This window comes from Nocardia sp. NPDC055053 (assembly GCF_053608285.1).
In genome coordinates this window covers 1-56,129 of the sequence record NZ_JBSGVD010000017.1, presented here as the reverse complement: position 1 = coordinate 56,129, position 56,129 = coordinate 1, and the positions used below count along the sequence as shown (strand labels likewise).

Here is a 56,129-nt window from a genome sequence, read left to right as displayed (position 1 = left end):
ACGCATCACCTGCGGCTGCCGAAACTGTGGGACCACACCGGGCGACAACTGTCGTTCGCCCACGAGTCGGACATGCGCGAAGTCTTCAAGGACTGCGAAGTCGGCGCGATCCCTCCCGTGTGCACCGCTTACGGCATGACGACACTGATGGACGAAAGCCTGAGCACTCAACCCGACATCTATTTCGAGGCCGGGGACCACGAGACGCTCATCCACATGCGCACCGAACAGTTCCTGCGCTTGATGGAGCACGCGCAGAAGGGACGGTTCTCCTAGCCGGGCACTTCGACGTGGAACGTCTGACCGAGCAGGAACGTCAGCGCCGCTCCCACCACGCCAGGTCCGTCGGCGCGGCGCTGCACGACCGTGGAATCGTCGCGGTTGCCCTGACCTGGGTGGACACCAGCGGCATCACCCGGACCAAAGCCATCCCGCTCGAACGGCTGCCTCACGCCGCGGCGTGGGGCGTGGGAGCCTCTCCTGTCTTCGACGCGTTCCTGCTCGACGACTCGATCCTGTCCGGGCATTTCGCCGGCGGGCCGACCGGCGACCTGCGGCTCCACCCTGACCTGGCACGCGTCGCACCGCTCGCCGCGCTCCCCGGCTGGGCGATCGCCCCTGCCGACCGGTATACCCAGGACGGCGCACCACACCAACGCGACTCCCGGTTGCTGCTGCGCCGCATCGTCGACGAACTCGCCGCCGACGGCTTCACGGTGCGCGCCGCGATCGAATTCGAGTGGATCGTCTCGCGGACCGACCCCGCCGACCCCGACGCATTCCACCCGGCTTCCACCGCGCCCGCCTACGGTGCAGCCAAACTCGTCGAGCTCGGTGGCTACCTGCGCGATCTGCTCTGCGCGCTGCGCGACAGCGGCATCGCCGTCGAGCAGATCCATCCGGAGTACGCGGTCGGCCAGTTCGAATTGTCCATTGCCGCCGCTGATCCGCTGGCCACCGCCGACACCGCGATCGTGGTCCGCGAGACCATTCGCGCGGCCGGCGCCGCACATGGCCTGCGCGCGTGCTTCGCACCGATGGTCGGCGTCGACGGGGTGGGCAACGGTGGCCACATCCACCTCAGCCTGTGGGCCGCCGACGGGCGCAACATGATGGCAGGTGGCGCTGGGCCGTTCGGTCTCACCGACCCCGGACACCGCTTCGCCGCGGGCATCCTGGAACACCTGCCCGGGCTGCTCGCGATCGGCTGCCCGTCGATGGCCAGCTACCTGCGACTGCGCCCCAGTCACTGGGCCGGGGTCTACGCGTGCTGGGGGCTGGAGAACCGTGAGGCCGCATTGCGTTTCATCACCGGGTCCGAGGGCGAACGCGAGTACGCCGCCAACTTCGAGGTCAAGTGCTTCGATCCGGCGGCCAATCCTTATCTGGCGCTCGCCGGCCTGCTGATCGCCGGCCGTGCGGGCCTGGCCGGCGACCGCACGCTGCCCAGCCCCGTCGCCGTCGATCCCGCCGTCCTCGATCAGCACACCCGCGACGCCGCAGGGATCAACGCGCTGCCGAGAACCCTGCACGATGCGGTCGCCGCTTTCGAAGCGGACCCGGTGCTCTGCGGCGCGTTCGGCGCCGAACTGGCCGACACGATCAGCAGCGTCCGCCGCGGCGAGATCGCACTCTTCGCCGACGCCACTCCCGCAGAGATCGCCACCGCGACCCGGTGGCGGTTTTGACCTGTGCCATCCAGCGGGATGATCCGGGTGAAATCCCGCGGCGACCGGGCATGCTCCTGTCACCCTGATCGACAGTCCACCACAGTGGAGGTGCCGAATGGACGAGCTCGAGCCCACCGCTGACCTGATGCGGGTCGTCGAGTACTTCGATCGCTTCGCCGAATCCGACGCCAATGCCGATACGGTGATCCGCGCGGCCGCGGTCCTGGCCGAATGCCCGGCGGGTGCGCGCTGGCCGTCGGGCACCAGCATTCGGTACGACGCGGCGGGCCGAATGCTTCCCGCCGCCGCACCACCGCCGGGAGCATTCGGCACCGACCCCGCGGTGTGGCTGGAGCGGACCGGCGACCCACAACCCCTGGACGACGTGCTGGTCGGCCGGTTGCGGCACTGTCTGCGGGTGACATCGCGCCGGGGTGCGGCCGGGCCGACCGGGCTGGCCGACCCGGCACTGCTCGAAGTGGTGCTGTCGGAGGAACAGCGGCGCGCGGATCGGGTCCGCGCGATGCGCCTGCTCGGCGTCGATCCGGGGCGGCCGATGTGCCTGCTGGCGGTGTCAGGACCGGGCACGGCGGACGCGGTGCGCATCATCGCCGAGCATGTCCCGGTGGTCCGCTCGACGATCCTCGGCACGACCACCGCCGTGCTGGTGCAGGACGCCGGCACCTGCCGGGAGTTGTCGGATGTGTTGAATATGGCTGTCGTGCAGGCATTTCCGGCATCACGACGAGGCGCCGACGGTCCCTGGGTCGGGATGGGCGAACGGCTGCCCGCGTTGGCGGCCGCCACCTCCTGGGAGCAGGCGCGGCGTGCGCTGCGATTCGCGTCCTCGACCTGGCACGGACGCCGGGTGATTGCCTTCGAACGGCTCGGGTCTCTCGCCCTGCTCGGGGAACTGCCGGTTTCCCGGCTCCTCGGCGCGCCGGATGTGATGCGGCTCAACGACTTCGCCGCGACGGAAGCCGGCGGCCTCGCCGTCGACACACTGGAGGCGTTCTGCGTGTTCGGATCACTGCGGCGCACCGCCGACGAACTGCATCTGCACCACAGCACCGTGGCGGCCCGGATCGCGCAGGTCGAGACGGTGATGGGCTGGCATGTCGGCGAGGCGCTGGATCGGTTCATGGCCACCTTGGCGCTGACGATGCGCCGGATCGCCCTGTCGTCGGCGGAATTGTTCCCGGACCCGCCGACCGGATCCGACGCGCGTCGGGTGGTTCGGAGCCATCCGGCGACGGATGTCGGGTGATCTGGATCACTCTCGTCGGCGACGATCGACGGGCACCGCGTAGGTGCGACCGGGAAACCCGGTGTACGAGAAGGAGTCTCCACCATGGCGGTCATCGATCCGAACAACACCTGGGCGCCGCTAGAACAGCGCCTGGCCGTCACCACGAACGAACGGCACCGCACGATGCTCGGCATCGTCATCGAACACATGAAGGCCGAGGCCGCACCCGATCTCGACGGGCTCATGCGGACCCTGGTCCCCGAACCGGCCTACCACTTCTGGAACCAAGGCAAGGACGTCGGCCCGAAGGGCCGCGACGTCGTGCACACCTACTACTCCGATTTCGTCGCCAGCCGCAGCAACGTGCTCGAGTACCAGCTGGACCGGCTGGTCGTCGACGACCACTGTGTGGTGACCGAGGGCTTCCTCAAACAGATCTACCCGGGTGCCTACGCCGCGCGGATCGGCATCCCCGTCGACGATCCGGCCGCCGACTACCTGGTCGTGTTCCGTCAGCTGCTGCTGTGGCCGATCGATGCCGAGGGCCGCATCGAAGGTGAGGATTCGTATCACTCCGGACCCGCGGAGATCCGCAAGCTGACCTTCGACGAATTGCCGCGCGAATACGTCGAACTCGTACACCCGGGCGCGTGACGATGACGCAACGAACGGACGCGCACCGGGCGGATATCGCGAGCATGCTGCTCGACCGGCTCGGCGACCAGCGCCTCGGCCTGCGCACCCGCGACACCGACTGGACCTGGGACGCGGTCGTGCACGAGTCGGCCGCCCGCGCGGAACTGGCCCGCACCCTGCGCCGCGAGGGCCCCTTCCACATCGGCGTGCTGCTGGACAACGTGCCCGATTTCGTCTTCTGGCTCGGCGCGGCGGCGCTGGCGGGCGCGACGGTGGCGGGTCTCAATCCGACCAGGGGCAGCACCCAGCTGGCCGCCGATGTGCGATACGTCGACTGCCAGCTGATCGTCACCGACGCCGCGGGGATGGCGCGGCTGCGGCAGCTGGATCTCGGCCTCACCGCGGATCGGTTCCTGCTGGTCGACGATCCCGGCTACGCCACCCGGATCGATGCCCACCGCGTGCCGCCAACGGCGGTGGGCGGGCCGGCGGAATTGCTGCTGCTGTTGTTCACCTCGGGTACCACCGGCACGTCGAAAGCGGTGCGGTGCACCCAGCGCCGCCTCGCCGTTGTCGCCTATGCCGCCGCGGCGAAGTTCGGGCACGTACGCGACGACGTGGACTACTGCTGTATGCCGTTGTTCCACGGCAATGCCATCATGGCGTTGTGGGCGCCTGCCCTGTCGGTCGGCGCCACGATCTGTTTGACCCCGAAATTCTCGGCGTCGCAGTTCCTTCCGGATGTGCGGCACTTCGGCGCGACCTACTTCACCTACGTCGGCAAAGCACTGGGATACCTGCTCGCCACACCCGAAGCCGCGACGGATTCGGACAATACGCTGGTGCGGGGGTTCGGCACCGAGGCGTCGGTGGCCGATCAGGACGAGTTCCGCCGCCGCTTCGGCGCGGAACTGTTCGAGGGGTACGGCTCCAGTGAGGGCCCGAGTCTGGCGGCCCTGGATCCCGCCGCACCACCCGCCGCCCTCGGCAGGCCCGCGCATCCCGGTGTGGCGGTGGTGAATCCGGACACCCTGCGGGAGTGCGCGCGGGCCGAACTCGACGAGCACGGCCGGGTCCGCAATCCCGACGAGGCCATCGGGGAAATGATCGACAAAGCGGGCGCGCTCGCCTTCGAGGGCTACTACAAGAACGAGGTCGCCGACGCCGACCGCATTCGCAACGGCTGGTACTGGACCGGGGATCTGGGCTACCTCGACACCGACGGATACCTGTACTTCGCCGGCCGCAAGGGCGACTGGATCCGGGTCGACGGCGAGAACACCTCGGCACTCATGATCGAACAGGTCCTGCGCCGTCACCCCGCGGTCATCGCCGCCGCCGTGTTCGGGGTGCCCGACCCACGTTCGGGCGATCAGGTCATGGCCGCGGTCGAAGTCGCCGATCCGGCCTGCTTCGATGTCGCCGAGTTCACCGAATTCCTCTGTACCCAGGACGATCTCGGCAGCAAAGGCACACCCCGGTTCCTGCGCGTCTCGGCCGACCTCCCGGTGACCGGGTCGAACAAGGTGCTCAAGCGCGAACTCCAGGAGCAGGCCTGGCGCACCGACGAACCGGTCCACCGGTGGGCGGGCCGGGGCGAACCGCACTACCGCCGCATGACCGAAGCGGACAAACAGGCGCTGGAGTCGGAATTCGCCGCGTACGGCAGGCAGCGGATGCTGTAGCTGTCCGTGCGCCTAGTGGTGTCGCGCACCGTCGAACAGGTAGTTCGCGTCGTTCGGTGCCCGTCGCATGAGACGGCGGTGCGCGGCAGGGCTCCAGGGCCACACCGTCGGCAGGCCGTCGGCGTCGCGGTACCAGCTCTGGCAGCCGGTCGCCCAGACGGTCGGGGCGAAGGCGTCGTCGATACGGTCGTTGAAGCGCCCGGTGGCGGCCTCGGTTGGCTCGACCGTCGTGAATTCGTGACGGCGCCAACGTTGTAGCCAGGCGGTGACGTGCTCGGCCTGCCACTCGGCGACCGCGGTGAGGGGGAAATTGCCGACAGGACTGTGCGGCCCGATCAGCACGAACAGATTCGGGTAACCGGGCAGGGCGACGGTGTGGAACGCGCGCGGACTGCCACCCCATTCCTCGTCGAGCACGCGCCCCTGGCGTCCGGTCACCCGGATCGGGCGCATGTAGGCGTGCGACTCGAATCCGGTGGCCGACACCAGGACATCGAGCTCGTGCAGGGTGCCGTCGACGGTCACCACACCGGACCGCTCGACCCGGTCGATCGGGTCGCTCACCACGGCGACGTCCTCGCGCTGCGCCGCGCGATAGAACCCGTCGGAGACGATGAGCCGCTTGCACATCGGCGCGTCCCGTGGGGTCAGTGCCCGGCGCAGTGCGGGATCGCGGACCGAGGCCAGGTTCCGCCTGCACCACCATTCGACCAGTGCGCGCCGCAGGCCCGGCCTGATCAACGCGTCGAAGCAGAACTCGGAGGTCAGCCGGAGGGCGTGATAGCTGACGGTGTCCAGGAGTGGCAGACGTCGGCGGATCGCGCTCGCCCACCGGGGGTAGCGGGGATTGGGGATCGCCAGCACCCACTGCGGTGACCGGTCGAACATCGTGACCTTGGCGGCGGTACCCGCGAGCGCGGTGACGATCTGGACGCCGGTCGACCCCGATCCGATGACGCCCACGCGCGCCCCCGCCATCGGTGCGGCGTGGTCCCAGCGCGCCGAATGGAATGCCGCACCGCCGAATTCGCCGAGACCGGGGAGGCCGGGTAGGCGTGGGTGGTGCAGGATCCCGGTGGCGCAGACCACGAAGTCGAACGATTCCCGGTCGCCGTCGGCAGTCCGGACCGACCACTGGTCGCCGTCGAAGTGCACGGCGGTGACCTCGACCCCGAATCGGGTCATTCCTTCGAGTCCGTATCGGTGGGCCACCGCGGTGAAGTAGTCGTCGATCTCGGCCCCGCTCGCCAGGAACCGGCTCCACGACGGATTCCTGGCATAGCTGAATTGATAGAACCGGGACGGGACATCGCAGGTCAGGCCGGGATAGGTGTTGTCGCGCCAGGTACCACCGAACCGCGGTCCCTTCTCGAAGATCACGAAATCCGACAGGCCGGCGCGCAGCAGGGTGGTCGCCATGCAGATGCCCGACATTCCGCCGCCGACAATGGCGACACGAGGATCTCGCCGCCGCTGATCCGATGTGCGCAGCACAGCTCAGCCCTGTGGCATCGGCAGGGGAATGCTGACGCCAAGCGGCAGCGTGATCTGCGGGCCGGGTGCCGGGTCGGGTTCGGCCGGTGGCCGCTGCGTGCCCGTCGGGTGGTCACCGCACAGGATCCCGCATTCGATGGCGCCGATCACCGGCAGCGACACCAGGATCACCGGCTCGGGCGATGGAGCCGGGGCCGGTGCCATGGGTTCGAGCGTCAGTGGCGCTTCGACCGCGGGGGAGGGAGTGTCGGGTGCGGTGTCGTCCAGGGGCAGGGTGGGGGCGGACGGCACGGTGACGAGGTCGACGTGGACCGGGGACCCGCCCGTGCGGTAACGCTCCGACCAGCCGAGTACGTCGGCGGCGTAACTCGCCGAATAGTTGTAGCGGAGCACCGCACGCTGCCGCGCCGCGGTGTCGCGCAGATCGGTCCCGTCGGCACACAGGTAGCGGGCCGCGGCCAGGGTGGCGTCGAAGACATTGTGCGGGTCGGCCGTGCCGTCGCCGTTTCCGTCGGTGGCGTACCGGCTCCAGGTGCTCGGCAGGAATTGCATCGGGCCGACCGCGCGCACGAATCCACCCTCGGCGGCGGGGATCACCTCGTTGCCAGGCAGCGTGCCGTCGAGCGCGGGCCCGAAGATCGGCCGCAGCGTCGTGCCGGCGGCATCGGTGTTTCCCCGGTCGGCGTGGTCGGACTCGATCTTCCCGATCCCGGCAAGCAGATGCCAGCTCACACCGCACCCTGGCGCCGAGAGTTGCAGGGACAGTTCGGCATTGCGATAGGCCGCCAGGACAGTCTCGGGGATCCCGAACCCGCCCGTGGCACCGGCCGGAGTGACCACGACGGGCGGCGCGGGCTCGATCGGCGGCGCCGCCGTGCGCAGCTTGCGCGGGACGGGCGGAGTGGGCGCCAGCAGACCGACAACCGTCGACTCCGCAGGCATCGTTTCGACAGCGACGGGCGGAGTGGGGAATTCGCGCGCCGCCGGTGCGGTGACACGTGCCGAACCGGAGACGAGCAGGCCTGCCGCGAGGATCGTGGTCGCGGCGAGAGGGGCGGGGCGCATGATGATGCCACCTTCCGCGGCCGCGAAGGGCGGCCGCTTGGAGCGAGGGAGCAGGCGTCCGGCCGGCACCCGGCCGGACGCGCGCGTGGTCAGCGGACCGGGTACCTGCGGTCGATCAGGTCGAAAGCGTTGGGCTGGCCGGCGTGGTACAGGGCGCTGTCGGCCAGTTTGAGTGGCTCCCACAGCGGCATCCGGAATCGTGGGGTGATCGGGACCCGGCCCGCCGCGGAGCCGCTGACGTGCAGCACTGCGTTGGCCGCCAGCCGTCCGCCTTCGTTCGCGCCTTCCATGCACGCGACATTCATCTGGGTGCGGATCCAGTCGCCTGCCAGGAAGAGATTGTCGATGGCGGTGGTCGCGTCGGGGCGGTCGGCCCACGAGCCCGGATTCTGGATGAAGATGGCGTCGTCGTAGGACACGTCGGGGGTGCCGGGGTCGCGCAGGGCGGGATCGATCATCCACGAATGCAGCATGTCGTCGGTGAGTGGCTCGTCGCCGATCTTGTTGACGTGTGCTTTGAGCTGTTCCCATGTCTCCGCGGCGATTTCGGCCGGGGTGCACTGTGCGGCGGTCTTACGGGTGAACACGCCCGGTTCCTCCCAGTCGGAGATGATCGCCGACAGCACGTCGGTGACCGCGCCGTCGCCGTAGCCGGTGAGCGGTGTCCGCCAGAACTGCGCCTCGCTGATCGAGGTGAGGCTCCACGGCGAGTCGACATAGGCGACGTGGCCCGCGGCCAGGTCTGCCCGTCTGCGCAGGAAGAACTGGATGCCGACCATCCAGGCCGACTGCAGCCGGGAGATCGATTCGAGGCGGGGATCGGCGGCGAGAACGTCGTCGGCGAACACCGCGGGCGCCTTGTCCAGCGGTATCGCGCTGACGTAGTAGTCGGCCTCGACGCTGTGCCTGGCGCCGGAGCTGTCGGTCACCGTCGCCGCGCGAATATGCGCTCCGTCGGTCTCGAAGCCCGACAGCTGCGCGCCCAGCGCGAATGTGACACCGAGTGAACGCAGATGGGTGACCCAGGGATCGATGAAGGTCTCCGAGGTCGGCCCGTTGAGCACCCGGTCGTTGCCGCGGCCGTCACCGTCGTTGTTGAGATTCAGCAGCGACCACACGTATTCCTCGCCGACCAGCCCGATCGAATGCGCGCTGCAGTTGCGGGATTTCGTCGCCACCAGCGCGCGGATGAACCCGTCGCCGAGGAAGCGGCTGTATTCGGCCGAGGCGTTGTCCAGGCCGGCGAATTCGGTCCAGCTCATCCGTTCCCACTGGCCGAGTTTGCGTTCGTCGCAGCTGGAGACATAGACAGCCAGCCGTTCGGCGGCGAAGAGCGCTTCGTGCGGCGGCAGCCGGAACAGCGTCTCGAACACCGAGACGAACGAGTCGGCGAATTGCCGTGGTGTCAGCGGTATCCGGCTGAACGGCAGCGGAAACGGCAGCGGGATGGTCAGGTTGCTGCGTCCCACGCCCGCGATCATCGCCGCGTCGAGGCGGACTAGGTTGTCGTGGACGCCGTTGCGATTGCCGCGGAACGGAATCCGGCGCAGGGTGTCGGGCAGGTTGTGGTAGAAGCCGAAGAAGCTGCGGAAGCCGTGCTCGCCGGGCAGTGCCTGGTCGCTGAAGATGCTGCGGCACTTCCCGCCCGGGGCGCCGAGGCGTTCGTAGACGGTGACCGCGAAGCCGCGTTCGGCGAGTTCGTGCGCGGCCGTCAGGCCTGCGGGCCCGGCGCCGAAGACGGCGACGGTGCGGCCACCCGGCGCTGCCGCCGCCCTGCGGTTGGTCGACCGTAGGGTCCAGGCGGCGGCGATGCCGCCGACGGCGGCCGATCTCATGAATCCACGTCGCGAGGACTGCCAGTTGATTCCCATGTCTTGTCCAGTCGTCTGCCCGGACGTTCCGGCGTGTGCGCGCCGGTGCCGGGTTCCGATACCCCGAGATTTATGTTACTGAGGGTTCTCTCGAACTGGCCTGCAAATCGGCAATATTCACGCATGAGGTGTGATCTGAAAATGAAGATAAGTTGATGACAATTCTCATATGAACCGGTACCGTTCGAAGTGCCCGGCGACGACGAGGGCGGCGTAATTACCCCACGCCACACAGCGATCGCGCGTCGTGCCTCCCTCGCGCGCCTCTGCGGCAGCCGGCGAACTCTGTCGCGGCGGACGGGCGATCGAGTAGTCGCGGCGTCCGGATTCGATGTGCAGGTCCGGACGCCGCGCACCGGGCACCGGGTGGCGGCTATCGTGCCAGCGGCCGGCCGAGGATGATGGTCTCGAGGAGTTGGATCACGGTGTCCTGCGGGCAGATTCCGACGTCGCCGAAGGTGCGTCCCAGATCGACGACCAGGCTGAACGCGGCGTGCACCAGGATGCGCGCCTCGCCCATCGACAGTTCTGGCCTTGCCCCGACCACCAGCCGCGCCCACTCGGTGACGATCAACTGCTGGAGATGGCGCAGGGTCACCTGATCGGTCTGCTCCACATGGCGGAACTCGGCGTAGTAGACGAAGGTCAGCGCGCGTTCGGCGAACGACCCGGACACATACAGGTCGATCAGCGTGCCCAGCGCCCCGGCCGGGGTGTCGGCGGCGGCTGTCGCCGGTCTGATCGCCGCGGAGACCCGATCCGCCGCCCGCCGGAAGGCAGCGACCAGCAGATCGCTCTTGCTGCGGTGGTAGCGGTAGACCGCCGACGCGGAGGACAGCTCGGCGGCCGCGGCGATGTCCTCCACGCTGACGTTCGGATACCCGCGCTCGTGGAACAGCTCGACCGCCTTGTGTAGCACCAGTTCGTGTTTGAACGGCTGCGCCCGCCCCGTGCTCCGGTGTGCCGTCGCGGTGGCAGCCCGATCGGTCAGATCGGCGTCGATCATCGCCCAGCTCGTCGAACGAAGCAGCACGGCAAGAGTTTTCGCGGGAACGGTCGCATGGTGATCGCCGATGCTGCTGATCACGGCGAAGATCGACACCGCCCGCGCCGCGCGATCGTGGCCGTCCAGCTCGGGCCTGACCTCGCCGATGCGTGCGCGCAGGCTCGCGATCGCCGCGGCGAACTGATCGTTGAACTCCTGATGGTCGTCGGGTTCGAGGTAGCGGCGTTCCCAGCGAGCCAGGGCGGCGGTGGGCCGGTTGGCGATGGTCGCGGCGACGATGGCGCCCAGCACATGGTCGAGGCGCTGCCACGGAGACCAGCCCGCTGCGTCCTCGGGCAGTTCGACGGCGTGCAGCGCGAGTCCGGACAGGCGCAGCAGTTCGGCGCGGAACAGCGCGTACTTGCTCGGAAAGTGCCGGTACAGCGCGGTCGAACTGATGTCGAGACGCCGGGCGATGTCGTCCATGCTCACGCCGTGATAGCCGTGTGCGCCGAACGCTGCCGCCGATTCCGCGGCGATCTGCGCCCGCCGGTTCTTCGGCCTGCGCCGGACCGCACGCGCCGCGGAATCCGCGGCCGGTTCGTCGGCGTGCTTGCCCGACGTCCTGGCCTTCGCCGCGCGCGGGGAGCGGCCGGTGTGCCGGGGGGATAGCGCGCCGGGTTCGGTCACTGCGCGGGCGCCGTCGTCAGCGGGGAATTCACTTTCTCGACCAGCCACCGGCCGTCGTCGTTGCGCAGGCTGAGCACCATCGACAACTGGCCGGGCTTGGCCTTGTGCTCGGTGCCGAGGCTCGAGATGGTCGTTCCGATCACCACGATCGCCTCGGCGGAGGTCTCGTCGCCGGTGCGCAGCGCGCACTGGCTGTCGGTGGTCTTGGAGACGACTTCTCCCTGCGTGAGGGCATCGCGCAGTTCGGTGCTGGTCGACTCGAACTGCTTTTTCCAGTCGCCGGTCGCCCCATCGAGAACGGCCTTGAAATAGGTGTCGAGGCGCTTGCTGTCGTAGTCGGCCAGAATCGGGCCATAGTGGCAGGCGGCCTCGCGGGCCCGCTGCTGAGCGGCGAGGAGATCTTTGCTGTCCTTGTTCTCCAGGAACAGCACCAGCGAGGTCGCCACCGATGCGCCGAGCACGACCGCCGCGGCGCCGCGCAGGCCGAGCGTTTTCCGGTCGATCTCCCACCACCTGCCGGGTTCGGTGGTCTTCTGCTCGATCGTGGGCGCCGTCGCGGCGGGCTCGGCGACTTCGGATGTCGTTGTGGTCGAGGTGTTTTCGTCGTTGCTCATCGGGACTCCTAACGGGGTGCTGGCACCGCGGGCTGGGACAGTTCGTTGCCGGTCACGCCGGGCGGCGGGCCCGCTCCGTTGTCCGGGCCCGCCGGTCGCGGCGCGTTGGCCGAACCGCGGATCTGCAGGGCGGGATTGTCGGTGACGCAGTAGTTGTAGAGCCGCACCCTGGTGTCGGTAGTGGGGGTGGTCGGCACGGTCGGGACGCTCTCGTAGTCACACGTCGGGCGCGGCCACGGATCGACGAGGGTGTAGTAGGCGTTGTGATGAGCGGGGACGCCGACTGCTTCCGCGAAACGGCTCAGCGAGGGGAACAGCACCTCGATGGCGGGTTGGCGTAGCTTGGCCGCCCGGGTGATAGCCACGAAGTTGGTCACCAGATCGGTGATCGGGTTCTGGGTGCGCGAGATGAAACCGCCGAGGGTGGCGAGCTGTCCCGGACCCTGCTCGAGCAGATGGCGCAGTTCGGCGTCGGCGGCGGTGAACTGCTGGAACAGGGCGCTACCCGCCTGGGTGACGGTGCCCAGGTCCGGTTGCGCGTGCGCGGTCGTGGCGGCGATGACCTCGAGGTTGCGCAGCAGGTTCTCGGTCTGGGGGAGCAGGTCGGTGAGTCCGGCCATCGCCCTGCTGATCCCGGAGATCATGTTGCGCAAGCCGTCGGGCCCGCCTGCCAGCGCCTTGTCGAGTTCGTCGACGATCACGGTGAGCCGTTCGGGATTCATACCGCCGACCAGGCCGCCCAGATTGCCGAGCACCGACTGCATCTGCACCGGCACCGCCGTCGAGGCACGGTCGATCACCGCGCCGTCGCGCAGGAAGGGACCGGATTCCGACACGGGCCGGAAATCCAGGTACTGCTCGCCTGCCGCGGACAGCCGGGCGACCGTCACCGTGCCGCCGACCGGAATCCGGACGTCGTCGGAGATCTGGGCGACCGCGGCGATCCCGTCACCGGCGACCCGCACGTCCTCGACCCGGCCGACCCGGACGCCGCGGAAGGTCACATCGCTGCCAACGGTGAGCCCGCCGGAGGTCGCCAGGTGCACGGTGACCGCGAAATCGGACCTGGTCGGGTCGATCCGCAGCACCGCACCGCCCAGATACAGGCTGCCCAGCACGAGCACCACGATCAGGCCGAGATTGGCGACCGCGACGCGGCGGCGCACCAGCCATTGCCACAACGGTGAATTCATCGGGGTCCCTCCTGCGCCGGGGGTTGTGGCGTGCTGTTGAGCCGGCCGGTGACCTTGGCGATCACCTCGGCGATGCTGCCGAGGAACATCGGCACGTCACCGGTCTCCGGCCAGCGGCTGCCGATCGGATCGCTCAACGCGCCGATATCGAGGTAGGACAGGGTTCCGCCGACGGCCAGGTTCGGGCCGCGCAGGCTGTCCATCACGTGCGGATACATCTGATGGAATCCCTCGAGCGTGCCGGTGAGATCGTCGCCCATCTGCGAGAACCCCGACATCAGGTTCTGCACGCTCTGGAAAAGGCTCACGAATTGCGCTCCGTTGGAGGTGCTGAAATCGCCGAGCGCGTCGGTGGTCACCGCCAGCTTGTCGATCAGGTCGACGATGGCCTGATTGTTCTCGGCGAACAACCCGATCAACTGGGGGAAGCTGTCGGCGGCGGCGCCGAGTTCGGTTTTGCGACTGGCCAGTTCGCCGGTCAGCACCGACAGTCCGGACAGGGTGGCGTCCAGATCGCCGGTGCGCGCGTTGAGCGCGGCGATGACCGCGGTCATCTCGCCGATCAGATGCTGCAACTGCGGGGCCTTGCCTGCGAAGATGGAGTTGAGTTCGGCGGTGGCCCTTGCCGCCTGGTTGAGCCCGCCGCCGTTGATGAGCATCGAGATCGACATCATCAGCTGCTCGACCGAGGCCGCCGAGGCAGTGTGCTCGGTGCCGATGGTCGCGCCCTCGCGCAACGGCGGTCCGGCCTGGTCGGCGCTGGGCAGTGTCATGGCGACGAAGATGTCGCCCAGCGGGGTCGCCTGGCGCAGTTCGACGGTGGTGCCCGCGGGCAACTGGATGTCCTCGCGGATCAGCATCTCGACATCGGCCAGGAACGAGGTGGTCGAAATGCCGGTGACCACACCGATATCGGTGCCGCCGATCTTCACATGCGCGCGATCGGGCAGGTTGAGCGCGTCGCGGAAGGTGGCGTGCACGGTGTAGCCCGGCCCGCCGATGCCGGGCTCGGGCATCGGCAGCTCGGCCACGGTCAGGCCGCACGCACTGGTGGAGGCCACGGCGACGGTGCACAGGACCGCCGCGGTGGTGGAACGCAGGTTCATTTCGTCAGTCCCAGCAGCGCGGCGGTCAACCCGAAATCGGGGCCCATGTCGGAGATCTTGCCGGTTCGGCAACCGTCCAGACGCATCTGGACCCGCTCGCAGAACAGCGACAGCGCCTCGCCGTCGAGGATCACCTTGTCGAGCAGACCGTGCAGGCGCAGGGCCTGGTGTTCGCGGCTGATGGCATTGTCGAAGTTCTGGAACATCAGCGGACCGACGTCGATGACCTCGGTGAGATTGCGTGCGTTGGCGCGCATCTGGGCCGCGATCGCGACGAACTTGGTCACCGCGCCCGCCAGCTGGTCCTCGTTCTGACCGACCACCGAGGAGGTGTTGGTGATGAAGTCGTCGAGCTGGGCCAGCACCGCCTGCAGACCGGGGGACTGCTGACCGAACAGGGCGATCAGCTCGGTGAGGCGGCCGCTGAAATCGCGGACGGTCTGATCGTTCTCGGCGATGATCTGGGTGATCTCGCCGAGCTTCACGATGGTGTTGGAGATCTGATCCTTGTTGGCGAAGGTGAGCTCGAAGGCCGCCGAGAGTTCGTCGAGGGTCTCGCGCAGCCGGTCACCGTTGCCGTCGAGCAGCGGGTACAGCACCCGGCTGGCCATCGGACCGGTCTGGTTGTCGCCCTTCAGCGCCTCGCCCAGCTGATCGAAATTCGCCAGGATCCGGTCGAGTTCGACCGGTGTCCTGGTGCGGGTCAGCGGCAGATGCGCGCCGTCGGCGAGTTCGGGACCCGACCCGGTGTAGGCCGGTGCCAGCTCGACGTGCCGATTGGTGATCAACTGTGGTGACACCAGCGCCGCCATCGCGTCCGCGGGAATTCGCACCTCGCGGTCGACCGACATCACCACCTCGACGTAGCTGCCGCGCGGGGTCACCGAATCGACCACGCCGACCGGCACCCCGAGCACCGCGACCTCGTTGCCCGCGTACAGGCCTGCCACGTTCTCGAAGTCGGCGCTGATCCGCTTGCGCTCGCTCAGCACCTGATCGCCGAATCGGGTCACACTGTCGGGCAGCAGCGAGCAGCCCGATACCAGCGCGGCGGCCAGGCACACCGCCGCGAGCTTGTTTCTGCGAGTGAAAGTCATCAGTTGCACCCCTGCACGGCCTGCGCGAAGCACAGCCAGTTGTCCGGAAAGAGCCACGGCGCCCAGATATCGCCATAGGGTCCGTTGCCCAGCACGTTGTTGAACTGGCGCAAGGTCACCGGGGCGATCTCATAGATCCGGTCCAGGTTCTCCTTGTTCTTGGTCAGGCCGTCGGCCATGGTGTTCAGGTTCTGGATCAGCGGGGCGAGCTCACCGTTGTTCTCGATGCCCATCTCCTGCAGCAAGGCCGACATCGCCGCGACGTTGTCGAGCAGTTGGGTGAGCAGGGTCTGCCGTTGCTGCACCGCGGCGCCGATCGCCTCGCCCCTGGTCAGCAGCACGAGCACGCTGTTGCGGTTGTCGGAAACCAGTTGCGAGACCTGATCCATGCTCTTCAACAAGGTGTCGACCTCGTCGCGCCTGCTGTTGATCACCTGGGCCAGCGCGCCGATGCTGTCGAGCGCCTGGACCGCCATGGCGGGGGAGTCGCCCAGCTGCTGGGTGAGTACGTCGAGAGCGGTGCGCAGTTTCTGGGGGTCGATGCGTTCGATCCGCTCGAACGAGGAACTGTACTGCGGGTCCCGGATGACCTTGCTCAGGTTGTAGGGGACCGTGGTGTTCTCGATCCGAATTCGGTTGTCCGGCAGTCCCTTTCCATCGCCCGGGTGCAGGTCGACGTGCAATCGGCCGAGAATGGTCGACATCTCGATCGATGCCTGGGCGTTGGGGCCGAGACGGATGTCGTCGCGGATGCGCAGGGCAACGTCGACCTTGTCGTCGACCAGCTTCACCTCCTGAACCTCGCCCACCTCGATCCCGGAGATGTCCACGGTCGCGCCGGGCCGCAGGCCGGCCGCCTGGGCGAATTCGGCGTGAACGGTCTTGTCACCCAGCTGGATCCGCGACAGCACGCTCGACCCGCCCAGCAACACCACCACGGTGGACGCGGCGATCAGGCCGAGCCGCAGCTGGCGATTGCCACGCAGGAAGCCTGGTATACGCGGCCGGATCATCGGCACACCCCCGAATGTGAATTGCCGCCGACCTGCGAGAACAGGCCTTCGGGGAGCAGGACGCCCCACAGGGAGACGTCGAGACCACAGAAGTAGGCGTTGCCGTAGGTGCCATAGCCGGTGAATCGGGCGACACCGTTGAGGAAGTCGGGAAGTTCGACCGCGCCGCGATCGAGGGCGGCGCCGTTGTAGAGCAGCATCATCACCCCGGTGGTCGCGTTGCGCTGGGCCTCGGCCACGCCGGGCTGAACCTGCCCGATGAGCGAGACCAGCGAGTTGGTCGCCCCGGACACCCGTTCGACCGAGCTCTTGAGCGACTCGCCCTCGGCGTAGAAGCCGTCCATCAGGCTGCGGGTCTGGGTGATCAGGGTTTCCAGCTCGTCGCTGCGGTTGGCCAGACCGGCCAGCACACTGCTGAGATTGGTGAGCACGTCGCCGAGGATCTGATCGCGCGCCCCGAAGGTACCGGCCAGCTCGGCGGCCTGGGTGATCAGCGCCGACAGCGACACCTCGTTGCCCTGCAACGCCTGGATCAGCGTCTCGGACAGCGAATTGATCTGATCGGGCTGCAACACACTGAACAGCGGTTCGAAGCCCGACAGCAGGGCCGAGACGTCGAAGGACGGTTCGGTGTTCGCCAGCGGAATCCGGTAGCCGGCCGGCACCGTCGCGCCCGCTTCGGCGCCGGGCGCCAGCGCGATGTAGCGCTGGCCGATCAGATTCTGGTACCGCACCAGCGCTTTGGTGGTGTCGGTGAGGTGCTGACGTGACTGGATCCGGAAATCGACCCTGGCGGTGTAGTTGTCGTCGAAGTCGATCGCCTCGACCCGGCCCACCCGGACACCGGCCATCCGCACGTCATCGCCGACCCGCAGGCCGAGCACATCGGTGAAGACGGCGGAGTAGTCGTCGGTGTCGCCGGGGACGGTGCGCTGCAGGGTGGACCAGATCGTGTAGGTGAGCACCGTGGCGAGCACGACGAACAGGCTGAAACCGACTGCTGCCTTGGTGTATTTCACTGTTGGACACCACCTTCGGTAGCGGGGACGAGCGGCAGGTTGCCCAGGATCGACCCGAGCAGCAGCAGCTGGGTGAAGTTCGGCGCGCCGCCGACGATCGCGGACACCGCGGCGATCCCGGTGAGTGAGCGCGGCTGCGCCGCCGGCGTGCCTGCGGGGGCCGGATCGACGGCCGCCGCGGGTGCGGTGATGCCCGGAATAGCGGGCAGGCCGGGGATCATGGGTAGCCCGGGCAGCGTCGGCACGGTGACCTCGGGCAGCGTGGGCAGACCCGGGATCGGCAGGGTGGGCACCACCGGGGCGGGCCCGGCCGACTCCAGCCGCCGCGGAATCATGCTGTCCGGGTATTCCTGTGGCGGCGCCACCTCCGGCACCGTCGGACCGCCGCAGCGGGGACCGGTCATCTCGCCGTAGCGCGGGCAGTCCTGCGCGGTGTACTGCTGGAACGGCGTGAACGAGACATTCAGGCGCCAGGCCATCTGCCTGCGCGGACCGAAAGTGAATGTCTGCTGCAGTTTCTGGATCGAGGCATTGAGGTTGGCCGCCGTCGACTGCAGTGCGCCGGGATCCTTGGCGATGCCGCCGAAGAGCCCGTCCAGACCAGCGACCAGCTCCTTGCCGGAATCGGGGTTCGCGGCGAAGAGCGCGTTCACCGAGTCGACCGCGCTGTTGCCCTGTACCAGCAGCTCCACCAACTGGGCTCGGTGTTCGTTGAGGGTGCGGGCCGAGGTGACCGAGTCCGCCAGCACGCCGACCAGTTCCGGCGCCGACTGGCTCAGTGCCGTGGTGGCGCGGCCGAGGTTGCCCAGCAGGTCGCCGATCTCGGGAATCTGATGCACCGCGGTGAGCCACTGGTCGAGACGCTCGATGGTGGAACCGGGTACCCGGGAATTCGGGTCGAGTGCCGCCGAGAGGGTGGCCAGTACCCGGCCGAGCTTCTCGGGCTGGATGTTGTCGAGCACATCGCGCAGGGTGTTGAGGGTGGACTGCAGCTGGATCGTCGCCTCGCTGGTGTCCTCGGCGATAGTGGCGCCCGCCCGCAGGCCGGTGGCGGTGCCGCCGTTGTCGACGAGCTGGATGGAGGAGACGCCGAAGATGTTGTCGGGGACAACGCGCGCGGTCACCGTGTCCGGGATCGTCTCGGCCAGTCCGGGTTTCAATTCGAGGGTGGCGTGCTGGCGTTCGCCTTTGGCGACCATCTCCACGGAGGCGACGGCGCCGACGACCATGCCGCGGAATTTGACGTCGGCGCGCTGGGGTAGTCCGTCGCCGGTACTGGTGAGGTCGGCGCCGACCACCACGGTGTCCTCGAACTCGCCGTTGTAGCGCAGTGCGAGCAGATACAGCGCGACCGCGAACGCGGTGATCACCGCCAGCCCCGCCAGCGTGAGCTGGACAGGCCTGGGGCCGCGGCCACTGGGATCGAGAATCATGCGACCTATCCCGAAATCCGGAATCCGGGGTCGATGCCCCAGATAGCAAGGGTGAGAAACAGATTGGTGAAGACCATCACGACGATGACCATCTTGATGGCCCGGCCGGCCGCGACCCCGACACCTTCGGGGCCGCCGGAGGCGACGAAACCGTAGTAGCACTGGATGAAGGCGGCGAGCAGGACGAACACCACCACCTTGAACAGCGAGAAGAACAGGTCCCCGCCGACCAGGAACTGGAAGAAGTAGTGGTCGTAGGTGCCCGCGGTGGTGCCGCCAAGGACCAGCACCGACAGCTTGGTGGCGAGGTAGGACACCGCCAGGCCCATCGTGTAGAGCGGCACGATGGTGACGGTGGCCGCGATCATCCGGGTGGTCACCAGGTAGGGCAGCGGCCGGATGGCGATCGATTCCAGCGCGTCGATCTCCTCGGAGATCCGCATCGAGCCGAGCTGGGCGGTGAACCGGCACCCGGACTGGATCGCGAAGGCCAGCGTCGCCAGGATCGGCGCGATCTCGCGGGTGGTGGCGAATCCCGAGATCGCGCCGGTGAGCGGACCCATCGTCAGCAGGTTGAGCGCGGAGTAGGACTCCATGCCGACCGTGATGCCGCCGAAGGCACACAGCACGACGACGACACCGACGGTGCCGCCGCCGACGATCACCGAGCCGTTGCCCCAGCCGACGTCGGCGACCAGACGCGCGACCTCCTTGCGGTAGTGGCGCAGGGTGAACGGGATGGCGATCAGGGCCTGGAAGAAGACGATGGCCTGGTGGCCGATGCGCTGGTTCGCCTGGACCGGGATCTTGGCGGCCGCGCCGACGGCACGGACCGGACGCAGCGCGGGCGGAATGTATTCGGCAGCCACGTCACACCACCTTCGCGGGGAACAGCGTGTTGTAGAGCTGGGTGATGATGATGTTGGTGGCGAACAACATCAGCGCCGAGGTGACGACCGCCGAGTTGACCGCGTTCGCGACCCCGCCCGGGCCGCCCTTGGTGTGCAACCCGGTGTCGCAGGCGATGATCGCGGTGAGTACACCGAAGATCGCCGCCTTCACCAGCGCGACGAGCAGATCGTTGGCGACGGCGAAGGAGGCGAAGGAGCTGATGAACGAGCCGGGGGTGCCGCGCTGGGCGTAGACGTTGAACATGTACGCGGTCGCGAAACCGACGAACACGATGAACCCGCACAGCAGCATGCTCACCAGGACCGCCGCGGCCAGTCGCGGGGCGACCAGCCTGCGTACCGGATCGACGCCCATCACCTTCATGGCGTCGATCTCCTCCCGGATCGTGCGTGAGCCGAGGTCGGCGCAGATGGCCGAGCCGACCGCGCCGGCGATCATCAGCGAGGTCACCAGCGGCGCGCCCTGGCGGATGATGCCGAGCCCGGCGACGGCACCGATGAAGGTGGTGGCGCCGACCTGGTTGACCAGCGCGCCGACCTGGATGGACACGACGACCGCGACCGGAATCGCGACGAACGCGGTCGGCACGGCCGAGACATTGGCCATGAAGGCACACTGGCGGACGAACTCCTGGAACGGGAAGCGTCGCTGCACGATCGACAGGAACAGCTGCACGATCGCGGCCCGGCCGAGCAGGACCTGCCTGCCCAGGGTTTCGACGGATTGCTGGGGGTGGCGTTGCCAGAGCCCGGAGACGCTGTCGGCGATCCGGCCTACCTCGGACGGTTCGGTGGCCGGTTCCGGCGGCGCGGTACCCGCCGGTGGATGCTGGGTGGAGGTCACGCTGCACCGGTCCTTTCTTGCTGTGCGGGAGATGTCGCGGCCGCTCAGAGCGTGGTCAGCCAGCGTTCGAGGAGAATGACGAGGCCGGCGACCGCGGCGACACCGACGGCGACGACGCACAGCAGCGCGACCCACATGCCTACGCGCAGAACGGGATTGACCCGCGTCCGGCCGCCCAGAATCTTGACGACGGTCACCACGATGTCGATGACCCAGACCAGTGCCATCATCAGGTCATCGTCACATTCGCGAAGGTGAGCACCGGCCAGCACACGATCGACCCGAGGAACGAGATAACCAGGTCGACGCCGTAGAGATTGCGCAGATGAGCGGTGTGGGTGAGGGTCCAGACGACCCCGACGAGCCCGTACGGGATGCCGATGATGATCAGGGTGCCGAGGAACTCGGAGACCTTCATCTCGTAGCTGAGTAGCCTGTCCAGCCGTCGCAACATGGGGTACCGGTGTTCCTTTCCGAAGGACCGGTCCACGTCGACGGCTGGTGGCCGACGTCGTTGACGGTCCGATGATGTTTCCAAGCATTCTGTCGATAACTCGGGTTCGGCGGGGCGATCTCCCAGTGAATGTGCTGCAAATCTGGATAGTTCGCGGTCTGCCGCGTTGATCGATATCGCTAAGTTACTACGGATTCTGTCGACTGTGAGCAAAATCGCGCGAGTGACGTCCTGCGGTGTTCGGTGGTGGCCGCGTCGGCGCCCGGCTGTGTCGCCCGGCGCCGACGCGATGTGCGCATCGCGCCCCCGACCCACCGGCTTGATGCGGAATTGACGGTAACATGCGGTGTCGAACATGGTCTAGCGCGCATTTGGTAGTGGAATCTGCGATGAAAACCGTCGGAATCGTGATTAACTTATTGCGTTGTGCCGCCGAGGGTCGGCGGTTGTGCAGGAGGATCATCATGTCCGCGGTCATCGTCGATGTTGTCCGAACACCGTCCGGGCGGGGTAAAGCCGGCGGAGGGTTGTCGTCGGTGCATCCGGCCACCTTGCTGGCGGGCGTGCTGGCCGAACTGGTCGAGCGCACCGGGATCGACCCGGCGCTGGTCGACGATGTGATCGGCGGATGCGTCACCCAGAGCGGTGAGCAGTCGAGCAACATCACCCGCACGGCCGTGCTGGCCGCGGGTTTCCCGGAGTCGGTGCCGGCCACCACGGTCGACCGGCAGTGCGGTTCGAGTCAGCAGGCCGTGCACTTCGCGGCGCAGGGTGTGCTCGCCGGCGCCTACGACGTGGCGATCGCCTGTGGCGTCGAGTCGATGAGCCGGGCGCCGATGTTCTCCAACGCCCAGGGCAAGGACGCGCTGCGCGGCCCGCTCGCGGCGCGGTACCCGGCCGGACTGATCAACCAGGGCATCGCCGCCGAAATCCTCGCCGCCCGATGGAAATTGGACCGCACGGTCCTCGACGAGTTCGCGGCGCGCTCGCACCGGCTGGCGGCGGCGACCGCGGCGGCCGGCGGTTTCGACGCCGAGCTGACGGTCGCGGGTGAGCTCGACGCGGACGAGACGATCCGGCCGGGGACCACCGTCGAGGGGTTGGCGAGCCTGCGTCCCGCGTTCACCGATCCCGCCTTCCTGGAACGGTTTCCGGAGATCAACTGGTCGGTGACCGCCGGCAACTCCTCGCCACTGACCGACGGCGCCTCGGCGGCGCTGATCATGAGCGAGCGCATGGCGGCGAAGCTGGGGCTGACCCCGCGCGCCCGATTCCACTCGTTCGCCGTGGCGGGCGACGACCCGACGCTCATGCTGACCGCGGTCGTCCCGGCGACCCGCAAAGCGCTGGAACGGGTCTCGCTGACGGTCGACGACATGGACACCTTCGAGGTGAACGAGGCGTTCGCGCCCGTACCGCTGCTCTGGCAGCACGAACTCGGCGCCGATCCGGACCGGGTCAACCCGCGCGGCGGCGCGATCGCCCTCGGCCACCCGCTGGGTGGATCGGGGACGCGGCTGCTCGCCACGATGGTCAACCACCTCGAACAGACCGGCGGCCGCTATGGGCTGCAGACCATGTGCGAGGCGGGTGGCATGGCCAACGCGACGATCATCGAACGGCTGTGACGTCCGAACGGACGTGTCTCGAAAGGAATACCGGATGACCACGGCAGCGAAGCCTGGAGAACCCGACTACGACGACCCGGCCAGCGCGATGTACGTGGCCGAAGAACCCGGCCACGTCCCTCGTCCGGAGGCGGCGATCCATCCGCCGCTGACGCTCGAGCAGGTACGCATCCACATCCCGGACCATCACCGCTCGCCGCGCAAACGGCCCGCGCATATCGCCGACGCGCTCGACTTCTGGGCGTTCGCCGGTGCCGCGGCGAATGTCGCGATGCAGTTCGCGCATCGTGGGGTCGCGGCGGGGGTGATGGAGAGCAAGGTCGAATCGGGTGCGCTGATGGTGCATCCGTGGAAGCGGTTGCGTACCACCGCGTCCTATCTTGCGGTCGCGGTGCTCGGCTCCGAGGAGGAGAAGCGGGCGATGCGCGAAGCGGTGAACGTCGCCCATCGGCAGGTCAGGTCGGGCCCGAATTCGAAGGTCAAGTACAACGCCTTCGACCGCAATCTGCAGCTGTATGTGGCGGCGGCGATCTACATCGGCTACGAGGACACCCATCAGCTGCTGTGCGGCAAGATGAACGCGGAGGAGCTCGAGCACTTCTATCAGGGCGCCGACACCTTCGGCACCACCTTGCAGGTGCATCCCGACATGTGGCCCAAGACGCACGCCGACTTCGACGCGTACTGGGTCGAGGCGTGCCGGCAGGTGGTGTGCGACGACGATTTCCGCGCCTACATCGACGACCTGCTGCATCTGCGGATGATCCAGTGGTACCTGCGGGTGCTGCTCGGTGGGCTGCTCCGGTTCCTGACCTCGGGCTTCCTGCCGCCGCATTTCCGCGAGCAGATGGGCGTGGAGTGGAGTGAATCCGATCAGCGGCGATTCGAGAATCTGTTCCTGTTCGTGGGATTCGTCAACCGGTTCATTCCGAGGTTCATCCGGTTCGCCGGAACGAACGCGATGATGGCCGATGTGCGGCGCCGGATCCGCAAGCACAAGGCGATCATCTGACCCCCGGGGGAATAGGGGAAACCGTGGCCGCCTGCTCACCGAGCCGGCGGCCACGCCTCATCTCGCAGGCCGGAGCCTGGCCTGCGACACGTAGCGAATTCGCCGGGGCGCCAGGGTGTATCCGGCGCGAACGGCGACCGCGACGGCGCGCAGCGCCGCGGCGTCGGCCGGACGTGGCCGGATGCCGAACAGTTCGACCGCGCGGGGATGCTGCATCGCGCGTGCGGCGCCCGCGGGCAGGTGCCGCACGATCCATTCGTCCGGACGCAGGACCTGGTTCCGTAGCTCCTCCGCGGCGGGGCTGGGCCGGAGCTGTGTCGCGCAGGCATCGGTGAAGTAGTCGGTGAACGCGGGCCAGGTCGACGGAAGCAGTCGATCGCTGACGCCGTAGGTCCGGTACCAGTCGCGGCATTCCTGATAGAGCTGCTCGCGTCCGTCGGGTGTGCGCGGTGGGCCGAACACGTCGGCCGTGGTCATCAGCGTCTCGACGTAGGTGGCGTGCTGGAACAGGAACACCTCGGGATGTAGGGCGTGATAGCGCTGCCCGCGGTCGTCGACGCCCTTTACGTGCTCGTGGGCGAAGCGGATCACCGAATCCGCCGGGCGCCCGGTGTAGGCCAGGTAGATCATCTGCGAGACGCTGCGCTTCTTGTGTAGCCACAGGCGGTTGGGCGCGTGCTCGAGCAGCGCGGGCGCGATGACCGGGTGCAGCGCTTGCAGGCCTACTGCCCGCGGCAGCATCAACAGGAATCGCCGATCGCCGAGGTAGCGCCGCAAGAGCGGACCCGCTCGCAGGCTCGATGCCGTGCTCATCGTGGTGATTTTGGCATAGCGGGACAGCCTGGCGCAAGCGGTAAGTTACTCGAGATTCTCGCACTCTGTTAGTTAAAACTCATGAAAAAGTCCGGTTATGTGAAGTATGGTTCTGACGATCCGATGGAAGATCGGGCTTGCGTTGACCGCCAACCTGGTGAGAGTCTGAATGAGATATTCTCTCACTCTCCCGGAGGTCCGCCGTGTCTCAGCCTGCCGCGACATCGCACCCGCACAACCCCACCGACGACGACCCTGCGCGCAGGCGTCGCTACCTCACCGGGGCCGGTGCGATCCTGGGTGGACCGGCCAATGTGGTCATGCAGCTGAGCCTGCTTCCGGTGGGCCGGGGCGTGGTGGAGAGCACGGTCGAATCCGGCAGCTACGCGACGAATCCCGGCAAACGCGGCCGGACGACGCTGACCTACCTCGCGGTCGCGATGCTCGGCACCGACGAGGACAGGGCGGCCTTCAAGGAGGCGGTCGGGACCTCGCATCGACAGGTGCGCAACCGGCCCGGCGGTCCGGTGAAATACAACGCGTTCGACCCGAGGCTGCAGCTGTGGGTGGCCGCCTGCATCTACCGTGGCACGCTCGATTCGCTCGAGCTGCTGTTCGGCGAGCTGGACGAGACGTTCGCCGACGAGCTGTACCTGGACTCGGCGCGATTCGGCACGACGCTGCAGGTGCCTGCCGAGATGTGGCCCGCCGATCGCGCCGCCTTCGCGCGCTACTGGGACTCGATGCTCGGTGAACTGTCGCTCGACGACGAGGTCCGCGGCTACCTGCTCGAGCACATCGTGGACCTCGGGCCACAGCCCTGGCTCATCCGCGTCACCGGACGGCGGATCAACCGGTTCTTCGTCACGGGATATCTCCCGCAGCAGTTCCGCGACGGCCTCGGGCTGGCCTGGAGTCCGCGTCGGCAGCGGGTGTTCGAGCTGGTCATGCGGGGTATCGGCCGGGTGCTCGCGGTGCTGCCCGCCGAGTGGCGAGCGCAGCCGTTCCCGCGGCTGCTCGCCGATATGCGGGCGCGCAGGGCGAAGGGTAAGTCGCTCGTTTAGGCAAGTGGCGAGGTAGGTGTAACACTTGGTAGCGCCAACTCTTGTGTGGTACCGCAGGTACCACTAAACTGGGTGGAGCACCGTACTGAGGAGACATCGATGACGCTGTCCACTGCCGCCAAGCGTCCGGGGGAACCCGGATACCACGAGATCCTGCGGAACCTGTCCGAAGGGTCCGTGACCAAACACTTCGATCCCTATGTCGACATCGACTGGGAATCGCCCGAGTTCGCCGTCCACTCCGACGATCCGCGCTGGATCATGCCCGACGAGGACCCGCTGGGCCGTCACCCCTGGTACAGGGCGCAGCCGGTCGAGAAGCAGATCGCCATGGGCATGTGGCGTCAGGCCGGGATCGCCAAGGTCGGCCTGGATTTCGAGCAGCTGCTGATCCGTGGGCTGATGCAGTATCTGGTCTCGGTACCCAACGGCGATCCGGAGTTCCGTTACGTCACCCATGAGGCTGCCGAAGAGTGCAACCACACGATGATGTTCCAGGAGATGATCAACCGGATCGGCTACCGCGATGTGATCGGCATGGGCTCGATCGACCGCAAGCTGACGATGATCATCTGGCCCGCGGTGAAGTACTTCCCGGAGCTGTTCTTCACGCTGATCCTCGGCGGCGAGGAGCCGATCGACCACCTGCAGAAGTCGCTGCTGCGCGCCGGGGTGGACATGCACCCGATGGTGCATCGGGTCATGCAGATCCATGTGGCCGAGGAGGCGCGGCATATCTCCTTCGCGCACGAGTACCTGCGCAAGAACGTGCCGTCGATGAACCCGATCACGAAAACCGTGCTGTCGGTGGCTTTTCCGATCGCCATGCGGGTGATGCTCGACATGATCGCGACGCCGCCGAAGCAGTTCGTGGAGAAGTTCGGCATCCCGGACGAGGTCATGCGGGAGGCCTACTGGGGCAGCCCGGAATCGCAGGCAACGAAGCGTGACGTGTTCGCCGACGTGCGGGCGCTGGTGGAGGGCACCGGAATGATGAACCCGCTCGCCAAGCTCACCTGGCGCCTGCTCGGCATCGACGGCCCGGCCTCGCGCTACCGCAGCGAGCCCGCGCGCAGAGCCGCCTGACCGGTAGCAATCCGCCCCGACGGGCCGGTCACCGCGACCGGCCCGTTTTCCCTGTCCCGCATGCCATCCCCTGGAGTACAACGTTGACTGCCGACCACGCCCGCTCGCGCACCGAGAGCTGGCCAGCGCCCGCCTTCGCGACGCTGCCCGACAACGACCCGTTCTATCAGCCGCGGGCCGGATTCGAGCAGCTCGCCGAGGGCACGGTCCTGCGGTGGCGTCCGGTCGAACTGGCCGCCTTCGGCATGATCCCGCTGAAGGCGACCGCGTGGCAGCTGCTGTACCGCACAACCGACCTCAACGGGAAGCCCGACGCCTCGGTCACGACCGTGATCATGCCTGCGGACGTGGGCCCGGAGACGCCGCTGCTGTCGTTCCAATGCGCCATCGACGCCGTGTCTTCGCGCGGGTTCCCGTCCTATGCGCTGCAGAAGGGCTCGCGCGCGATCGGCACGTTCGCCCACGTCGAACTGCTGTGCTTCGTCGACGCGCTGACCAGGGGCTGGGCCATCTCCATCCCTGATCACGAGGGCATGCTCGGCGCGTGGGGCGCCCCGCGTGAACCCGGCTATCGCGCCCTCGACGGCATCCGGGCCGCGCTGTCGTTCGAACCGCTCGGCCTCGATCCGCAGGCTCCGATCGGGCTGTGGGGCTACTCCGGTGGCGGACTCGCGACCTCGTGGGCCGCCGAGATGGCGCCTGCCTACGCACCCGAACTCGACATCGCCGGCGCGGTGCTCGGTTCGCCGGTCGGTGATCTGGTGTCCACGTTCCACCGGCTCAACGGCAGCCTGCACGCCGGGCTGCCGACCCTGGTCGTTGCCGCGTTGCGCCGGGTGTATCCCGCGTTCGACGCCGTCATCGAGAGCGTGGTCGACGAAGCGGGCCAGGCCGTGCTCGACAGGGCCGCCCGCTCGACCACCGGCGCCGCGGTCCTGCGTCTGGCGCGCTACGACGTCGACCGGCACACCTCCGTCCCGCTCGCCGAGCTGCTCGCCCTCGCGGACATGGCCGCCGTGTTCGCCGACGCCGAACTGGGCACCAGGGCACCGGCCGTGCCGCTGCTCGTCGTGCAGGCCGTGCACGACCAGATCATCGCGACCGCCGATATCGACGCGCTGGTCGACCGCTATCGCGGGCACGGCGCACACGTCACCTACCTGCGTGACCGGCTCAGCGAGCACATCACGCTGCTCGCGATGTCGACGCCGCTGAGCCTGAACTGGCTGGCCGACCGGTTCGCCGGCGAGACCGTGACGCCGTCGCGGACACAGACCGTGTGGAGCGTGCTCGGCCTGCCCGCGGGCCGCCGCGGCCTGGCCGGTCTCGTCCGTGCCGCCGCGCAGGTGCTCTTCGCGCGGCCGCTGACCGGCTCCGCGACCCGGTCCTACCGCAGCGGGCGGGCCGACGCCACCCGCCGCGCGGCCTGACGACTCGAACTGGTGACGACTGCCGTCCGGCAGCCGTGGTGAAGTAAAGGGGAATGTGTTGGTGATGGGGATCGTTGCCGACGCGCAGCGTGCGGTACGCAATGTGTGGTCGGTGTCGTTCGGCGGTGGGCTCGAGTCGTCGCGGCCCGCGCCGTCGACGACCGTCTACGAGGGCAAGCACCGGCACCTGAAGCGGTACGACCGCACGACGTCGGCGACCGGGAATCCGGTCCTGCTCGTGCCGCCGCTGGCCGTGACACCGGCGTGTTTCGACCTGCGGCCGGGACAGAGCCTCGTGCGCTTCCTGCTCGACCAGGGCAGACAGCCCTATGTCGTCGACTACGGCCGATTCGGTTACGCCGACCGCGATCTCGGGCTCGAGGACTGGACCCACGACATCCTGCCCGAGGCCATCCTGCGGATCGCGCACGAGCACGACGGGCCGATCGACATCATCGGCTGGTCCCTCGGCGGCGCGATGGCCCTGCTCACCTCGGCCGCCCACCCCGACCTGCCGATCGCCTCGATCACCGGCCTGGCCACCCCGATCGACCAGGCCCGGACCCCGCTGTTGCAGCCGCTGCGCTTGGCGGGCCGGATCACCGGGGGCCGGGGGATGGCACTGGCGACCCGGCTCATGGGCGGCATCCCGCAAGAGTTCGTCCAGCTCGGTTTCCGGTTGCAGGCCTTCGACCGGGAACTCGCCCGGCCGATGTTCCTGGTCCGCAATGCCTTGGACACCGAGGCGCTGGCCCGGATGGAGGCGACAGACCGCTTCATGTCCAGCATGCCGGGCTATCCTGGTCGCTCGTTCTGGCAGATCTACCGCAGTCTGGTCGTGCGCAACGAGCTCGCGAGCGGCTCGATCCGGGTGCGCTCCGACCTGGTGATCGAGCTGGCCAAGGTGACCTGCCGGGTGCTGCTGGTCGGCAGCCGCACCGACATGGTGGTGCCCGCCACCGCCGTGCGCCGCGGGCTGGAGATCCTGCCGAACGCCGCCGAGACCCGCTTCGTGGATGTCCCCGGCGGCCACCTCGGCCTGCTCGCGGGCCCGGCCGCCGCCGGCACCACCTGGCCTGCCATCGAGGACTTCCTCGGCAGCTGACCAGGTCACCCAGCCGAAAGGTCCCGGCGACGCGGGGAATGGCGTCACCGGGACCGTGTCATCGGCTCGCTCAGCTGCCGGCGACCGGCGCCGAACCGTGCAGCTTGCGCAGTTCGTGCTTGACCACCTTGCCGCCGGCATTGCGCGGCAGGGTGTCCACCACGACGAGGTCCTTCGGGTGCTTGTAGCGGGCCAGGTGGGCGTTGAGGTGCGCTTCGAGATCGGCGAGTTCGATCGCGTCGGCGTCCTCGACGGCGACGATCGCCACCGGAACCTCGCCCCACTTGTCGTCGGGCCTGCCGATCACCGCGGCCTCGCGGATGCGAGGATGGCTGAAGAGCACATTCTCGACCTCGGCGCAGTAGATGTTCTCGCCGCCGGAGATGATCATGTCCTTCTTCCGGTCGACGACGTAGACGAACCCCTCGTCGTCCCGGCGGACCAGATCCCCGGAGTGGAACCAGCCGCCGGCGAACGCGTCGGCGGTGGCGCGCGGGTTGTTCCAGTACTCGCGCATCAAGGTCGGTCCGCGATAGACGATTTCACCGATCTCGCCCGGGGCGACATCGTTCATCTCGTCGTCGACGATCCTGGTGGCGATGGTCGGGATCGGCTTGCCGACCGAACCCAGCTTGCGGATCGCGTCCTCGCCGTCGAGCACACAGGTGATCGGCGACATCTCGGTCTGGCCGAAGACCGCCACATTGAGGGCGTCGGGGAAGGTCTCGGCCATGGCGCGCAGCACCGTGTCCGAGGCGGGCGCGGCGCCCCAGCTGATCACCCGCAGGCGCAGATCACGCTGCGGCACCGAGGGATCGGCGCAGACGATCTGCCACTGGGCGGGCACCAGGAACACCGAGGTGGCGCGTTCGCTCTCCCACGCGTCGAGGACCTCGGTGGCGTCGAAGGCCTTGAGCGGATGGATCACCGTCAGCGCGCCGAGCACGAAACAGGATGCGATGGAACCCAATCCGGCGATGTGGAACAGCGGCGACGCGCAGAAGGCGATGTCGTCGGCGCTGTAGCGCATGGCCCGGATGCAGGTCAGCGCCTGGGAGTTCATATTGAGATGGGTCAGCACCGCGCCCTTGGGGTTTCCGGTCGTGCCGGAGGTGTACATGATCAGGGCGGCGGTGTCCTCGGTGACGTCACGCGGCTCGTGTGGTTCACCCTCCTCGGCCAGCAGGTCGTCGTAGCCGAGCAGGCCCTCACACGTTCCCACGCCGACCACGATGCGGGTGTCCAGCCCACCGGTCTGGCTCGCCACCGCGGTGACCAGCGGGGCGAACATCGCCTCGGTGATGATGGCGGTGGCGCCGCTGTCGGTGACCAGGTAGGCGATCTCGGGCGGGGTGAGCCGGAAGTTCACCGGGACCGCGATGGCGCCGAGAGTGTTGACGGCGAACACCGATTCGATGTACTCGGTGTTGTTGAGCATCAGGATCAGCACGCGATCGCCGGGGCCGATACCGCGCCGGGCGAGCGCGTCGGCGAGCTTGCCGACCCGCTCGTGCAGTTGCAGCCAGGTGGTGGTCTTGCCGAGGTAGCGCAGCGCGGGCGCGTCGGGAATGGTGGTGGCGTGGATCGCGATCTGGTTCATCCAGTGATTGCGTCGCGAGCGCATCGGTTCTACGGCGGTGGACATCGTCGTCTCCTCGAGGGGAACTAGGCCGGGTCGGCGATCGGGCGGGGAGCGCCGGTGAACTGCGGGGCGCGGCGGGTCAACATCGCGGTCATCCCCTCCAGGAAGTCGGCGGAGGTCAGCAGTTCGACCTGCCCGTCCTTCTCCCGTGTGAGCGCGCTGTCGAGTTCGGACAGGGTCGCCGCGTTGATCGCGGCCTTGGTCAGCTGCAGCGCGCGCCGCGGCCCGATCGCGAGTTTGGCGGCGATGGTGTCGACGTGGTCGGTGAGCTCGGCGGCGGGCACGCTCGCGGTGATCAGGCCAGCGGCGGCGGCCTCGGCCGCGGGCAGGCGACCACCGAGCAGGGCCATTTCCGCGGCCCGCGCCCGACCCATCGCGGCCGCCACCAGCGCCGTCGCGCCCCCGTCGGGCATCAGGCCGATGGAGGTGAACGGCAGCAACAGGTAGGTGCTGTCGGCGGCATAGATGAGATCGGCGGCCAGGGCGATCGAGGTGCCGACGCCGGCGGCGGGCCCGTTGATCTGGGCGATCACCGGCAGCGGGGAGTCGACGATCGCGCGGATCACGCCGTTGGCGGTGTCCATCACCGTCTCCGGCGTCGCCTCGTTGCCGCCCGCGGCGGCCGCGGCGGCGAGGTCGGCGCCGGTGCAGAAGGCCTTGCCCGCGCCCGTCAGCACGATGACCCGCGTGCTCGGATCGTCGGCGGCCGCCGTGATCGCCGCGGACAATTCGGCCATGGTCGTGAGGTCGATCGCGTTCATCCTGGCCTGGCGATCGATCGTGATGCGCAGGACGCCGTGTTCGGCGTCGACGTGCAGGCTCTCACTCATCGCGCCACCGCCTCGACGATCGTGCCCGCCAGCCTGCCCGCGATGAGGTCCTCGGCCTCGCGCACGATCCGCGCGACGAGGTCGCCGCAGGTAGGGATGTCGTGGATCAGGCCCTGGCACTGGCCGACGCTCCAGATTCCCGCGTCGACGTCGCCGTCCTCGTAGACCTTGCGCCCCCGCGCTCCCGCGACGAGATCACGCACATCGGCGAAGGTGCCGCCGCCGCGCTCGATCTCGACGACCTGGCGGCTGACGGCATTGTCGGCGACCCTGGCGGTGTTGTTCATGGTTCGGAAGATCAGCTTCGTGTCGAGCTCGGTATTGGCGACGATCTTCTCCTTGACCGAGTGCGCGATCGGCGACTCGACGGTGCACAGGAACCGCGTTCCCATGTTCACCCCGTCCGCGCCCAGCGCCATGGCGGCGACCAGGCCGCGGGCATCGGCGATGCCGCCCGAGGCGATCATCGGGATCTCCAGCTCACGCGCCGCCGCGGGGATCAGCACCAGCCCCGGCGTGTCGTTCTCACCCGGGTGACCGGCGCATTCGAAACCGTCGATGCTCACGCCGTCGACGCCGACCTGCTGCGCCTTGAGCGCGTGCTTGACGCTGGTGCACTTGTGCAGCACCTTGATCCCGGCATCCTTGAGGAAGGGCAGGTGGGTGGCCGGATTGCCGCCCGCGATCTCCACGATCGGGACCCCGCCGTCGATGATCGCCTGCCGGTACTCCTCGTACGGCGGGGGAGTGATGGACGGCAGGATCGTCAGATTCACCCCGAACGGCTTGTCGGTGAGATCCCTGGTCCTGGCGATCTCCTCCCGCAGCGCCTGCGGCGTCGGCTGGGTCAGGCCCGTGATGATGCCGAGGCCACCCGCCTCCGAGACCGCGGCGGCGAGTTCGGCTCGGCCGACCCACATCATCCCGCCCTGCACGATGGGGTGCTCGACACCGAATGCCTCGGTGAATCGGGTGCGCAGCATCGCGCTCTCCCTCCGGATTCGACGATTCTCGCCGGTCGCGAGGAAAACCTGAACGGCTCTTTGCAACCGGCGAGAATCGTGATTAACTTAATGAGAATCACGATTAACTTAGCGGCCTCCGACACACCGTGTCAATAGGTCGTGCGGGCCGCCGGATCCCGGGTCGGCCCGTGCGGCCGGAGCGTCGCTACACCGCCACCGGGCTACCTGAAGGATGGTCGAGGATGACCGAAACCCCCACTACCGCAACTGTTTCCGTGCCGACGTTGGTGACGACCAACCCGGCGACCGGTGAGCAGGTCGGCAGCTGGCCGATCGACGACGCCGAGGGCGTCGGTGCCGCCGTCGCCCTGGCGCGACGGGCTGCGGACACCTGGCGGGAACTCGGATTCAAGAATCGCAAACGCGCGCTGCTGCGCTGGGGGGCGCACCTGGTCAACCACGCCGAGGAGTTCTGCGCGCTGATCAGCGCCGAGAACGGCAAGACGGCCGACGACGCCTACCTCGAGGTGATCACCGCCGTCGAACACCTCGCGTGGGCGGCTGAGAACGCGCACAAGGTGCTCGGGCCGAAGAAGGTCTGGCCGGGCCTGATGATGGCCAATCACGAGGCCGTGATCGAGCAGCGCCCGCACGGTGTGGTCGGTGTGATCGGCCCGTGGAACTACCCGGTGTACACGCCCAACGGCTCGATCGCCTACGCGCTGGCCGCGGGCAACACCGTCGTGTTCAAGCCCAGCGAGCTCACCACCGGTGTCGGCCACTGGTTCGCCGGCGCCTTCGCCGAGGCGAACCCCGACCTGCCCGACGGCATCCTCACCGTGGTGACCGGCCCGGGCGACACCGGCCGCGCCCTGGTCGAATCCGGCGTTGACATGGTGGCCTTCACCGGCTCGACCGCCACCGGCAAGCGGATCATGGCCGCCGCCGCGCAGCGGCTCACCCCGGTGGTGCTCGAATGCGGCGGCAAGGACGCGGCGATCGTGGCCGGGGACGCCGATGTGGCCGCGGCCGCCGACGCCATCGCCTGGTCGGCGATGGCGAACTCCGGCCAGACCTGCGTGGGTACCGAGCGCTGCTACGTGGTGGCCTCGGTGCTCGACGAGTTCCTGGCCGAGCTCACCAAGCGGGTCGAAGAGCTGACGCCGGGCTCGGGTCCGGACGCCTCCTACGGCCCGATGACACTGCCGAGTCAGGTCGACGTGATCACGAGCCACGTCGAGGACGCGCTGGCCAAGGGCGGCACCGCGCTGGTCGGCGGTCCCGAGTCGATCAAGGCGCCGTTCGTGCGCCCGATCGTGCTGCTCGACGTGCCAGAGGACTCGGCCGCGGTCCGCGAGGAGACCTTCGGTCCCACGCTCACCGTGCGCGCGGTGCGCAATGTCGAGGAGGCGATCGAGCTGGCCAACGCCTCCGAGTACGGGCTCGCCTCGTCGGTGTTCTCGCGCAAGCGCGGCATGGAGATCGCCCGCAAGCTGCGTGCGGGCGCGACCTCGGTGAACAGCCCGGCCGCCTACGCGGCCATCCCGGCGCTGCCCTTCGGCGGTGTCGGTGAGTCCGGCATCGGCCGTATCCACGGCGCCGCGGGCCTGCTCGGGTTCACCCGGCCGCACTCGATCGCGCGGCAGCGCTTCGAGATTCCCGGCATGGCCTTGCTGTCGTTCGCCCGCACCGAGTCGACGCTGTCGACGGTGCGCAAGCTCACCGCGTTCCGTTTCGGGCGAGCCAAGTAGACCCAACCATCGATCAGTACGGAAGAAGAGGGACAGTATGGGCGTCGAATTCAGCCCGGAACAAAAGGATTTCGCCGCGGCGGTGGCCGCGTTCGCCAAGCGTGAGGCGGGGACTCGGGAGCAGCGTGACGCGCTGACCGAGCACGACAAGGAACAGCACAACCCCGGCGTGTACGCGAAGATGGCCGAGCTGGGCTGGCTCGGTCTGACGATTCCCGAGGAGTACGGCGGGTCGGCGGCCTCGATGGTCGACATGTGCATCCTGCTCGAGGAGAGCCTGCGCGGCATGCTGCCGATCGGGGCGATCGGCCCGACGCTGATCACCGGTGGCGCCTACGCCAAGTTCGGCACCGAGGCGCAGAAGGACGATGTGCTGCGCGGCATCGTTCGCGGTGCCTCCCAGTCGATCTCGATGTCGGAGCCCGAGGCGGGCTCGGACGTGGGCAACCTGTCGACCAAGGCGGTCAAGACCGCCGACGGCTGGCTGATCAACGGCCAGAAGACCTGGTGTTCCAACGCCCACATCTCCGAGAACATCCTGCTCGTCGCCCGCACCTCGAAGGAGGGCGGAAAGCACGAGGGGCTCACCATGTTCCACGTGCCCGCGGGCACCCCCGGCCTGCAGATCACCCCGATCGAGCTGATGGGCAACCAGACCGAGACCAACGACCTGTACTTCACCGACTGCGTGCTGCCCGAGGACGCGGTGGTCGGCGAGGAGGGCAACGGCTGGCGTCAGCTGATGACCGGGCTCAACTTCGAGCGCCTCATCCTGGCCGCCATGAGCCTGGGCGCGGCCGAGCGGGCCTTCGAGGACACCATCGCCTTCGTCACCCAGCGCAAGCAGTTCGGCAGGCCGGTCGGCTCGTTCCAGTCGCTGCGCCACCGCCTGGCCGACCTGGCCACCGAGATCGAATGCACCAAGCTGCTGATCTACAGCGTGGCGAGGGAAGCCGACGCCAACCCGAACAAGGTGCTCGCCAGGGAGGCCTCGATGGCCAAGCTCAAGGCCACCGAGACCAGCAAGCGGGTGGCACTGGAAGGCATGCAGATGATGGGCGGCTACGGCTACGCCCGCGAGTTCGACATGGAAAAGCATGTCCGCGGGGCCCTGGTCTCCACCATCTTCGGCGGCACCAGCGAAATCCAGCGCGACATCATCGGCCGCACCCTGGGCCTGTAACCCGCTGTCACGCAACGGCACTCGCTGCCGCTCCACCCCGGAGCGGCAGCGAGTCGCCGTCAGGCGTGGCCGAACAGGGTGGTGCGGTGGAGGGTGATGACGCGGTTCTGGGGGGCGATGCCCTCATCGCCGAAGGCGCGGCCGAGGTCGACGACCAGGGCGAAGCCGGCGTGGATGAGGATGCGTGCTTCGGCTTCCGTCAGTTCGGGGCGGACCTGCACGAGGAGTTTGGTCCATTCGGCGATGACCAGTTGCTGGATGTGGTGCAGGGTCACCCGGTCTTCGGCGGCCACATTGCCGAACTCGGCGTAATAGACGTAGGTGAGGGCGCGTTCGGCGAAGGAGCCCTCGACGTACATGTCGATCAGCGACGACAGGGCTTGCGCCGGGGAGGTCGAGGCGGCGACCGTCGGGCCGATCGCGCCGGAGACGATATCGGCGGCGCGGCGGAACGCCGCGGCGAGCAGGTCGCTCTTGCTGCGGTAGTAGCGGTAGACGGCCGAGGCGGTGGCCAGGTCGGCCGCGGTGGCGATGTCCTCGACGCTGACATTCTGGTAGCCGCGCTCGTGGAAGAGTTCGACCGACTTCGACAGCAGCACTTCGTGCATGAACGGCGAGCCGGCGTCGGGCTCGGCGCGCGTGCGCGCGGGCTCCGGCGAGGGCAGGTCGACATCGATCAGCGCCCGGCAGGTGGCGGCGAGCAGGGGAGTGAGCAGCCTGGTCGGCAGGTTCGCGTGGTGGTCGCCGATGCTGCTGACCACACTGAACACTGCCAGCGAGCGGACGGCGACATCGTCGCGGGCGAGTCCGGGACGCAGCTCACGGACCAAGCCACCGAGCAGCCGGACCGCCTCGGCGAACTTGTCGTCGAGGGCCTGCCGGTCGTCCTCGTCGAGATAACGGCGTTCCCAGCGGACCAGCGCGGTGGTCGACCGATTGCCGATGGTTTTGGCGATGACGGCGTCGATGACATGGTCGAGGCGTTGCAGCGGCGACCACTCCGCCGCGTCCTCGGGCAGGGTCACCGCCGCCACCGTGACGTCGGCGAGCCGGAACAGCTCCTCCCGGAACAACGCGTACTTGCTGCGGTAGTGCCGGTAGAGCGCGGCCGAACTGATCCCGAGCCTGCCCGCGATGTCCTCCATGCTCACACCGTGGTACCCGTGCGCGCCGAACGCGGACGCGGCCTCCGCGGCGATCTGGGCGCGCCGGTTCTTGGGCCGCCGCCGCACGACCTTCTCCGGCGTGGCCGTCTGCGTCCCGGTCTCGGGCGAGCTGGTGTCGGCCGTGCGCTCGGTGTGGTCGGTGACGCTCATAAGTCGATGGTACGGAGCGGTATATGTCCGCCGGACCTGTGGGCGGCACACCCACCGGCGCAGGTGGGCGCGGTCCGGCGTGCGCGGGGAACTCGACGGTTCTCGATCTCGGCCGTGGGCGCGGCCGAGATCGAACGACCGAGCTAGCCGGTTGCCGCCTTGCTCTGCACCTGCGGCTCGTTCTGTTCGGAGACCGCACGTGGCACGGTGAACGTGGCCAGGATCGACAGGATCGCGATACCGAAGCAGGCCAGCGTGTACCAGAGATTTCCGATGGGATCGCCGTTGCTCGTCTCACCGTCGACGGCGTCGAAGAAAGCGGGCAGGGCGGTGATCCAGAGAACGGCCATCACCACCAGATAGACGATGGCGTAGCGCTGGACGAACGGGTTCAGATAGCGCGGACCCGTCGCGCCACCCTGGCGCAGTCGCCGCCACTGGCGAACCATGACGACCGCGGCGACGACCGAGAGCACGGCCAGTTCCAGTGCGTAGACCACGCCGCGCACCGTCGTGCTGCTCATGCCGAGCACGGTCGCGGGCAGCGGGAGCAGGAAGGTGCCGACCGAGGCCAGCAGGCCGATCACCACTGTGCGCCAGACCAATTCGACGCCGGAGAAGTCCCGGCCCTGATCGATGTGGCGGCCGACGAAGTACTGCACGCAGAACGCCAGCGACATCGGCCACAGCGCGGCGAACACGACCACGCTGCCCATCGGCACCGCGTCGAACATCGGCTGGTTGATGGGATTGCCGACCGACCATTCCCACCACCGCAGCTGCGGACCGAGATGGTCGAAGATCTCGTAGAACGCGTGGTGCACGAAACCGACGCAGGTCGCGCCGACGAGCACGCCGTACTGCCGGAAGATGCCGAGCATCCGGACGATCCCGAACGCCAGCGTGGCCATCAGCGGATAGATCGCCACGATGTAGATCGGCAATCGGCCCCACAGGAAGTCGACGGTGAACACGTTGTGCGCGAACATCGTGTCGACATGGTCCTCGATGCCGAACGCGGCCGGGAAATACAGCGGCGGCTCGATGACGAACAGGTAGGCGGTCGCGCCGAACCACAGCACCAGATCGGTGGGGTCACCGTGGCGGCGCAGGCGCACGATCGCGTACCAGAGCGCGAGCACCGCGCCGAGCACGATGGTGATCTCGAGAACCGGCAGCGTCCAGTTCTCCAGCGCGAAGGGACTGCGGAACTCGACCAGACCGCCCGCTTCCTCGCAGGAGAAACCGAGCTGGGTGGCGAGCTCGGCGAAGGTGGGTGAACAGTGTTCGGCCATCGGTCAGCCCTCCTACGAATTCACGGAATCGGCGGTGTACCAGCGGGTGACGTCGTAGCCCTCGTCATAGCGGCGGAACCACTCGTCGGCCAGCGCGGGCAGGTTCTCGTGCGCGGGATTGTGCCGGGGCATCTGGCTGCGGATGATGCCGCCCAAGGCGACGAGCTGTTCACCGAGGCCCAGATCGTCGAACGCGCGCGGCATGGTGCCGTTGTCGGCGGGCCGCAGCCCGGGCAGCAACCGGCGCAGGGTCTGTCCACGACGGTAGTTCGCGAACATCGACAGCGCGTCGACCTGCCGATCCGCCAGCGGCACATGCTCGTTGAAGCCTTCGCAGGCCACGCGGATCACCTGCAGGACGTGCCGGAAGATCGAGGCCGCCACCCGCATCCGGTACAGCTCGCTGTCGACCACCGAGTTGAAGATGATCAGCGCCGAACTGCGGTGCTCGACCTCCTCGACGAAATGCCAGATGAACAGCGAGGCGACCCGGTCGTCGCCGGGGGCGAACAGGGTCGCGTCGTTGTCGAGCATCAGCTTGAACACCGGCGTGAATGTCGCCTCCAGATCGGCGGTGTAGGCGAGGCGGTACTTGATCGGGGTGCTCGCGGTGAGCTTGTCGAACTCGGCGATCACCGCGTCCAGGGTCTGCTGCAGACCCGGATAGCGCCGGATCAGCGCCTTGACGTGCTGGCGGTGGGCGGTCGAATGCTGGCCCTCCTGACGCATGAACGCGTCGGCTTCCTCGGCCACTTCGGGGTCGGTGATCTGCGGTTTCGCCTGCGTGATCAGCTGCACGATCATCTTCTCGAAGCCGATCGCCAGGAACGAGACGGCATTGGCCATCGAGGAGAACGCCGGGTTCTGTGGATTCCACAGGAACGGCACGTCGTAGTCGGAGAAGGCGAAGTCCATTTTGCGGACATGAAGGTCGGTCACGGTGGAGTACCTCGTTGTTCGGGCGTGTGCCTGCCGCTCGGGTGATGGAGGCAATCATACGTACGAGCCTTCGAGTGTATGATCACTTTCGCGGAATTCGCCGTGACCTGGGGTTGTGCTAGCGTCCACCCGGTGGCGCGCAGACGTGGATGGGGTGGCAGTCCGCCGGCGGATGATGCGGAGGCGGCGCGCCGGATCATCGCCGCGGCGGTAGACCTCATCGGCCGGACGGGAGCCGAGATCAGCATCGCCGACGTCGCGGAATCGCTCGGCGTCATCCGCCAGACCGTCTACCGGTATTTCCCCAGCGCCGACGCCCTGATGACAGCCGCGGCCATCGCCTCGGTCGACGGCTTCCTCGACCGGCTGACCGCGCACGTTCGCGGGCTCGACGACCCGGCCGACGCGATGATCGAGGCCGTCGTCTACACCCTCACCGAGGTCCGCCGGACCCCGCACCTGGGCATCCTGCTGTCGAGTTCGTACTCGAACGTCCACACCGACAGCCTGACCTCCGACGAGGCGCAGGCCTTCGGCATGACGATGATCCGGCGCTTCGATGTCGACTGGGCGGCACACGGATACGACGAACCGGCGCTGCGCGGACTCGTCGAATACGCCCTGCGCACCATGCAGTCGTTCTTCCTCTCACCCGGCAATCCGCCGCGCGGCGACGAGGAGCTGCGGCGCTACCTGCGCCGGTGGATGGGCACGGCGATCAGCGCGCAGGCGGAGGCGTCCGCGCAGGGCCGATGAGGTCGTCGAGGGCGGCGTCGATCCCGGGCCCGGCGAGGGTGTGCCGGACGCTGCGCAGAACCAGCCGCCGTGGTCGCGGGCAGTCCGGTGGCGCGGAATCGTTGTCGGTGGGCACGATTCGGGCCGGTGCGCCGAGCCGGTCGCGCACGTGGGTCATCAGTTCGTAGCGGCTCACCGTCTCCGCACCGGCCAGGTGGACCACGCCGGTCTCGTCAACGAGGTGCTCGAGCATGGGCGCCAGGCTGGGCAGATACAGCGGATTGCCCACGATATCGGTACGTGCCTCGATCGTTGTGGCGGCGAAGCGGGCGAGGAATTTGTCCGAGCGCGGGCTGTGGCCGTAGACCAGCGGGAGCCGGGCGACGAGGTGCCCGGCGCGGCCGAGGACCAGCTGTTCGGCGGAGGCCTTGGTGCAGCCGTAGACATTGATCGGTGTCCGCAGGGCGGTTTCGTCGTAGTGCTCCCGCGTGCCGTCGAACACGTTGTCGGTCGACAGGTACACCAGTTTCGCGCCCGCGTCGTCGACGGCGTCGAGCAGCGCCGCCATCGGCGCGACGTTCGCGGCGTAGGCCGCCTCCGGATCCCGTTGGGCGGTAGCCAGATCCACGATCCCGGCGGTGTGGATCACCACGTCGACGCGGTCCGCGACGAGCGCGCGGACCGCACCGGCGTCGGCGAGATCCAGGGGGACCAGCCCGTTCCCTGACCTGCTCGTCCCGACGACCTCGTGGCGATCACCGAGCTGCGCGTGCAGCGCGCTGCCGACGAAACCCGAAGCGCCGAGAATCAGAATCCGCATCGCGGTCAGCGGGCCTGCCAGTTCGGCTTGCGCTTCTCGGCGAAGGCGAGGGTGCCTTCGCGGACGTCCGCGGTCTGCGCGACGCCGATGATCTCGCGGTTGGAGAGGTCCCAGGCCGTGTCGTCGGCGATCTTGCCGTCGACCAGGCCGAGCGCGACCCGCTTGCTCGCCTGCACCGCGAGCGGCGCGTTCGCGGCGATCCGGCCCGCCAGTTCCAGGGCGGCGTCGAGCACCTGATCGGCCGGGACGACCCGGTTGACCAGGCCGAGCTCGAGCGCGCGGGCGGCGGTGATCGGTTCACCGGTGAGGATCATCTCCATGGCGACCTTGCGTGGCAGCTGTTCGGGGAGCCGGAAGGCGCCGCCCGCGGCCGCGAACAGACCGCGCGCGACTTCGGGCAGGCCGAACGTGGCGGTCTCGGCGGCGACGGCGAGGTCGCTGGCCAGCACGAGTTCGGTCCCGCCACCCAGGGCGAAGCCGTTCACGGCGGCGATGGTCGGCTTGCTGATCGGATGGCGCACGTACCCGGCCAGATTCCACTCCTCGTGTCCGGGCGCCAGGATCCCCTCACCGCGCCCGAGCGCCTTGAGGTCCGCGCCCGCGCAGAACGCGCGCTCGCCCGCACCGGTGAGCACGACGGCGCGGATGTCCGGATCCGCTTCGGCCTGCTCGAGCGCCGCGCCCACTCCGGCGCTGACCTCGGCGTCGACCGCGTTCATGGCCTGCGGCCGGTTGATGACGACGACCAGCACATGCTCGCGTTGCTCGACGAGGACTGCGCTCACGATGGACTCCTTGACTCTCAGCCCGTCCGCCGTGTCGCGTGACAGGTTCCTCCGAGATGTATCACGCCGAGCCGTCGCGGGTACCCGGATCGGGGACTCGCGATCGTGCGGTCACCCGGCCGCCGTCGTAGGCTGCGGAAAACAGTCGTGGAAAAGTTTCGATCGGTTGTCGATCGGTGTCGTGGCCCGTTCGACCTAGGGATGAACGAAGGATCCGCACCTACCCGAGGAGACACCATGAAGTACATGCTGATCATGCGCGCGACCGACGAAGCCTGGGCCAGGACCGCCCAGGTCGACTTCGACGAGATCCTGGAAACCATGGGCAAGTTCAACGACGAACTGATCCGGGCCGGCGTGCTCGTCGCCGCCGAGGGCCTCGACGATGCCGCCGACACGGTGGTCGTCGACTACGCCTCGGAACCCCCGGTCGTCACCGACGGACCCTACGGCGAGACCAAGGAACTGTTCGGCGGTTACTACATCCTCAATGTCGCCTCCAAGGAGGAGGCGGTGGAATGGGCCAAGCGGATGCCGATGACCGGCCCTGGCGTCAAGATCGAGATCCGCCGGGTCCCCAGCATCGACGAATTCCCGCAGGACAATACCTGGATCCAGAAGGAGCGCGCCTGGCGCGAGGCCACCGGCCAGCTCTGAGCACGACGACGATGACCCACCACACCGGCCGGGAAGCCGTGGCCGCCGTCTGGCGGATCGAATCGGCCAGGATCGTGGGCGCGCTGGCCCGCTACACCGGCGATTTCGCGATGGCCGAGGATCTCGCGCAGGAGGCGCTGGCCGAGGCACTGGTGACGTGGCCGCGCGACGGCGTGCCACGGCAACCGGCCGGGTGGTTGCTCACCGTCGGACGGCGCCGCGCGATCGACGCGTTCCGGCGCCGCGCCGCCCTCGACGAGCGGTACGCCACCCTCGCGGGCACTCTCGGGGAGGGCGGGGTGCTGACCGGCGGCGACGCGGCCGACCCGGTGCGGGCGGCGGCGGAGGTCCTGTGGGATCCCGACCAGATCGACGACGACGTGCTCGCCCTGATGTTCATCTCCTGCCATCCGGTGCTGTCGCGGGAAGCCCGGCTGGCATTGACATTGCGCGTGGTCGGCGGTCTGACCAGTGACGAGATCGCCAAAGCCTGCCTGGTGCCGACCGCGACCGTGCAGGCCCGGATCACCAGGGCGAAGAAGACACTCGGCGCGGCCGGGGTCGCGTTCGGGGTGCCGGCCGCGGCCGAACGCCGCGCCCGGCTCGGATCGGTACTCGGGGTGATCTACCTGATCTTCACCGAGGGGTCGTCGGCCAGCACGGGTGGCGATCTCATCCGGTTCGACCTCGCCGGTGAGGCGCTGCGGCTCGCGCGGGTGCTGGCCCGGCTGGTGCCCGACGAAGCCGAGGTGTACGGGCTGCTGGCGCTGCTCGAGCTGACCGCGGCGCGGTTTCCCGCCCGAACCTGCCCCGACGGGCAGCCGGTGCTGCTCGAACAGCAGGATCGGCGCCGCTGGGACCGTTCCGCGATCCGGCGTGGCCGGGCCGCGCTGGCCAAGGCCGCCGAGGTGGGCAAGGGGCTCGGCGCGTACGGCCTGCAGGCCGCGATCGCCGAATGTCATGCTGTCGCACCGTCGGTCGAGGCGACGAACTGGGAACGGGTGGTGCTGCTCTACGAAGCGCTGGGCAGGCTCGCGCCGTCACCGGTGGTGGAGCTGAACCGGGCGGTGGCGGTCTCGATGGCCGACGGTCCCGCCGCCGCGCTGCCCATCGTCGACGAACTGGCCGCCGGCGGGGCGCTGGCGAATTCGCATCTGCTGCCGAGTGTGCGCGGCGAACTGCTCACGCGGCTCGGCCGTACCGACGAGGCGCGGGACGCGCTGGCCGAGGCGGTGCGGCTCTGCGGCAACGAACGGGAAAAGACTGTTCTCGCAGGCAAATTGTCGGCTCTCGCCTGAGCTCAGGGCATTCTTCGCGTAGTCGTAACGTTTGCCCGGCGAAATCGCCGGGTAGTCCGAGGGGGCGACGACGAGAGGTTTTGTGGATGTCACAGGAATCGAAATCGGTGCTGCACCGTGCCATCGGTGCATCGGCGATCGGAAATGCGGTCGAATGGTTCGACTACGGCGTCTATGCCTACTTGGCGACGTATATCGCCGCGTCGTTGTTTCCCGGTGACGGGACGGGATCGAGCGTGGTCTACACCCTGCTCGGATTCGCGGTGTCGTTTCTGATCAGGCCCATCGGCGGCATGATCTGGGGGCCGCTGGGTGATCGGATCGGCCGTAAACGCGTGCTCGCCACCACCATCGTGCTGATGGCGGCCTCGACCCTGGCGGTCGGCTTGATCCCCAGCTACGAGGCCATCGGCATCGCCGCGCCGATCCTGCTCTACCTGCTGCGCATGGTCCAGGGATTGTCCGCGGGCGGCGAATACGGCGGCGCCGCGACATTCATGGCCGAATACGCGCCCGACCGCAAACGCGGTTTCTACGGCAGTTTTCTCGAAGTCGGCACCCTCGCCGGATTCACACTCGGCAATCTTGTCGCCCTGTTGCTGGTGAATATTCTCGACGCTACCTCGATGGAATCGTGGGGCTGGCGGCTGCCGTTCCTGATCGCGGCGCCGCTGGGTCTGATCGGTATGTACCTGCGGAATCGGGTGGAGGACACGCCGGTATTCCGCGAGGTCGAGAGCAAAGACGAAACCGAGGAAGTGACCGGCGTCTACCGCGATCTGGTGACGAAATACCTGCGTCCGGTGCTGACCCTGTTCGGCCTGGTGATCGCGCTGAATGTGGTGAATTATTCGCTGCTCAGCTACACGCCGACCTACCTGGGGACGACGCTGGGCATGGAGGAATCCGATGCGCTGCTCGTCCCGTTGATCGGTCAGGTCGCCATGCTGGTGACCTTGCCGTTCCTCGGCGCGCTCTCCGACCGGGTGGGCCGCAGGCCGATGTGGATGTTCTCGTGCGCGGCGCTGATGATCATGGTCATCCCGGTGTACAAGCTGATCGGCAGCTCGCTGACCGGCGCGATCGCCGGCTTCGCGATCCTCGGCCTGCTCTACGCGCCGCAGCTGGCGACCATCTCGGCGACCTTCCCGGCCATGTTCCCCACGATCGTGCGCTTCGCCGGCGTTGCGATCGGCTACAACGTGGCGACCTCGCTGTTCGGTGGTACCGCGCCGGTGGTCAACCAGGCGCTCATCGAGGCCACCGGCGATCACCTGTTCCCGGCGTACTACATGTTCGCCGCCTGCCTGGTCGGCCTGATCGCCGCCTACTTCCTCATCGAGACCAAGGGTGTCTCGCTGCGCGGCACCCAGGTGCCCGGCACGCCCGAGGCGATCGAGGAACAGCGCGACCTGGGCGGGGAGTCCGTTCCGGTCCGGTGATCGGTGCCGGTCGCCGTGGTGGCGACCGGCGCTCCGGGTCAGCCCGCCGCGGCGGCGCGGAAGACGTCCAGGGCTTCCGCGCCCAGATGCGGTCCGCTGACCTCGACCGCCACGTTGGAGGTGGCGACGAGGTCGGCGCAGGTCAGCGTGAAAGTCGGCTTACCGGGCAGGATCTGCCCGAATTCGGCGGCCGCCGCGGCGAAGACGATCCGCCCGACCTGCGCCCACACCATGGCGGCGGCGCACATCGGGCACGGCTCGCCGCTCGCGTACACGGTCGAGCCGCGCAATGCCTCGGCGTGTCCCGCCGCGGTGGCGGTGGTGATCGCGACCAGTTCGGCGTGGGTGGTGACGTCGCCGCTGGTGCTCACCGCGTTCGCGCCCTCGGCGAGCACGCGGCCGTGACGGTCGACGGCGACCGCCCCGAAGGGCCGGTCACCGCGCGCCGAAGCCTGCCCGGCGAGGTCGATGGCGCGACGCAGGTGGGTGATGTCGATCTCGGTGAGTGCGGTCATGTCGCGAGGTCCACTTCCGTTCCGATGCCGTTGGCGCGAGCCCTGTCGATGATCAGGCGGGCGGCGGCCGGATCCTGCGGGCCGCTGCCGACCGGGTTGCACAGTGGTGCCGATCGAGTCTACGACCACCGTCGCCCCTGCTCACGGATGGTGTTCCGCCGCTCGGGCTGCCGCGCGCAAAGCGGTGCGGGCGGCGGCGATGGCGGGGTGGGCGGCCGTGCCGTTGCGGTAGGCGAGGTGGGTGTGGCGGCGGGTCGACAGGGGTGTGAGGGCGACATCGCCGGGTGGGGAGTGCAGGGCGAGGGCGGGGACGATCGCGGTGCCCGCGTCGGCGGCGACCAAGGCCAGGACCGTGTCGAAGTCGTCGGCGTGGTGGCGGATGTGGGGCGTGAAACCCGCTGCCTGGCAGGCGCGGAGGGTAACGGTGTGGCAGAGGGTGCCGGGTGTGCCTGCGATCCAAGGGGATTCGAGACGGGAGCGTAGAGGTTCGCTGTCGGGGGCGGGGTTTCGGGTGGCGAGGTAGACGGTTTCGGTGTGCAGGGGCTCGGTGTGGATGGCGGGGTCTGGGGAGGCCGGCACCAGGTCGTAGTCGTGGGTGAGGGCGATGTCGAGGGCGCCCGCGCGCAGGGCGTCGGGGACGTCGGCCGGGTCGATCTCGGTGACCGTGAGTTCGAGGCGGGGATGATCGGTGCTCAGCGCCACCAGGGCGGGGGACAGCAGCGTGCGGGCGGCGGTGGGGAAGGCGCCGATCCGCAGGGTGCCGACGAGTTCGTCCCGGGCGACCGCCAATTCGGCATCGGCGCGTTCGAGGGCGGCGAGGATTGTTTCGGTGTGGCCGACGAGCAGGTGCGCGGCCGGTGTGAGAGTGACGCGGCGGCCCGTGCGTGCCAGGAGGGGCACGCCCGCCTCGCGTTCGAGCGCGGTGAGCTGTTGCGACACGGCCGAGGGCGTGTAGCTGAGCGCGTCGGCGACCGCGGCGATGGTGCCGCGGTGGGCGAGTTCGCGCAGGAGGCGGAGCTTGCGGACATCCAGCATCAGTTCAGCTTACGTTCGACATCATGAATGTGAACTGGACCTGATGTGTCGGCGGCTCGACGATAGGAACCATGACATCGCTGCAGGGTTTGTTCGTCCCCATGATCACGCCGTTCACCGCCGATGGCGCCCTCGCGCCCGCTGCGCTGGAACGGCACGCGCACAGCGTCCTCGACGCGGGCGCGACCGGTCTCGTCGCCTTGGGCACCACCGCCGAGCCCTCGGCGCTGACCGCCGACGAACGGGACCGTGTCCTCGACCTGTGCGCCGCCGTGTGCGCCGAACGGAACGCGCCGCTGATCGTCTGCGCGGGCGGCAACGCGACCGCGGAATCGGTCAGGGCGGTCGGCGAATTGCGGCACCCTGTCGCGGGTGTGCTCGCGGTGGTGCCGTATTACGTGCGCCCGAGTGAGGAGGGTGTCGTCGCGCACTTCACCGCGCTGGCGGCGGCCAGTCCGGCCCCGCTCTACGTCTACGACGTGCCCTACCGCACCGCGCGCCCGCTCGGCGGGGAGACGCTGGTGCGGCTCGCGAACATTCCGAACATCGCCGGGTTCAAGCACTCCGTCGGCGGTGTCGACGCGGCCAGTGTCGAACTGATGGCACGCGCCGGAGCCGGCACGACGGTGCTGTGCGGCGACGACCGGTTCGCCTCGGCCCTGCTCGCGCTCGGCGCGCGAGGCGGCATCCTCGCCGCGGCCAATATCGCGCCCGCGGACTACACGGAGTTGATCGCCGCCTGGCTCGCCGGTGACGCGACGCGGGGCCGCGAGATCGGCCATCGCCTCGACGCGCTCGGCGCCGCCCTGTTCGCCGAACCCAACCCGACGGTCGTCAAAGCAGTGCTGGCCGAGCGGGGGCAGATCCCCAGCGCGGCGGTCCGGTTGCCGCTTCTGCCCGCTTCGCCCGATTCGACGGCGTCGGCGCTGCGGGCCGCCGACGCCGCGGCTGCCGCTCCCGTGTGACACGAGCTCACGAACAATAAATTTCGCTGGTCTTCGGCCGCGAAAGATGCCACGCTCAAGCGGTGACGAAACCTCCGGATATCGGCGCCGCTGCCGATCCCACCTCCGACAAACTGGACGCCGCCGTACTCAAAGTGGCAGGCGTAGTCGTCCTCGGTGCCGTGATGTCGATCCTCGACATCACCGTGGTCACCGTCGCGATTCCGACATTCATGGCGGACTTCCAGGCCTCCGTCGAGGTTGTCGCCTGGACCATGACCGGCTACACCCTGGCGCTGGCCTCGGTCATCCCGATGACCGGGTGGGCGGCCGACCGCTTCGGCACCAAACGCCTCTATATGGCGGCGCTGACCTTCTTCATCATCGGGTCGGTGCTGTGTTCGATGGCGTGGAGTATCGAGTCGCTGGTGGCGTTCCGCGTCATCCAGGGCATCGGCGGCGGCATGCTCATGCCGCTGGGTATGACGATCATGACCCACGCCGCGGGCCCGCAGCGGATCGGCCGCGTGATGGCGGTGCTCGGTGTGCCGATGCTGCTCGGCCCGATCTGCGGCCCCATCCTCGGCGGCTGGCTCATCGACTCCTTCAGCTGGCACTGGATCTTCCTGATCAACCTGCCACTGGGCATCGTCGCCCTGATCCTGGCCTACATCGTGTTCGCGCCCGACAAGCCCAAGCCCTCGGAATCGTTCGATTTCCTCGGCATGCTGCTGGCCTCGCCGGGCCTGGCGCTGTTCCTGTTCGGTGTCTCCTCCATCCCGGAGAAGGGTACGGTGCTCGCCGCGCGCGTGCTGATTCCGGCGATCATCGGCGCTGTGCTGCTGGTGGCGTTCGTGTTCCACGCGCTGCGCACCGAGCATCCGCTGATCGACCTGCGCCTGTTCCGCAATCCGTCGCTGCGCTACTCGGTGCTGACCATGTCGCTGTTCGCGACGGCGTTCTTCGGCGCGGGCTTCCTGCTGCCGAACTATCTGCAGCAGGTGCGCGGTGAGACGGCCTTCGATTCCGGCCTGCTCATGGCGCCACAGGGTATCGGCGCCATGCTGACGATGCCGATCGCCGGCTTCCTGGTCGACAAGATCGGGCCGGGCAAGATCGTCATGTTCGGCATCACCTTCATCACCATCGGCCTGGCCGGGTTCACCCAGCTGCACGCCGACACGTCCTACCTGATGATCGGCGCCGCGCTGTTCGTGATGGGTCTCGGCATGGGCTGCACCATGATGCCGGTGATGACCGCCGCCATCCAGACGCTCTCGCACGCCCAGGTCGCGCGCGGTTCGACCTTGATGAACATCATCAACCAGACCGCGGCCTCGATCGGCACGGCGACGATGTCGGTGGTACTGGCCGCCCAGCTCAACGATCACCCCGAGGCCAAGATCGGTATCGCCTCGAACGCCCAACCGGACATCGCCGCACAGGTGCCGCCGTCGGTGATCGAGCAAGGTCTGGAACTGGCCGCCGACGCGTTCAGCAATACCTACTGGGTCACCGTGATTCTCGCGGCGCTGACGCTGATCCCGGCGTTCTTCCTGCCGCGGAGCAAGCCCGAGGCTCCGGTCGACGCCGAAGCGGTGGCCCTGGTCTGACGCCGCGCACACGCGAAAGCCCGGACGGAACCTGACGTTCCGTCCGGGCTTTCGCGTCGCGACTCAGCCGTAGAGCTTGACGAAGGTTTCGAGCGACCGTTCGATATCGCCGCGCAGTGCCTTCGCGACCGCCGAACCGATCGGGCCGAACAGCGGTGCACCGCCCAGATCGATGTCGACACCGACCTTGGACCCACTGCCCGCCGGTTCGACCAGCATCGCGAGCCCGAACTTGGTGCCGCCGATGCCCGTCCCGGTCAGCGCCAGGCGACGCGGCGGTTCGGCGGTGCGCACGGTCCAGGTGACCTTGTTGCGAAAGCCCTTCACACGGGCGATGCCGACGAGGACGGTGCCGGGGGTGAGATCCTCGGGCAGGGTGCCGCGCCACGCCTCGTGAATGGTCAGCCAGTCGCCGAGCGCGGGCAGGTCGGAAGCGTGGTCCCACGCCTGGTCCGGTGGTACAGGGACATCGACGGAGAGCTTCAGTTTCGCCACCAGGGGATGGTATCCGGTACCCGAGGTTCCGCCCCGACCGGATCGGGGCATAGCAAACCAGAATAGATCACCCGCCCAGGAGCGCGGGTGGGAATTCTGGTGGCGGACAGGACGATCCACATCGCAATCGATCATGGTGCTGCTACTGTGTGCGGGTCGCCGGCAGCGAGTCATGCCTGGCGAATGCCTCCCGGGCCGGCCGGTGAGGGCCCACCGGCCAGGGCGTGGTGTGGTCGACGACGACGAAAGATCTGATGAACTCAGGAATCGCGGTGCTGTTACTCGTCATCGGAGCGCCGCTGTTGCTGCTCGCGCTGGCCGTGACGGTCTTTGCCATGCGCAACGAGCGCCAGCAGCGACTACGCGCCGACGCCGCCATCCGTGAGCGCGTCGCGTGCGAGAACGCGCTGATCCAGCTGGCGCAGACGACACTGCCCTCGATCACCGACGCGGTGCGCAGGCACGAGATCCCCGCGGTGGCTGTCGATCTGCCGGTGGAACTGCAGAATTCGCAGGTCGGCCACGTGCTGCAGATGATCGCCACCGGTCACGCCGAGGATCTGCGTGTGGTCTCCGAGGAGACCAGGGCGATGGTCGAACGCTACGGCGAGCAGCGCCGGCTCAACGAGGTCGTGGCCGCGAAGGAGGACGCGCAGACCGAGCTGTCGGCGTCCTCGCGGGCGGCCACCAGCGCGGCGGTGCGCTCGTTCGGCACCTCGGTGGTCAGCCTCGGCACCGACCTGGGCCAGGTCGTGAGTGCCGCGCTGCGTGAGCATCGCGACGACGCCATCTACGAGACGCTGACCCGGATCGACCACACCGTGCAGCAGATGATCCGGCAGGCGCAGTCCTATGTGATCGTCTCCGGTGGCCTGCCCGGCCGTCGCTGGCCGCAGCAGTCGCTCACCGATGTGGCGGGCGGCGCCACCGGGCGCGTCCGGGAATTCCTGCGCGTGCGGTCGGGGCAGTCCGATCGGGTCGTGATCAGCCGCGCGGTCGAACCGCTCGTGCACACCCTGGCCACGCTGCTCGACAACGCGCTGCGCTATTCGCCGCCGTCGTCGTTCGTCGAGGTCGGCTTCCAGGAGGGGCATCACGGTGTCACCGTCATCGTCGATGACGCGGGCATGCGGATGAGCCCGGAGCAGCTCGAGGACGCGCGCCAGGTGCTCAGCGGCGAACGCGCCGTCGACATCCATGATCTCGGACCGGCGCCGAAGGTCGGCTTCCCCGGTATCGCGGCGCTGGCGCGGCGCTACGGGTTCTCCGTCCATGTCGACGGGCCGAACATCTTCGGCGGCATGCGCGCGATGGTCTACGTGCCGTCGGCACTGCTGGTGAGTGGTGCCGCACCGCGCCTGCCCGAGCCCGAACTCGTTGCCCCCGCCCACGTCCCGGTGCCCGTGCCGGTGCTGGTCGAGGCCGACGGTCCCCGTGCCGAAGTGCACGAGATCACCAGTGGGGGATTACCCAAGCGCCGCCGCAGGCCGGTCGCGCCGGATTCGGCGGGAGTGCCCACCGATTCGGGCAATGCTCGCCCCGACCTCGCCGCTGCCTGGCACAGCGGTTCCCGCAGCGGTCGCCTCGCTGCGGCCGAGCGAACCACGGAAGGAACAGCCGATGAGCACACCGGTAGCCGATAGCACGAACCGACTAGCGTGGCTGCTCGAGGATCTGGAGATCCCCGGCGTCCGCTTTGCGGTGCTGCTGTCCGATGACGGACTGCGGATCGCCCACTCCCGTGGCGTGGCCAAGGACGACGCCGAACGGTTCGCCGCGGCCGCCTCGGGCCTGCGCTCGCTCGGCAAGGCGCTCGGTGAATTCTGTGGCGGATCGTCGAACGCGGTGCGCCAGAACATGACCGAGTACGACGAGGGCATGATCATGATCACCGCGGCCGGTGTCGGTGCGCTGCTAGGTGTCGCCACCACCGCCGACGTCGACGTCGCGCTGGTGGCGCACCGGATGAACGAACTGGCCTCGCGCGTCGGCCACGAGATCGGCAGCGCGCCGCGGCACGGTGGCAGGTAATGAGTCGCGGCAGGCGCGATCCCGATCTGGTCAGGTCGTATGTGCGCACCGGCGGACGGGTTCGGGCCGCGCATGAACTGGACCTGGTGACCCTGGTCCGCGCCCTCGCCGACGCGCGGCCCGATCACCGGCCCGACGAGCGCCGGGTACTCGCGCTCACCAGTCGCCGCGGCGCGCTGTCCATCGCCGAACTGTCGGCGTATCTGGATCTGCCCGCGTCGGTCGTGAAGATCATCGTGTCCGATCTGCTCGACAGCGGCTATCTACAGTGCCCGACTCCGGCCGAAGTGAAGCCGGAACTAGCGTTGATCAAGGAGGTGCTGCATGGTCTCCGTGCCATCGCGGGGTGAGGTCGACTACGTCGCGGAGACCGTGACGCGGTCGGTGAAGATCCTGGTCGCAGGCAATTTCGGTGTTGGCAAGACGACGTTCGTGTGCGGCGTCTCCGAGATCAGGCCGCTGCGCACCGAGGAGACGATCACCGAGGCGAGCATCGGCGTCGACGATATGGCCGGGCTCGGCACCAAGGTGCAGACCACCGTCGCGCTGGATTTCGGCCGGATCACCCTGAATCCGCAACTGGCGCTGTATCTTTTCGGCACTCCCGGCCAGGAACGCTTCGCCCCGCTGTGGGAGGAGCTGGCCCGTGGCGCGCTGGGCGCGCTCGTGCTGGTCGACACCCGGCGCATCGAGAAGGCCGACGACGTGCTCTCGGCGCTGGAACAGCGCGGTGTGCCGTACGCGGTGGCGGTCAACGAGTTCGAGGGCTTCCGGCGCTACCCGCTCGAGGAAGTGCGTGAGGCGCTCGACCTGGCGCCGGACACCCCGGTCGTCGCCGTCGACGCCCGCCGCCGCGACCACGGTATGCGCGCGCTGATCACGTTGGCGGAGTATCTGTTCCGCAGGCAGGAAGCCAACGCGTCATGACGGTGGACCTCTCGGCCGACGAGCGGGTGCCGATGTACGCGCCCGAGTTCGCCGCCGATCCGCAGGCGGCCTACCGGGAGATGCGGCGCCGGTTCGGTTCGGTGGTGCCGGTCGAGTTGTCGCCGGGAATCCGGGCGACGCTGGTGATCGGGTATCACACGGCGGTGCGGATCCTCAACGATCCCGAGCACTTCCCGGCCGATCCGCGGATGTGGCAGCGCAATATCCCGCAGGACTGCCCGGTGCTGCCGATGCTGCAGTTCCGCCCGGCCGCGCTGCGCACCACCGGCGCCGAGCACACCAGGTACCGGCAGGCCAATGTCGCAGGCATCGCCGGTGTCGACCTGTACGCGATGCACGCCACCATCGAGCAGTTCGCGATCCCGCTGATCAACAGCTTCTGCGCGACCGGCTCGGCGGACCTGTTGAGCCAGTACGCGTTTCCGCTGGTGTTCCAGGCACTGAACTCGATGCTCGGTTGCACACCGGAAATCGGGTCGCAGGTCGCCACCGGCATGGCGCAGATCTTCGAGGGCGACGACGCCGAAGCGGGCAACAACCTGCTCGCCTCCGCGCTGACCGACCTGGTCGCGCTGCGGCAGCGTGAGCCGGGCGACGACGTCGCCACCCGGCTGCTGCACCACCCGGCCGCCCTGACCGACGAGGAGATGGTGCATCAGCTGCTGGTGCTCTACGGCGCCGGCATCGAGCCGATGCTGAACCTGGTGGTCAACACCCTGCGGCTGATGCTCACCGACGATCGTTTCGCGGGCAATGTGCTCGGTGGCAGCCTGTCCACCCGAGACGCGCTCGACGAGGTGCTCTTCACCGACCCGCCGCTGGCCAACTTCTGCATGACCTATCCGCGTCAGCCGATCCTGGTCGACCAGATGTGGCTGCCCGCGAACGAACCGGTCGTGATCAGCATGTCGGCCTGCAACAACGATCCGGCCATCGCCGGTCGCGATGTGGTCGACAACCGGGCGCATCTGGCGTGGAGCGCGGGCCCGCACGGTTGCCCCGCCAAGTCGGTGGCGTATCTGATCGTGCAGGACGCGATCGACCAATTGCTCGACGCGCTCCCGGAGCTGAAACTGGCCGTGCCCGCCGGGGAACTGGTGTGGCGGCCCGGCCCGTTCCACCGTTCGCTGGCCGCGCTGCCGGTCGAGTTCCCGAAGACGCCGCCGCTGCCGATGCCCTGATCCGCGCTCAGCGGACGCGCAGGGCCGGACCGACGAACCGTTCGACCAGCTGACGTTCGGCCGCGGCATCGGGCAGTGGCCAGGTGAGCAGCGAGAGCACGACCCGCACGATCCAGGCCGCGGCCGCGTCGTCGGGGGCGATGCGGGTCAGTGCGGTCGCGATGCGGCCGAGTTCCGGTGCGTCGGCGAGGAATTCGTCGGTGTCGGGGGAGCGGTGCCGGATCAGCCATTGCCGCAGGACCGGATCGGCGCGCAGGGCGGCGACCGCGGCCAGGATCGCCTCGACCGGGCGACGGCCGGCGGGCACCTGATCGACGGCGGCTTCGACGCGGGCGACGACGGTGCCCGCGGCCCTGACCATGACCGCGCGGACCAGGCGCGGCTTCCCACCGACGTAGCGGTACATCGTCGCGCGCGAGCAGCCCGCGGCCGCGGCGATGTCCTCGGCGGTGACGTCGTCGATGCCGCGTTCGAGGAACAGGGTGAGGGCGGCGCGTTCGATCCGGTCGATCGCGACGGTGCGGCGGTCGCCGCCTGCCAGCCAGTCGGCGGTCATCGGGAGCTCCTTCGCTGTCTCAGGATGAGACGTTCTCTCGAAATTGTCTACCCGAGTTATTGCTGGAAGAGCGTGGTTTCGTGAGATTCGGTGCGGTGCGCCAGGTGTGCCGATAGATCTCGAGGTGAGACGGCCATTGACCTCCTGTTCGCCCAGGGACACGGTGAGGGCCGACAACCTGACCACGAAAGGCGGCGGTGATGACCACGGATCTCGGGGCGATCGATCTCTTCGACGCGGCGGTGCTCGACGACCCCTATCCCCTGTACCGGACGCTGCGTGAGCACGCGCCGGTCCATCGGGTGCCTGGTACCGACTTCTTCCTCGTCGCGTCGTGGGCCGCCGTCACCGAGGCCACCGCGCGCACGGCCGATTTCTCCTCGCACCTGACCGGGGTGCTCGTCGCCCAGCCGGGCGCGACGCCGGTCACCTTCGACCTCGACGCGACCGGACAGGCCGTGCACGTGCTGGCCACCGCCGACGGGTCCGTGCACTCCGCGCATCGCGGCATCGTCGGCCCGGCCCTGGCCAAGCGGGTCCGCACCCTGGGGCCCGTGGTCACCACGCTCACCGAGCAGCTGTGGGCGGAGGAATTGGCCGGTGACCGGATCGACTGGGCCACCGGCATCGCCGACCGGCTGCCGCTCGCGCTGATCGCCGAACTCGTCGGGCTGCCGCGTGCCGATGTGCCGCAGCTGCTGTCGTGGGCGTACGACTCCACCGAGATGCTGGGCGGCATCGTCGCCGACGGCAGGATGACGGCGCTGGTCACCTCCGCCGCCGAACTGGCCCACTACGCCTACCAGGCGGTGGCCGCGGCGAAGGAGCGCGCGGCCGGGCAGGATTCGCCGCAGGCGCTGATCGATGTGCTCGCCGCGGCCCTGGCGGCGGGGCGCATCGACGAGCAGCAGGCGGTGCTGATCGTGGTGCAGTTGATCGGTGCGGGCGGCGAGTCGACCGCGGGTTTGATCGCCTCGGCGGCCCGCCTGCTGGCGACCGATCCCGATCTGCAGTCACGGCTGCGGGATCGACCGGAGCTGGTCCCGGTGTTCCTGGACGAAGCGTTGCGGGTGGAGTCACCGTTTCGCGGCCACCACCGGCACGTCGTCGCCGATACCGAGCTGGCCGGTGTCGAACTCCCCGCGGGCAGTCACCTGCTGTTGCTGTGGGGCGCGGCCAACCGCGACCCGGCGATGTTCGGTGACCCCGACGTCGTCGACCTGGAGCGGCCGCGCGGACGGGCCAATGCGGCCTTCGGTGCGGGCGCGCACTTCTGCATCGGATCGGCCCTGGCCCGCCTCGAAGCGACAGCCGCGATCACCCTGCTGCTCGAGCGCACCGAACGGTTCACCCTCGTCGAGGACGCACCGCCGCGCTGGGTGCCGAGCCTGTTCGTCCGCCGGCACGCGAGCCTGCCCCTGGACGTCGTCCGGCGCTGATCGACCGGCCCAGGTTCCGTGTGTTCTCCCACCATCGCCCCCGCGATGGGGTGAGGATTGAGCACGACTCGCCGGCCTCGCGTTCGGCCGGCCCCGCAGCACAAGGACGTGAGATATGAGTGACAGGAAATTCGCCTTCGCCTTCGCGGCCACCGGGACGGTGTTGCTGGCCATGACGATCGGCTCACCGTCCGCCTCCGCGGCGGTCTCGCAATTGACGGTCGATCCCGGACTCAGCGTCGGGATGGCAACCAACTACGGCACCGGCTGCACCCACTATCTGGTGGCCCGGCTCAGCGTCGGCATCGAACCTGTCTCCTTCTACGACAACGGCGCCCTGCTGGCCGTTGTCGTCCCGCTCGACGGCACCGCCAGCATCGACTGGGTGCCGTCGAGCAGCGGCCCGCACAGCCTGGCGGCACTGCAGGGCGGGGTCGGCCGCGGCGCCGATGTGAGCGTCGGCAGGGGCTTCCGGTTCGGCGAGTCCTGCGTGGTCACCGGCGGCTGACCCGAACGCGGCGGTGGCCCGGTCCGCGCGGACCGGGCC

The 56,129-nt window shown here is 68.5% G+C and carries 54 protein-coding genes (1 of these 54 running past the window's edge); 26 read left to right on the top strand and 28 right to left on the bottom strand.

The window, feature by feature from the left end:
• The 5 genes from ACWF82_RS19220 to ACWF82_RS19200 all read left to right on the top strand — a co-directional run.
• Positions 1 to 276: the 3' portion of an aminoacyl-tRNA deacylase gene (locus ACWF82_RS19220; RefSeq protein WP_452502876.1), read on the top strand. The gene continues 141 nt to the left of window position 1, outside the view; 276 of the gene's 417 nt are visible here — the last part of the coding sequence; its start codon lies beyond the left edge, outside the window; the stop codon is at positions 274 to 276.
• A 14-nt stretch (positions 277 to 290) separates the two neighbouring features.
• On the top strand, positions 291 to 1,688 hold the full coding sequence (locus tag ACWF82_RS19215) for a glutamine synthetase (protein WP_452502874.1): 1,398 nt from the start codon (positions 291 to 293) through the stop codon (positions 1,686 to 1,688).
• Between the two features lie 97 nt (positions 1,689 to 1,785).
• The gene (locus tag ACWF82_RS19210; RefSeq protein ID WP_452502872.1) at positions 1,786 to 2,937 is read left to right on the top strand and encodes a PucR family transcriptional regulator; all 1,152 of its coding nucleotides are present in this window, start codon (positions 1,786 to 1,788) and stop codon (positions 2,935 to 2,937) included.
• An 84-nt stretch (positions 2,938 to 3,021) separates the two neighbouring features.
• Positions 3,022 to 3,573 carry a nuclear transport factor 2 family protein gene (locus ACWF82_RS19205; protein ID WP_452502870.1) on the top strand — a complete coding sequence of 184 codons (552 nt, stop codon included), beginning with the start codon at positions 3,022 to 3,024 and terminating at the stop codon, positions 3,571 to 3,573.
• A 2-nt stretch (positions 3,574 to 3,575) separates the two neighbouring features.
• Entirely contained in the window at positions 3,576 to 5,240 is a 1,665-nt protein-coding gene (locus ACWF82_RS19200; protein WP_452502868.1) for an AMP-binding protein, read from the top strand.
• Positions 5,241 to 5,252: 12 nt separating this feature from the next.
• Here the strand turns inward: ACWF82_RS19200 and ACWF82_RS19195 are convergent, their stop codons facing one another.
• From ACWF82_RS19195 to ACWF82_RS19125, 15 genes are all read right to left on the bottom strand, one after another.
• The gene (locus tag ACWF82_RS19195; protein ID WP_452503048.1) at positions 5,253 to 6,731 is read right to left on the bottom strand and encodes a flavin-containing monooxygenase; all 1,479 of its coding nucleotides are present in this window, start codon (positions 6,729 to 6,731) and stop codon (positions 5,253 to 5,255) included.
• Positions 6,732 to 6,737: 6 nt separating this feature from the next.
• The gene (locus tag ACWF82_RS19190) at positions 6,738 to 7,799 is read right to left on the bottom strand and encodes a lytic transglycosylase domain-containing protein (protein WP_452502866.1); all 1,062 of its coding nucleotides are present in this window, start codon (positions 7,797 to 7,799) and stop codon (positions 6,738 to 6,740) included.
• An 89-nt stretch (positions 7,800 to 7,888) separates the two neighbouring features.
• The gene (locus ACWF82_RS19185) at positions 7,889 to 9,634 is read right to left on the bottom strand and encodes a hydroxysqualene dehydroxylase (protein ID WP_452502864.1); all 1,746 of its coding nucleotides are present in this window, start codon (positions 9,632 to 9,634) and stop codon (positions 7,889 to 7,891) included.
• A gap of 409 nt (positions 9,635 to 10,043) precedes the next feature.
• A complete protein-coding gene (locus ACWF82_RS19180) occupies positions 10,044 to 11,345 on the bottom strand; it encodes a TetR/AcrR family transcriptional regulator (protein ID WP_452502862.1) in 1,302 nt (433 codons plus the stop codon).
• Positions 11,342 to 11,959, bottom strand: a complete 618-nt coding sequence (locus ACWF82_RS19175) for a hypothetical protein (RefSeq protein WP_452502860.1) — start codon at positions 11,957 to 11,959, stop codon at positions 11,342 to 11,344. Before ACWF82_RS19175 ends, ACWF82_RS19180 begins: the two co-directional genes overlap by 4 nt.
• 8 nt (positions 11,960 to 11,967) lie before the next feature.
• Positions 11,968 to 13,152 (bottom strand): MCE family protein, encoded by a 1,185-nt coding sequence (locus tag ACWF82_RS19170; protein WP_452502858.1) that lies wholly within the window; start codon positions 13,150 to 13,152, stop codon positions 11,968 to 11,970.
• Positions 13,149 to 14,258, bottom strand: coding sequence for an MCE family protein (locus tag ACWF82_RS19165; RefSeq protein WP_452502856.1), 1,110 nt, complete (start codon positions 14,256 to 14,258; stop codon positions 13,149 to 13,151). The genes ACWF82_RS19170 and ACWF82_RS19165 overlap by 4 nt, the downstream gene beginning before the upstream one ends.
• Positions 14,255 to 15,355, bottom strand: a complete 1,101-nt coding sequence (locus tag ACWF82_RS19160; RefSeq protein ID WP_452502854.1) for an MCE family protein — start codon at positions 15,353 to 15,355, stop codon at positions 14,255 to 14,257. The genes ACWF82_RS19165 and ACWF82_RS19160 overlap by 4 nt, the downstream gene beginning before the upstream one ends.
• Positions 15,355 to 16,368: an MCE family protein gene (locus tag ACWF82_RS19155; protein WP_452502852.1), complete on the bottom strand. Its 1,014-nt coding sequence runs from the start codon at positions 16,366 to 16,368 to the stop codon at positions 15,355 to 15,357. The genes ACWF82_RS19160 and ACWF82_RS19155 overlap by 1 nt, the downstream gene beginning before the upstream one ends.
• The gene (locus ACWF82_RS19150) at positions 16,365 to 17,387 is read right to left on the bottom strand and encodes an MCE family protein (protein ID WP_452502850.1); all 1,023 of its coding nucleotides are present in this window, start codon (positions 17,385 to 17,387) and stop codon (positions 16,365 to 16,367) included. Before ACWF82_RS19150 ends, ACWF82_RS19155 begins: the two co-directional genes overlap by 4 nt.
• Positions 17,384 to 18,820, bottom strand: a complete 1,437-nt coding sequence (locus ACWF82_RS19145; protein WP_452502848.1) for an MCE family protein — start codon at positions 18,818 to 18,820, stop codon at positions 17,384 to 17,386. The genes ACWF82_RS19150 and ACWF82_RS19145 overlap by 4 nt, the downstream gene beginning before the upstream one ends.
• 5 nt (positions 18,821 to 18,825) lie before the next feature.
• Positions 18,826 to 19,689: an ABC transporter permease gene (locus tag ACWF82_RS19140; RefSeq protein ID WP_379309074.1), complete on the bottom strand. Its 864-nt coding sequence runs from the start codon at positions 19,687 to 19,689 to the stop codon at positions 18,826 to 18,828.
• 1 nt (position 19,690) lies between these two features.
• The gene (locus tag ACWF82_RS19135; protein ID WP_229740196.1) at positions 19,691 to 20,500 is read right to left on the bottom strand and encodes an MlaE family ABC transporter permease; all 810 of its coding nucleotides are present in this window, start codon (positions 20,498 to 20,500) and stop codon (positions 19,691 to 19,693) included.
• 119 nt (positions 20,501 to 20,619) lie between these two features.
• Positions 20,620 to 20,805: a hypothetical protein gene (locus tag ACWF82_RS19130; RefSeq protein WP_452502847.1), complete on the bottom strand. Its 186-nt coding sequence runs from the start codon at positions 20,803 to 20,805 to the stop codon at positions 20,620 to 20,622.
• Entirely contained in the window at positions 20,805 to 21,029 is a 225-nt protein-coding gene (locus tag ACWF82_RS19125; protein WP_378855140.1) for a hypothetical protein, read from the bottom strand. The genes ACWF82_RS19130 and ACWF82_RS19125 overlap by 1 nt, the downstream gene beginning before the upstream one ends.
• Positions 21,030 to 21,490: 461 nt before the next feature.
• On the opposite strand from ACWF82_RS19125, the gene ACWF82_RS19120 reads away from it, so the two are divergent.
• Together ACWF82_RS19120 and ACWF82_RS19115 are read left to right on the top strand one after the other, a co-directional pair.
• On the top strand, positions 21,491 to 22,657 hold the full coding sequence (locus ACWF82_RS19120) for a thiolase family protein (RefSeq protein ID WP_452503046.1): 1,167 nt from the start codon (positions 21,491 to 21,493) through the stop codon (positions 22,655 to 22,657).
• Positions 22,658 to 22,745: 88 nt separating this feature from the next.
• Positions 22,746 to 23,669: an oxygenase MpaB family protein gene (locus ACWF82_RS19115; RefSeq protein WP_452503044.1), complete on the top strand. Its 924-nt coding sequence runs from the start codon at positions 22,746 to 22,748 to the stop codon at positions 23,667 to 23,669.
• A 57-nt stretch (positions 23,670 to 23,726) separates the two neighbouring features.
• Here ACWF82_RS19115 and ACWF82_RS19110 read toward each other — a convergent pair whose 3' ends face one another.
• Positions 23,727 to 24,482 carry an oxygenase MpaB family protein gene (locus ACWF82_RS19110; RefSeq protein ID WP_452502845.1) on the bottom strand — a complete coding sequence of 252 codons (756 nt, stop codon included), beginning with the start codon at positions 24,480 to 24,482 and terminating at the stop codon, positions 23,727 to 23,729.
• Positions 24,483 to 24,685: 203 nt separating this feature from the next.
• Between ACWF82_RS19110 and ACWF82_RS19105 the strand changes: the two genes are divergently transcribed.
• From ACWF82_RS19105 to ACWF82_RS19090, 4 genes are all read left to right on the top strand, one after another.
• Positions 24,686 to 25,546, top strand: coding sequence for an oxygenase MpaB family protein (locus ACWF82_RS19105; protein ID WP_452502843.1), 861 nt, complete (start codon positions 24,686 to 24,688; stop codon positions 25,544 to 25,546).
• Between the two features lie 99 nt (positions 25,547 to 25,645).
• Positions 25,646 to 26,632: an AurF N-oxygenase family protein gene (locus tag ACWF82_RS19100; protein ID WP_452502841.1), complete on the top strand. Its 987-nt coding sequence runs from the start codon at positions 25,646 to 25,648 to the stop codon at positions 26,630 to 26,632.
• An 83-nt stretch (positions 26,633 to 26,715) separates the two neighbouring features.
• On the top strand, positions 26,716 to 28,062 hold the full coding sequence (locus ACWF82_RS19095; protein WP_452502839.1) for a lipase family protein: 1,347 nt from the start codon (positions 26,716 to 26,718) through the stop codon (positions 28,060 to 28,062).
• Between the two features lie 64 nt (positions 28,063 to 28,126).
• Complete coding sequence (locus ACWF82_RS19090) at positions 28,127 to 29,167, top strand: alpha/beta fold hydrolase (protein ID WP_452502838.1); 1,041 nt, start codon at positions 28,127 to 28,129, stop codon at positions 29,165 to 29,167.
• Between the two features lie 70 nt (positions 29,168 to 29,237).
• Here the strand turns inward: ACWF82_RS19090 and fadD5 are convergent, their stop codons facing one another.
• Genes fadD5 through ACWF82_RS19075 form a run of 3 tightly spaced genes read right to left on the bottom strand, consistent with a single transcriptional unit; the run spans position 29,238 to position 32,622 of the window.
• Positions 29,238 to 30,812 (bottom strand): fatty-acid--CoA ligase FadD5, encoded by a 1,575-nt coding sequence (gene fadD5 / locus ACWF82_RS19085; RefSeq protein ID WP_452502836.1) that lies wholly within the window; start codon positions 30,810 to 30,812, stop codon positions 29,238 to 29,240.
• Between the two features lie 20 nt (positions 30,813 to 30,832).
• Entirely contained in the window at positions 30,833 to 31,639 is an 807-nt protein-coding gene (locus ACWF82_RS19080) for an enoyl-CoA hydratase-related protein (protein ID WP_452502834.1), read from the bottom strand.
• On the bottom strand, positions 31,636 to 32,622 hold the full coding sequence (locus ACWF82_RS19075) for an NAD(P)H-dependent flavin oxidoreductase (protein ID WP_378846568.1): 987 nt from the start codon (positions 32,620 to 32,622) through the stop codon (positions 31,636 to 31,638). The genes ACWF82_RS19080 and ACWF82_RS19075 overlap by 4 nt, the downstream gene beginning before the upstream one ends.
• A 224-nt stretch (positions 32,623 to 32,846) precedes the next feature.
• Here ACWF82_RS19075 and ACWF82_RS19070 point away from each other — a divergent pair, with 224 nt between their 5' ends.
• On the top strand, positions 32,847 to 34,355 hold the full coding sequence (locus ACWF82_RS19070) for an aldehyde dehydrogenase family protein (RefSeq protein WP_452502832.1): 1,509 nt from the start codon (positions 32,847 to 32,849) through the stop codon (positions 34,353 to 34,355).
• Between the two features lie 37 nt (positions 34,356 to 34,392).
• On the top strand, positions 34,393 to 35,538 hold the full coding sequence (locus ACWF82_RS19065) for an acyl-CoA dehydrogenase family protein (protein WP_452502830.1): 1,146 nt from the start codon (positions 34,393 to 34,395) through the stop codon (positions 35,536 to 35,538).
• A gap of 59 nt (positions 35,539 to 35,597) precedes the next feature.
• On the opposite strand, the gene ACWF82_RS19060 is transcribed toward ACWF82_RS19065, so the two are convergent.
• From ACWF82_RS19060 to ACWF82_RS19050, 3 genes are all read right to left on the bottom strand, one after another.
• Entirely contained in the window at positions 35,598 to 36,854 is a 1,257-nt protein-coding gene (locus ACWF82_RS19060; RefSeq protein WP_452502829.1) for a TetR/AcrR family transcriptional regulator, read from the bottom strand.
• Positions 36,855 to 36,997: 143 nt separating this feature from the next.
• Positions 36,998 to 38,149: a hypothetical protein gene (locus tag ACWF82_RS19055; RefSeq protein ID WP_452502827.1), complete on the bottom strand. Its 1,152-nt coding sequence runs from the start codon at positions 38,147 to 38,149 to the stop codon at positions 36,998 to 37,000.
• 12 nt (positions 38,150 to 38,161) lie between these two features.
• Positions 38,162 to 39,088: a metal-dependent hydrolase gene (locus tag ACWF82_RS19050; protein ID WP_452502825.1), complete on the bottom strand. Its 927-nt coding sequence runs from the start codon at positions 39,086 to 39,088 to the stop codon at positions 38,162 to 38,164.
• 132 nt (positions 39,089 to 39,220) lie between these two features.
• On the opposite strand from ACWF82_RS19050, the gene ACWF82_RS19045 reads away from it, so the two are divergent.
• Positions 39,221 to 39,844, top strand: a complete 624-nt coding sequence (locus tag ACWF82_RS19045) for a TetR/AcrR family transcriptional regulator (RefSeq protein WP_452502823.1) — start codon at positions 39,221 to 39,223, stop codon at positions 39,842 to 39,844.
• Here the strand turns inward: ACWF82_RS19045 and ACWF82_RS19040 are convergent.
• Together ACWF82_RS19040 and ACWF82_RS19035 are read right to left on the bottom strand one after the other, a co-directional pair.
• A complete protein-coding gene (locus ACWF82_RS19040) occupies positions 39,807 to 40,643 on the bottom strand; it encodes an SDR family oxidoreductase (protein ID WP_452502821.1) in 837 nt (278 codons plus the stop codon). The two genes, ACWF82_RS19045 and ACWF82_RS19040, sit on opposite strands and share 38 nt — an antisense overlap.
• 5 nt (positions 40,644 to 40,648) lie before the next feature.
• Complete coding sequence (locus tag ACWF82_RS19035; protein WP_452503042.1) at positions 40,649 to 41,449, bottom strand: crotonase/enoyl-CoA hydratase family protein; 801 nt, start codon at positions 41,447 to 41,449, stop codon at positions 40,649 to 40,651.
• A 216-nt stretch (positions 41,450 to 41,665) separates the two neighbouring features.
• Here ACWF82_RS19035 and ACWF82_RS19030 point away from each other — a divergent pair, with 216 nt between their 5' ends.
• The 3 genes from ACWF82_RS19030 to ACWF82_RS19020 all read left to right on the top strand — a co-directional run bounded on the left by ACWF82_RS19030 (position 41,666) and on the right by ACWF82_RS19020 (position 44,825).
• Positions 41,666 to 42,085 carry a YciI family protein gene (locus ACWF82_RS19030; protein WP_452502819.1) on the top strand — a complete coding sequence of 140 codons (420 nt, stop codon included), beginning with the start codon at positions 41,666 to 41,668 and terminating at the stop codon, positions 42,083 to 42,085.
• An 11-nt stretch (positions 42,086 to 42,096) separates the two neighbouring features.
• Positions 42,097 to 43,383, top strand: coding sequence for an RNA polymerase sigma factor (locus ACWF82_RS19025; protein WP_452502817.1), 1,287 nt, complete (start codon positions 42,097 to 42,099; stop codon positions 43,381 to 43,383).
• Positions 43,384 to 43,469: 86 nt separating this feature from the next.
• The gene (locus ACWF82_RS19020) at positions 43,470 to 44,825 is read left to right on the top strand and encodes an MFS transporter (RefSeq protein ID WP_452502815.1); all 1,356 of its coding nucleotides are present in this window, start codon (positions 43,470 to 43,472) and stop codon (positions 44,823 to 44,825) included.
• A gap of 38 nt (positions 44,826 to 44,863) precedes the next feature.
• Here the strand turns inward: ACWF82_RS19020 and ACWF82_RS19015 are convergent, their stop codons facing one another.
• Entirely contained in the window at positions 44,864 to 45,340 is a 477-nt protein-coding gene (locus ACWF82_RS19015; RefSeq protein WP_452502813.1) for a nucleoside deaminase, read from the bottom strand.
• Positions 45,341 to 45,481: 141 nt separating this feature from the next.
• Positions 45,482 to 46,375 (bottom strand): LysR family transcriptional regulator, encoded by an 894-nt coding sequence (locus tag ACWF82_RS19010; protein WP_452502812.1) that lies wholly within the window; start codon positions 46,373 to 46,375, stop codon positions 45,482 to 45,484.
• A 71-nt stretch (positions 46,376 to 46,446) separates the two neighbouring features.
• On the opposite strand from ACWF82_RS19010, the gene dapA reads away from it, so the two are divergent.
• Both dapA and ACWF82_RS19000 read left to right on the top strand, forming a co-directional pair.
• Complete coding sequence (dapA, locus tag ACWF82_RS19005) at positions 46,447 to 47,340, top strand: 4-hydroxy-tetrahydrodipicolinate synthase (protein WP_452502810.1); 894 nt, start codon at positions 46,447 to 46,449, stop codon at positions 47,338 to 47,340.
• A 62-nt stretch (positions 47,341 to 47,402) separates the two neighbouring features.
• On the top strand, positions 47,403 to 48,932 hold the full coding sequence (locus tag ACWF82_RS19000) for a DHA2 family efflux MFS transporter permease subunit (RefSeq protein ID WP_452502808.1): 1,530 nt from the start codon (positions 47,403 to 47,405) through the stop codon (positions 48,930 to 48,932).
• A 63-nt stretch (positions 48,933 to 48,995) separates the two neighbouring features.
• Here the strand turns inward: ACWF82_RS19000 and ACWF82_RS18995 are convergent, their stop codons facing one another.
• On the bottom strand, positions 48,996 to 49,427 hold the full coding sequence (locus ACWF82_RS18995) for a type II toxin-antitoxin system Rv0910 family toxin (protein ID WP_452502806.1): 432 nt from the start codon (positions 49,425 to 49,427) through the stop codon (positions 48,996 to 48,998).
• Positions 49,428 to 49,681: 254 nt separating this feature from the next.
• On the opposite strand from ACWF82_RS18995, the gene ACWF82_RS18990 reads away from it, so the two are divergent.
• Genes ACWF82_RS18990 through ACWF82_RS18970 form a run of 5 tightly spaced genes read left to right on the top strand, consistent with a single transcriptional unit; the run spans position 49,682 to position 53,587 of the window.
• Positions 49,682 to 51,070 (top strand): sensor histidine kinase, encoded by a 1,389-nt coding sequence (locus ACWF82_RS18990; protein ID WP_452502804.1) that lies wholly within the window; start codon positions 49,682 to 49,684, stop codon positions 51,068 to 51,070.
• A complete protein-coding gene (locus tag ACWF82_RS18985) occupies positions 51,048 to 51,458 on the top strand; it encodes a roadblock/LC7 domain-containing protein (RefSeq protein WP_189033373.1) in 411 nt (136 codons plus the stop codon). The genes ACWF82_RS18990 and ACWF82_RS18985 overlap by 23 nt, the downstream gene beginning before the upstream one ends.
• A complete protein-coding gene (locus ACWF82_RS18980) occupies positions 51,458 to 51,808 on the top strand; it encodes a DUF742 domain-containing protein (protein ID WP_379310964.1) in 351 nt (116 codons plus the stop codon). The genes ACWF82_RS18985 and ACWF82_RS18980 overlap by 1 nt, the downstream gene beginning before the upstream one ends.
• Positions 51,783 to 52,385, top strand: coding sequence for a GTP-binding protein (locus ACWF82_RS18975; protein ID WP_189033371.1), 603 nt, complete (start codon positions 51,783 to 51,785; stop codon positions 52,383 to 52,385). The genes ACWF82_RS18980 and ACWF82_RS18975 overlap by 26 nt, the downstream gene beginning before the upstream one ends.
• Positions 52,382 to 53,587, top strand: a complete 1,206-nt coding sequence (locus ACWF82_RS18970) for a cytochrome P450 (protein ID WP_452502802.1) — start codon at positions 52,382 to 52,384, stop codon at positions 53,585 to 53,587. Before ACWF82_RS18975 ends, ACWF82_RS18970 begins: the two co-directional genes overlap by 4 nt.
• Positions 53,588 to 53,594: 7 nt before the next feature.
• Here the strand turns inward: ACWF82_RS18970 and ACWF82_RS18965 are convergent, their stop codons facing one another.
• On the bottom strand, positions 53,595 to 54,143 hold the full coding sequence (locus ACWF82_RS18965) for a TetR/AcrR family transcriptional regulator (RefSeq protein WP_452502800.1): 549 nt from the start codon (positions 54,141 to 54,143) through the stop codon (positions 53,595 to 53,597).
• Positions 54,144 to 54,343: 200 nt separating this feature from the next.
• Between ACWF82_RS18965 and ACWF82_RS18960 the strand changes: the two genes are divergently transcribed.
• Together ACWF82_RS18960 and ACWF82_RS18955 are read left to right on the top strand one after the other, a co-directional pair.
• Complete coding sequence (locus ACWF82_RS18960) at positions 54,344 to 55,582, top strand: cytochrome P450 (protein ID WP_452502798.1); 1,239 nt, start codon at positions 54,344 to 54,346, stop codon at positions 55,580 to 55,582.
• Between the two features lie 115 nt (positions 55,583 to 55,697).
• Entirely contained in the window at positions 55,698 to 56,090 is a 393-nt protein-coding gene (locus ACWF82_RS18955; protein ID WP_452502796.1) for a hypothetical protein, read from the top strand.
• The last annotated feature ends 39 nt before the right edge of the window (positions 56,091 to 56,129 follow it).

What these genes read in the sequence shown, in the direction of transcription:
- ACWF82_RS19210 (WP_452502872.1), top strand. Translation starts at nt 1,786, where the DNA reads ATGGACGAGCTCGAGCCCACCGCTGACCTGATGCGGGTCGTCGAGTAC.
- ACWF82_RS19205 (WP_452502870.1), top strand. Translation starts at nt 3,022, where the DNA reads ATGGCGGTCATCGATCCGAACAACACCTGGGCGCCGCTAGAACAGCGC.
- ACWF82_RS19200 (WP_452502868.1), top strand. Translation starts at nt 3,576, where the DNA reads ATGACGCAACGAACGGACGCGCACCGGGCGGATATCGCGAGCATGCTG.
- ACWF82_RS19190 (WP_452502866.1), bottom strand. Translation starts at nt 7,799, where the DNA reads ATGCGCCCCGCCCCTCTCGCCGCGACCACGATCCTCGCGGCAGGCCTG.
- ACWF82_RS19185 (WP_452502864.1), bottom strand. Translation starts at nt 9,634, where the DNA reads ATGAGATCGGCCGCCGTCGGCGGCATCGCCGCCGCCTGGACCCTACGG.
- ACWF82_RS19175 (WP_452502860.1), bottom strand. Translation starts at nt 11,959, where the DNA reads ATGAGCAACGACGAAAACACCTCGACCACAACGACATCCGAAGTCGCC.
- ACWF82_RS19170 (WP_452502858.1), bottom strand. Translation starts at nt 13,152, where the DNA reads ATGAATTCACCGTTGTGGCAATGGCTGGTGCGCCGCCGCGTCGCGGTC.
- ACWF82_RS19165 (WP_452502856.1), bottom strand. Translation starts at nt 14,258, where the DNA reads ATGAACCTGCGTTCCACCACCGCGGCGGTCCTGTGCACCGTCGCCGTG.
- ACWF82_RS19160 (WP_452502854.1), bottom strand. Translation starts at nt 15,355, where the DNA reads ATGACTTTCACTCGCAGAAACAAGCTCGCGGCGGTGTGCCTGGCCGCC.
- ACWF82_RS19155 (WP_452502852.1), bottom strand. Translation starts at nt 16,368, where the DNA reads ATGATCCGGCCGCGTATACCAGGCTTCCTGCGTGGCAATCGCCAGCTG.
- ACWF82_RS19145 (WP_452502848.1), bottom strand. Translation starts at nt 18,820, where the DNA reads ATGATTCTCGATCCCAGTGGCCGCGGCCCCAGGCCTGTCCAGCTCACG.
- ACWF82_RS19130 (WP_452502847.1), bottom strand. Translation starts at nt 20,805, where the DNA reads ATGATGGCACTGGTCTGGGTCATCGACATCGTGGTGACCGTCGTCAAG.
- ACWF82_RS19125 (WP_378855140.1), bottom strand. Translation starts at nt 21,029, where the DNA reads ATGTTGCGACGGCTGGACAGGCTACTCAGCTACGAGATGAAGGTCTCC.
- ACWF82_RS19115 (WP_452503044.1), top strand. Translation starts at nt 22,746, where the DNA reads ATGTACGTGGCCGAAGAACCCGGCCACGTCCCTCGTCCGGAGGCGGCG.
- ACWF82_RS19110 (WP_452502845.1), bottom strand. Translation starts at nt 24,482, where the DNA reads ATGAGCACGGCATCGAGCCTGCGAGCGGGTCCGCTCTTGCGGCGCTAC.
- ACWF82_RS19100 (WP_452502841.1), top strand. Translation starts at nt 25,646, where the DNA reads ATGACGCTGTCCACTGCCGCCAAGCGTCCGGGGGAACCCGGATACCAC.
- ACWF82_RS19090 (WP_452502838.1), top strand. Translation starts at nt 28,127, where the DNA reads ATGGGGATCGTTGCCGACGCGCAGCGTGCGGTACGCAATGTGTGGTCG.
- fadD5 (WP_452502836.1), bottom strand. Translation starts at nt 30,812, where the DNA reads ATGTCCACCGCCGTAGAACCGATGCGCTCGCGACGCAATCACTGGATG.
- ACWF82_RS19080 (WP_452502834.1), bottom strand. Translation starts at nt 31,639, where the DNA reads ATGAGTGAGAGCCTGCACGTCGACGCCGAACACGGCGTCCTGCGCATC.
- ACWF82_RS19075 (WP_378846568.1), bottom strand. Translation starts at nt 32,622, where the DNA reads ATGCTGCGCACCCGATTCACCGAGGCATTCGGTGTCGAGCACCCCATC.
- ACWF82_RS19070 (WP_452502832.1), top strand. Translation starts at nt 32,847, where the DNA reads ATGACCGAAACCCCCACTACCGCAACTGTTTCCGTGCCGACGTTGGTG.
- ACWF82_RS19065 (WP_452502830.1), top strand. Translation starts at nt 34,393, where the DNA reads ATGGGCGTCGAATTCAGCCCGGAACAAAAGGATTTCGCCGCGGCGGTG.
- ACWF82_RS19060 (WP_452502829.1), bottom strand. Translation starts at nt 36,854, where the DNA reads ATGAGCGTCACCGACCACACCGAGCGCACGGCCGACACCAGCTCGCCC.
- ACWF82_RS19055 (WP_452502827.1), bottom strand. Translation starts at nt 38,149, where the DNA reads ATGGCCGAACACTGTTCACCCACCTTCGCCGAGCTCGCCACCCAGCTC.
- ACWF82_RS19040 (WP_452502821.1), bottom strand. Translation starts at nt 40,643, where the DNA reads ATGCGGATTCTGATTCTCGGCGCTTCGGGTTTCGTCGGCAGCGCGCTG.
- ACWF82_RS19030 (WP_452502819.1), top strand. Translation starts at nt 41,666, where the DNA reads ATGAAGTACATGCTGATCATGCGCGCGACCGACGAAGCCTGGGCCAGG.
- ACWF82_RS19025 (WP_452502817.1), top strand. Translation starts at nt 42,097, where the DNA reads ATGACCCACCACACCGGCCGGGAAGCCGTGGCCGCCGTCTGGCGGATC.
- ACWF82_RS19020 (WP_452502815.1), top strand. Translation starts at nt 43,470, where the DNA reads ATGTCACAGGAATCGAAATCGGTGCTGCACCGTGCCATCGGTGCATCG.
- ACWF82_RS19015 (WP_452502813.1), bottom strand. Translation starts at nt 45,340, where the DNA reads ATGACCGCACTCACCGAGATCGACATCACCCACCTGCGTCGCGCCATC.
- ACWF82_RS19010 (WP_452502812.1), bottom strand. Translation starts at nt 46,375, where the DNA reads ATGCTGGATGTCCGCAAGCTCCGCCTCCTGCGCGAACTCGCCCACCGC.
- dapA (WP_452502810.1), top strand. Translation starts at nt 46,447, where the DNA reads ATGACATCGCTGCAGGGTTTGTTCGTCCCCATGATCACGCCGTTCACC.
- ACWF82_RS18990 (WP_452502804.1), top strand. Translation starts at nt 49,682, where the DNA reads ATGAACTCAGGAATCGCGGTGCTGTTACTCGTCATCGGAGCGCCGCTG.
- ACWF82_RS18985 (WP_189033373.1), top strand. Translation starts at nt 51,048, where the DNA reads ATGAGCACACCGGTAGCCGATAGCACGAACCGACTAGCGTGGCTGCTC.
- ACWF82_RS18980 (WP_379310964.1), top strand. Translation starts at nt 51,458, where the DNA reads ATGAGTCGCGGCAGGCGCGATCCCGATCTGGTCAGGTCGTATGTGCGC.
- ACWF82_RS18975 (WP_189033371.1), top strand. Translation starts at nt 51,783, where the DNA reads ATGGTCTCCGTGCCATCGCGGGGTGAGGTCGACTACGTCGCGGAGACC.
- ACWF82_RS18970 (WP_452502802.1), top strand. Translation starts at nt 52,382, where the DNA reads ATGACGGTGGACCTCTCGGCCGACGAGCGGGTGCCGATGTACGCGCCC.
- ACWF82_RS18965 (WP_452502800.1), bottom strand. Translation starts at nt 54,143, where the DNA reads ATGACCGCCGACTGGCTGGCAGGCGGCGACCGCCGCACCGTCGCGATC.
- ACWF82_RS18960 (WP_452502798.1), top strand. Translation starts at nt 54,344, where the DNA reads ATGACCACGGATCTCGGGGCGATCGATCTCTTCGACGCGGCGGTGCTC.
- ACWF82_RS18955 (WP_452502796.1), top strand. Translation starts at nt 55,698, where the DNA reads ATGAGTGACAGGAAATTCGCCTTCGCCTTCGCGGCCACCGGGACGGTG.